We start from the raw sequence: 57,155 nt of genomic DNA, 5'->3' as shown, positions 1-57,155 counted from the left end.
CGCGGCGCAGGAGTTCCTCGTGCGTGCCGATCTCCTGGACGCGGCCGTCGCCCATCACCACGATCCGGTCGGCGCCGCGCACGGTGGACAGCCGGTGCGCCACCACGAACGTGGTGCGTCCCGCCAGCAGCCGGGCCAGTGCCTCCTGGACCAGCGCCTCGGAGCGGGTGTCCAGCGCCGAGGTCGCCTCGTCGAGCACGAGCACCTTGGGGTCCCGGATCAGGGCGCGGGCGATGGCGAGGCGCTGGCGCTGGCCGCCGGACAGCCGGGCCCCGCGCTCGCCCACCAGGGTGTCCAGGCCCTGCGGGAGCCGGTCCACGAACTCCAGCGCGTTGGCGTCCCGCAGCGCAGCGCGCACCGTCTCCTCGTCGGCCTCGTCCTCCATGCCGTAGGCGACGTTCTCGCGGATCGTGCCGTCGAAGAGGATCGACTCCTGCGGTACGACCGAGACGAACCGCCGGTAGGTGCGCAGGTCGAGGGCGTTCATGTCGGTGCCGTCGAGCAGCAGCCGGCCCGAGGTCGGGCGGATGAAGCCGATGACGAGGTTGAGGACGGTGGACTTGCCCGCGCCGGACGCGCCGACCAGGGCGATGGTCTCCCCCGGTCGCACGGTGAGCGAGAAGTCGTGCACGGCGGGCCGCTCGCCGGCCCCGTAGACGTGCCCCACCCGTTCGAAGGTGACGGCGCCGCGTACCTCGGCCACCTCCGACTTGCCCTCGTTGTCCTCCAGTTCGGGTTCCTGGAGCACCTCGCCGACCGAACGGACCGACTCCAGGCCCTTGGTGATGACCGGGGCGAGGCCCGCCAGGGTCGTCGTGGAGTTGGTGAGCGTGGTCAGGAAGGCGCTGAGCATCACGACGTCTCCGGCGGTGACACCCCACACGTCGTAGTACGACACCAGCGCCGCGCCGGCGAGGACGAGCACGCCGACGACGTTGAGCACGACCCAGGCCAGCGAGCCGAAGCGGCCGTTGACCAGGTCCAGGCGCATGCCGGAGGTGAGCAGCCGGTGCAGGGTGCCGTCCATGCGGCGCAGCGCCTTGCCCTCCAGGCCGTGGGCGCGGGTGACCGGGATGAGCCGGGTCATCTCGGTCACGCGGGACGACAGGGTCTCCACCTCGTGCCGGAAGTGCTCGTTGTGGGTGCGCAGCCGGGCCCTCAGACGGGCGACGACGAGCGCGGCGGCGGGCACGACGACGAGGAAGACCGGCAGGAACTCCGGGGTGCGGATGCCGATGATGACGAGGCCGCCGATGAGCACGGTGCCCGCGCCGAGCCCGGTCTCGGCGGTCTGCTGCACCATCTGCTCGACGGTCTCCACGTCCCGCACGACCTTGGCCTGGAGCACGCCGGCGCTGACGCGGGAGTGGTAGCCGATGGACAGCTGCTGCATCCGGGTGCACAGCGCGGAGCGCAGGGAGGTGCCCATGCGGCGCACGCTGCCGTACAGCAGGCGTACGTACAGGACGTGCAAGGGGTAGTTGACCAGCAGGATGAACAGGATGATGCCGGTGCTGAGCCAGAGTTCGGTGATCGGCCGGTGCTCGACGACGGTGTCGATGATGGTCGCGGTGATCAGCGGCAGCAGCCAGACCGGGCTGTGCTTGACGGCGAAGATGCCGACCGCCCCGGCGAGGCGCTTGCGGTCGGCGCGGAACAGGTAGGCGAGAGTGCGGACGGGGTGCTCGCCCCGGTAACGGTGGTCGAGCGGTCTCTCCAACGGCGAGGCCATTGGCGGCGGTTCCTTCCGGGGAGCCGGGCGATGGATCTACAGCAAACTGCGCGGCACGCTAGGCAGCAAGCGCTTTCTCCCCGCGTCGCCCGGGGTTACACCGCATCGAGTTCGGCGATCTCCTCGGCGGTGAGGACCAGTTCGGCCGCGGCGATGGAGTCGAGGATCGTCTCCGGGCGGCTGGCACCCGGGATCGGCACCACGACCGGCGACTTGGCCAGCATCCAGGCGAGGCACACCCGCTGCGGGCTCACTCCGTGCGCCTCGGCGATCCGGGCGAACGGCGCGTAGGCGGAGCCCAGTTCACGGGCGCGGGAGATACCGCCGAGGGGACTCCAGGGCAGGAACGCGATGCCGAGTTCGTCGCACAGGCGCAGCTCGGGCTCGCTGGAGCGGAAGGCCGGGGAGAACTGGTTCTGCACGGAGACGAGCCGCCCGCCCAGGATCTCCTGGGCCTGCCGGATCTGTTCCGGGTTCGCGTTGGAGATGCCCGCCATGCGGATCTTCCCCTCGTCCAGCAGGTCCCGTACGGCGCCGACCGAGTCCGCGTACGGCACGCGCGGGTCGGGGCGGTGGAACTGGTACAGCCCGATGGCCTCCACGCCGAGCCGGCCGAGGGACGCCTCGCAGGCCGCCCTGAGGTGTTCCGGGCTGCCGTCGAGGGTCCAGCTCCCGTCCCCGGGGCGGAGATGGCCGCCCTTGGTGGCGACCAGCACCTCGTCGCCCCGGTCGTGGGAGGCGAGGGCCTTGGCGATCAGGGACTCGTTGTGGCCGACCTCGTCGGCGTCCCGGTGGTAGGCGTCCGCGGTGTCGATCAGCGTCACGCCGGCGTCCAGGGCGGCGTGCAGCGTGGCGAGCGAACGCGCCTCGTCCGGCCGCCCCTCGATCGACATGGGCATCCCGCCCAGTCCGATCGCACTGACCTCCACGTCACCGATGCGTCGCGTCTGCATGGGGTCGTGACCTCTTTCCGGGTGCCGTGCGGGTGGGTGCCCGCGTACGGCAAGCGGTTGCACCGCACGGGACGCACACCAGCCTGAACCCGCCGCGGCCCAGAGGTCCAATAGAAGAACGCGAACGCATTCAGCAGCGGGAGGACTGAATCGCGGGAGACGCGCGCCGGGCCTTCGCGGGCCCCCTCCGACTCGCCTCCGGTCCTGATCGGAACCGGACGGTGCACGACGTATCCGGACGCTTGGGTGCAAGGCCCCGGCATGTCATCGACCTGTGCGGGCATTCCGGTTGCGCGGCCGACGGTCGGTGTCGCACGCTCACCCTGAACCTTCGGGGGCACGGAAAGGCGGGGGTATGCGCATCGGACTGCTCGGCACGGGCCCATGGGCCGAGGGGGCGCACGCGCCCGCCCTGAGTGGACACGGCGAGCTGGAGTTCGCCGGGGTGTGGGGCCGCCGTACGGAGGCCGCCAAGGAGTTGGCCGGCCGCTTCGGCACCCGGGCCTACGACGACGTGGACGAACTGTTCGCCGACGTCGACGCGGTCGCGGTGGCGCTGCCGCCCACCGTCCAGGCGGACCTCGCGGTACGGGCGGCGCGAGCCGGTTGCCATCTGCTGCTGGACAAGCCGCTCGCGCCCACGGTCGAGCAGGGGCGGGCCGTCGTGGCGGCGGTCAAGGAGGCCGGTGTCGCCTCGGTCGTCTTCTTCACGACCCGCTTCCAGAGCGTGACCGAGTCATGGATCACCGAACAGGCCGCTGTCGACGGCTGGTTCACCGCGCGGGCCGAGTGGCTCGGCGCGGTGTTCACCACGGACAGCCCGTTCGGGGCCTCGCCGTGGCGGCGGGAGAAGGGCGCGCTGTGGGACGTGGGACCGCATGCCCTGTCGGTGCTGCTTCCGGTCCTCGGCGACGTACGACGAGTGGCGGCGGCCGCGCACGGTCCCGCGGACACCGTGCACCTGGTCCTCGAACACGCCGGCGGCGCGTCCAGCACCCTCACCCTGAGCCTGACCGCTCCGCCCGCGGCGGCCGGGGCCTCCGTCGAACTGCGCGGCGAGGCCGGGGTCACGCTCCTGCCGCCCAGCCCCGACGGGGCGGTCCCCGCCCTGGAGCGCGCCGCGGACGCCCTGCTCGCCGCCGCCCGCACCGGACGCCCGCACCCGTGCGACGCCGCGTTCGGACTGCGCGTCACGGAGATCCTGGCAAAGGCGGAACAGCTGCTGGCCGACGACGGAGACCTCAGTTGAACCAGGTCAGAGGTTGAGGGCCCCTGTCAGACGGGACACCGCAACCGGGCTCCGCCAACGACGCGAGAACCGCAACCGCCCTGCCGCACCCGAACCAGCCGCCCATCCCTGCGACTCACACGCGGACTCCGGTCACGGAGAGCCGGACCACGGCCGAACACCAGCAGGCAGACGACGGCGAAGTCAGCTGAACGCGGTCGGAGGGTGAAGGGCTTCCGGCAGGCGGGAGATCGCCACCGGGACCCTACAACCCTGCCGGCCGACCACAGCAGCCTCGGCCGAACACCGTCACAGGGCGACGGCTTCCGTCAGGCGGGAGATCGCGGTCGGGTCCGGCAGGGTGGCCAGCGTGGCGACCACCTTGCCGCTCGCGAACTCGCGCTGCTCGGCGGTCACGTTCTGGTCGATCGCGCACTCCGCCTGGACGTGCACGAAGTTCAGGTCGGTGGCGAAGAGCATCGAGAACGAGTCGATGCCCCTGATCACCGCGGGGCCGCCGGCGTCACGGTAGGCGCGCATGAGCCGTCGGGCGGACTCGGGCGAGAAGTCGTTCTTGCCGGCCCAGAAGTAGACGGCATGGGCGAGTTCACGGTCGGCCGCGATCGGGCCGGCGTTGTCCCAGTCGACGAGGGTCGGACCGGCCGGACCGACCAGGACGTTCTGCGGCTGCATGTCGAGGTGCGACATCACGACGGCGTCGGGACCGGACCGGGTGACGTGCCGCGCCAGTTCCGGCATCCGGGTGTCGAGGAACCGCCCCAGCTCGTCCGACCAGGGCATCCCGGCCTGCCGGACCTCCTCGCGGAGCCATGTCCAGTCGGATTCCGGCGGGCACTGCTCGTACCAGTCGTTCGGGGCCTCGGTCGTGCCCTGCCCGGCCCGGTGCAGGATGGCCAGCGTTTCGCCGCACCAGCTCAGGAGCGCCGGGTCGGAGGGGTCCGCCTCGGTGCCCTCGACCCAGTCGTAGAGCTTCACATGGGACCCGCCGAGCCGTGAGACGTACGCGCCCTCACGGTTGGGCAGGAGCCGCGGCGCGGAGATGCCCAGCAGCTCCGAGGCGTCGCGCAGTGCGGCCTCGCGCCGGACCTGTTCCTCGTCGCCGCCGAACAGCAGCTCTTTGACGGCCCACGCGGAACCGTCCCGGTCGCCGTTGCCGTTCCCGTTTTCGGACAGCTTCCAGATCTGTCCCAGCGCGCCACGGGCGACGCGTGTCATCGTCCACGGTCCGGTTCCCAGCGCATAGGCGTCGGCGATCAAGTCGCTCCGCATACAAGTCCTTTCGACGATCCCCGCCCTCCCAAGATCGCAGGGAGGGCGGCTACTCGTCGAACGGTTTGTCGCTCCACCGGAACCAGGCCCGGTCACCGTCGATGTGCAGCAGGAACTCCGGGACCGGGCCGTCCGGCGAGGTCAGCGACACGCGTCGGCGCACCTCGTCGTAGGCCCGTTCCCACTCCTCGAACTCCTCCCCGTCCACCAGGGCGAGTTCGCGGACGAACAGCTCCCGCAGGGGCTCGAAGGCGGGCGTGGCGTTGAAGCGGCCCGACAACCAGGGGAAGTCGGCGTCGTCGATCAGGATCTGCCCGATCGGTTCCTCACCGCCGTACAAGCGCCAGACCTGGCCCTCGAACCCGCCCATACCGCCCCCGTCCCCGGTGCCGTCCCCGGTGCCGACTGTCGTGGACACCTTGCCATCCGGCACCGACAACGGGGCGGCCGCGCCTACCGCACGCCCGCGGGGAGGTGGAAGTTGACCCTCTCCCGGGTGACCGGGTAGCCGACCTTGGCGAAGTGCGCGGCCATGGGGAGGTTGCCCTGGTCCGTCGAGGCGACGATGCGGTCGGCGCCCTGAGCGACGAGGAAGTGTGTGCACTCGGTCAGCAGGTCGTAGGCGTATCCGTGGCCGCGCTGTTCGGGCACGACGCCGATGAAGCCGATGATCGGGGCCTGGTGGTTGCGTGCCGGGATGTGGATCCCGACCAGGTCCCCGTCCGGGGTCCGCGCGACCTGCCACCACTCGCGCGGGGACGGACACCAGTGGAAGAAGTCGAGCTCTTCCTGCGCGGCCCGGTCGACTCCGCCCTCGGCGACGGCCTTGAGCGAGTGGGCGTCGAGGGTGACGGAGTGGATGCGGCGCAGCGCGTCCAGGAACACCGCGTCGTCGGGTTCGGGGCCGAAGACCAGGCGTCCGGGCCGCTCGGGGACCCCGCATTCAGGGGTCCAGCGGTAGTTGAAGCGCTCGACCAGGAGCTCGTACCCGGCCGATCGCGCGGCGGCGAAACGAGCTTCGACGGCCTCGCGTGCCGCCGGGTCCGTTCGCCATCCGGCCGGAAGGCTGAAGTCGATGTCGACGTTCCAGGGCGCCGAGCGCAGGAGTTCGGCGGCCGCCTCCGTCTCGCCGTCGGCCATGTCGAGCCGGTCGACGCAGAGCGGCTCGGTGTCGTCGGGGCCGCCCCACCAGGCGGCGCGGGCGACGATCCGGCCGTCGCGCAGCGCCACCCGCTGCCAGTCGGGGCGGTGCCGGGTCAGCGGGTGCGCGGCGCGTACGCCGAGCGGGTCGGGCAGGGAGTCGAACTCGTGGGCGGTGCTGTCGTCGAGCTGGCGGATGACCAGTGCGGTCATGGATTCCTCCGGGATGCGTACTGCGTGGAGCGCTCCCGGGAAGCTCAGAGACGCACGCCGGGCGCGACGGGACGGGAGCGCTGGATGTCGGTGAACTGCACGGCACTCGCCTCCTTCCGTCGGTCTCGGGGCGTGACGTGCACACGCTAGAGGAGCCCGTGGGCGTGCGTCCAGCGCATTTCCTCGGCGTGCGGCGCGCACCGGGTCGGAGGACCGTAGAGGCGTGGGAAAGGCGCAGGTCACACGTGATCGCCGGGACCGGGGCGGCTGGCTGCAGGGGGCGCCGCCACCCGGCTGGGTGCGGGTGCTGCCGCCCGCCCTGCTCGCGGGAGTGTGCGCAGCGACCCTCGCCAGCCCCGATCCCCTCGACATCGGCTTCCTGCTGGGCGCCATCCCGCCGCTGGCCGTGCTGTCCTACGGACCCGGGGCGACCGCACTCCTGGGCGGCCTCGTGGTGACTGTGCTGGTCGTCCCGGCGTTCCGGCTCAACGATCCCGGCACCACCGATCTGCTGACGGTCTCCTTCGTCGCCACGCTGAGCGTGCTGGTGTCCTTCGTACGCAGCCACCGGGACGCCCAGCTGGTCACCGAGCGGGCGGTCGCCGAGGCCGCCCAACGTGCCGTGGTGCCCCCGTTGCCGGCGCGGGTGGGACCGGTGGGCTGCGTGGGCCTGTACCGGGCGGCGCAGCGCGGGACGCTCGTGGGCGGGGACTTCTTCGACGTGCGCCGGGGTCCGTTCGGTGTCCGCGCGGTGATGGGGGACGTACAGGGGCACGGACTGTCGGCCGTCGCGACGGTCGCCTCGCTGCTGGGGGCGTTCCGGGAGGCGGTGCTGGACGAGCCGGACCCGGAGTCGGTGGCGGCGCGGCTCGACCGCAGGCTGGTGGTGGACTCCGCGGACGTGCCGCACGCCGAACTGTTCGCCACGGCCGTGGTCCTGGAGTTCTCCGCCGACGCGCGTGCGGTGCGGATCGTGGTGTGCGGGCATCCGGCGCCGCTGCTGCTGCGCGACGGCCGGGTCAGGGAGCTTGCGGTGACGGCGGGGGTGCCGTTGGGCCTGGGGCTGTCCGGGGCCGGTCCGCCGGAGGGGGTGACGGTGCCGCTGCGGGCGGGTGACCGGCTCTTCCTCGCGTCCGACGGGGTCTCCGAGGCGCGAGGTGCGGACGGTGCCTTCTATCCGCTGCCCGACCGGCTCCCCGGCTTCGCCGACGCCGAGCCGACGGACCTGGTGGAGCGGGTGTGGCGCGACCTGACCGGACACTGCGGGACGGTCCTGGACGATGTCACGATGCTCGTCCTCAGCCCTGTCTGACCCGTTCCCGCTCCCCCTCGGTACTGGCCTGTCCCTGCTCGCCCTCCGCGTCGATGTGCGGCAGGATCCGGTCCAGCCACCTCGGGGTCCACCAGGCGTGCCGGCCCAGCAGGGTCATGACGGCCGGGACCATGAGCAGCCGTACGACGGTCGCGTCGATCAACACGCTCACGGCGAGGCCCAGTCCGAGCATCTTGACCACGATGTTGTCGCTGACGATGAACGCCGCGAAGACGCTCACCATGATCAGCGCCGCGCAGGTGATGACCCGTGCGGTGATCTCCAGCGCGTGGGCGACCGACGCCTTGGCGTCCCCGGTGCGCAACCACGCCTCGTGCACCCGGGACAGCAGGAAGATCTCGTAGTCCATGCTCAGCCCGAAGATGATCGCGAACATCATCATCGGGACGTAGCTCTCGATGGGCACGGTGCCGGAGACCCCGAGCGCGGGACCGCCCCAGCCCCACTGGAAGACGGCGACGACGACCCCGTAGGAGGCGGCGATGGAGAGCACGTTGAGGACGGCCGCCTTGATCGCGACGAGCAGGCCGCGGAAGACGGCGAGGATGATGAGGAAGGCCAGGGCGACCACCACGCCGATGATCAGGGGCAGCCGGCTGGAGACGATGTCGCGGAAGTCGACCTGGGCCGCCGTGGTGCCGGTGACGTAGCCCTGGGCGTCGGTGCCGGAGACCGCGGCGGGCAGGGTGTCGTCCACCAGGCGGTTGGTGAGGTCGGTGGTGTCGGCGCTCTGCGGGGAGGTCTTCGAGTAGACGGTGCCGATGAGGACGTCGCCGTCCTGGGTGGGCGTCAGCGGGGTGACGGCGGCCGCGCCCGAGACGCCTTCGAGGGTCTTCTGGGCCTGTGAGCTGAGGGCGGAGCGCCCGGAGTCCGGTACGGAGGTCTGGTCGATGACGACGGTGAGCGGGCCGTTGGAGCCCGGTCCGAACGCGTCGGTCATCAGGTCGTAGGCGCGCCGGTCGGTGAAGGACGTGGGGTCGGCGCCGTCGCCGATGTGGCCGAGCTGGATGGAGAACACGGGGATGGCGAGGACCGCGACGGTCACGATGCCCGCGGCCAGATAGCGCAGGGGGTGGTGTTCGACGCGCAGCGCGTAGCGGTGCCAGGTGCCGTGCGGCTCCGCTCCCTCCTCGGCGTCGGTCTCGGCGACGGGGCGGCGGACCCGCCAGCGGTCGACACGGGTGCCGATCAGTCCGAGGAGGGCCGGGACCAGGGTGAGGGCGCCGAGTACGGCGGAGACGACCGTCACTGCGGCCGCGAGCCCGAGTTTGCCGATGAAGGACACCCCGGAGGCGGACAGGCCCGCGAGCGCGATGATGACCGTGCAGCCGGAGACCAGTACGGCGCGGCCGCTGGTGGCGGTGGCCCGGCCCGCGGCGGTGACCGGGTCGGCGCCGTTCATGAGGTTCTGCCGGTGCCGGGTGATCAGGAACAGCGCGTAGTCGATACCGACGCCGAGTCCGATCATCGTGGCCAGCGTCGGTGAGACGGTGGCGAAGGTGAACGCGGCGGCGAGCAGTCCGAGGCAGGCGAGCCCACCGATCACACTGATCAACGCGGTCACCAGGGGCAGGCCGGCGGCGATCACGCTGCCGAAGCCGACGAGCAGGACGACGATCGCGACCGCGAATCCGATCAACTCGCTCACCCGGTCGTCGGCGGCGGGCCGCGCCAGCTCACCGAGCGGTCCGCCGTACTCCACGTCCGCGCCGGCCGCCCTGAGCGGCTGGACGGCGTCGTCCACGCCGGGCAGGTAGTCGTCGCCGAGGGTGGAGGGCTGCACATCGAAGCGCACGGTGATGTACGCGGTCTTCGCGTCGGAGGACAACGGACCGACGGCCGACGCGGTGGCGGTCAGGGGGTTCTGGACGGCCAGCACGTGAGGGAGCTTCTGGAGGTCGCCGACCGTCGTCGACATCGGGGAGTCCAGCGAGGTCAGCGCCTTCTGCCCGTCGTGCACGACGATCTGGCTGCTGTAGCCGCCGGCCGCCGGATCGTGCTTCTTCAGCACGTCCAGGCCCTGTTGGGACTGCACGTCCGGCAGGGAGAAGTTGTCCTCGTACTCCCCGCCGACGGACCTGTCCAGCACTTGGAGGGCGACCAGGGCGACGAGCCACGACACGATGACGATCACGAAGTGACGGGCGCACCACTGCCCCAGCCGCCGCAGTGTCCCGGTGGCGGCGGTCCCCCCGTCCCCCGCGGTTCCTCGGGTGGATGACATGGGCCTGGACCTTTGTTCGGTACCCCCATTACACGCCCGGCGGATCACCTCGGCATCCCAGCGGCGGGCTCTCCGGATGCACACGGCGCTCCCGGGGTGAATGGTGATATCGGATCCGCTGAACGAACCGAGGAGCAGAGATCATGCCGACGTCACAGCCCGACGCGTCCGGGCCCGCCGAGGACCGCGCCACCCCGGACGCCCTGCTCCACACCCGCACCGGCACCGAGGTGTCCCCCGAGGACATGGTGCTCGCCGCGGGCAGGGACCTGACCCCCCGCAACCTGGAATGGGCCCGGCGCAAGCTGGCGGCCGAGGGCCCCGCCGCCATGGAGAAGCTGCTGCCCTAGCCCCGCGGAACCCCGGGCCCGGTGCCGGCCGGGCCCGTCGTCCCGGCATGTCGTCGTCGAGGCAGGCGCCCCTGGTGGGTCTGCCGGGCCTGCCACTGCGGGCCCGTCAGGCCGGCGCGTGGCCCCTCACTCCGGCGCGTCCTCCTCCAGGCACAGCACCGGCACCCGTTGGACCAGGTTGACGGCGAAGCCGCCCCGGTTCCAGGGCTGTTGCAGCGGCTGGGTGTGTCCCTCGGCGTCGGTGGCCCGGGCGCTGAGCACATGTTCGCCGGGCGTCGCCGTCCAGGTCAGACGCCACCGGCGCCATGCCCAGCGGTGCCCGCCGTCCGGCTCCAGCGCGGCCTCCTGCCAGGTGCGCCCGCCGTCCGTGCTCACCTCGGCCCGGGTCACCGGCGCCCGCCCGGACCAGGCGCGCCCCTCCAGCCGGACGGGGCCGGGCCGCACGACCCGGGTCCGTGACATGAAGTCCGGGAAGCCCGGCGGCACCAGCAGGGCACGCGGTGCGATGCGGGTGACGGGTTCCCCCGGGTCCTCGGGGCGTTTCCGCAGGCGATAGGCGACGGCTTGCTGGAACCCGGTGAACGGCGCGTCGACGACCGCGATGTCGCGCAGCCACTTCACGTGCGCCATGCCGTACCAGCCGGGCACGACCAGCCGCAGCGGACGGCCGTGCTGCGGCGGCAGCGGGGCGCCGTTCATCGCGTACGCCACCAGCACCTCGGGTTCGTGGCCCGTGGCCGCGTCGACGGACAGGGAGCGCTGGTAGTCCTGTTCCACCCCGCGTTCCACGCCGTGGTCGGCGCCGGTGAAGACGACGTCGACGGCGCCGGGCTCGACTCCGGCCTCCGCGAGGAGCAGCCGCAGCGGTACGCCCGTCCACTCGGCGGTGCCGACCGCCTCGACGAGCCAGGGCTGGCTCACCGGCCGGGGTGTCAGCAGGGCCCGGCCGTTGCCCGCGCACTCCAGCGTCACCCGGGTGGTGACCTGGGGGTACGCCCGCAGGTCGGCCAGGTCCAGACGCAGGGGGCGGCGGACGTGGCCGCCCACCGTGAGCTGCCAGGTCGTGTCGTCGGGAACGTAGGGGATGTCGTAGTGCGTGAGCACGTAGTGCAGGCCCGGCGGGGTGAGGTCGTGGCGCAGGGCCTCCAGCGGCAGACCGTGGTTGCGGGTGGCGAGGGCGAGTTCGTCCGGGCCGATGCCCTCGTCGGGGGCGGCCAGCCGGGCGGGTGCGCTCGCGTCACCGATTCGATGACCCATGGCACCAGTGTCGCGCCGCGAGCCAACCCTTGCACGGTGTCTGCCGGTTCACCCTTTCGAACCGGGCCCTCGGACTGTCAGACTGCGGAGGGTGCCCGACTTCGACATGCTCGTCATCGGATCCGGTCCGGGTGGCCAGAAGGCCGCCATCGCCGCGGCCAAGCTGGGCCGCCGAGCGGCCGTCATCGACCGCCCCGACATGGTCGGCGGGGTCTCCATCCACACCGGCACCATCCCCTCCAAGACCCTGCGCGAGGCGGTGCTGTACCTGACCGGTCTCACCCAGCGCGATCTGTACGGCCAGAGTTACCGGCTCAAGGACGACATCACCGTCGGGGACCTGACCGCCCGCACCCAGCACGTGGTGTCTCGCGAGGTCGACGTCATCCGCAGCCAGCTCTCCCGCAACCACATCGCCCTCTACGCCGGAACCGGCCGCTTCGTCGACCCCCACACCGTCGCCCTGCGCGAGGTGACCGGTCATGAACGGCTGCTCAGCGCCGAGCACATCGTCATCGCCACCGGGACCCGTCCCGCGCGGCCGGACAGTGTGGAGTTCGACCAGCGCACGATCATGGACTCGGACAACGTCCTCGCCCTGGAACGGGTTCCGCGGTCCATGGTCATCGTCGGCGCCGGGGTCATCGGCATGGAGTACGCGTCCATGTTCGCCGCGCTCGGCAGCAAGGTCACCGTGGTGGAGAAGCGGGCCGGGATGCTCGACATGTGCGACATCGAGGTGATCGAGTCGCTCAAGTACCATCTGCGGGATCTCGCCGTGACCTTCCGGTTCGGGGAGACGGTGGCCGCTGTCGAGAGCCACCCCCGGGGCACGCTGACGATCCTGGAGAGCGGCAAGAAGATCCCCGCCGACGCCGTGATGTACTCGGCGGGCCGACAGGGTCTCACCGACGACCTCGACCTCGACAAGGCGGGCCTGTCGGCGGACCGGCGGGGCCGGATCACGGTCGACGAGCACTATCGCACCGAGGTGCCGCACATCTACGCCGTCGGCGACGTCATCGGCTTCCCCGCCCTGGCCGCCACCTCGATGGAACAAGGACGTTCGGCGGCCTACCACGCCTTCGGGGAGCCCGTCGGGCGGATGCACCAGCTCCAGCCGATCGGCATCTACACCATCCCCGAGATCAGCTTCGTGGGGCGGACGGAGGACCAACTCACCGAGGACAGCGTGCCGTTCGAGGTGGGGATCTCCCGTTACCGCGAACTGGCCCGCGGGCAGATCATCGGCGACTCGCACGGCATGCTGAAACTGCTGGTCTCCCCCGCCGACCGCACCCTGCTCGGCGTGCACTGCTTCGGCACCGGCGCCACCGAGCTGATCCACATCGGTCAGTCGGTGATGGGCTGCGGCGGCACGGTCGACTATCTGGTCGACGCGGTCTTCAACTACCCGACGCTCGCGGAGTCCTACAAGGTCGCCGCCCTGGACGCCACGAACAAACTCCGCCAGATCGACCGCATCGGCGACTGAGGAGCCCGGTGCTCAGACGCCCTCGTCGGGCACCTCCTGGGCGAGCCGCTCGTCGAGGCTCTCGCCGTCGTGCTGCTCGGCGGCGGTGGTGCCGTGCTTGGTGACGCCGAGCGGCCGCTCCGGGGGCGAGTAGCCCTTGTCCAGGGTGTCGTCGTAGGTCCGTTCGTCGAGCGCGTTCTCGGGGTCCAGGGGCGCGGCGTCCTCCTGTTCCTCGTTCGTTCCCGTGGGCTGGTAGGCGTCGTCGCCCCACTGGGCTTCCGTTCCCATGGCAGGCCTCCCGTGTCGCTCGGGTTCTCCTCGCTGTCCCGACCCGCGTTTCCCGTCCGACGGCTTTCACTCCCGAAGCCGCGACAAAGCCCCTGACCTGCGGCGGAGTTGGATGCGGGAGATTACCCTCCGGTCAATCTTGAAAGGAGATCCGGTAGGGCTATCATCACTCGCACACACGGTGTGACCGTCTGCCGACTCTTTGCTGAACGGTGTCCGCCGCCCCCCATGTGCCGCCCCTGACCGAGGCCATCCCTCTTCCGTCCGAGGCGGGTCCACCCCCCACCCCCTACGCCGTCAGGAACCTGGTCGTCCTCGCGTCGTGCACGACGGAAAGCAGCTTCAGCATGAGCAACAGCAGGGGCAGAGGGCTGCAAGCCAATGCCCTCGGTACGTTCGACACAGTGGTGATGGCGGTCGCGGGCAGCGCCCCGGCCTACTCGATCGCCGCGACCACCGCCGTCCTGGTCGGCGCGGTGGGCCTCGCCAGCCCGGCCGCGCTCCTGTACTGCGCGATCCCGATGCTGGGGATCGCGCTGGCGTTCAGCTATCTCAGCCGTATCGACGTGAACGCCGGCGCCAGTTACTCGTGGGTGGGGCGCACGCTCCATCCCTTTCTCGGCTTCCTGAGCGGCTGGGCGCTGGTGGTGTCGGCGACCATCTTCATGGTGGCCGGTTCGCTGCCCGCCGGATCGATGACGCTCGCGCTGTTCGACGAGGGCCTCGCCGACGACACCGCGCTGTCCACGCTGGTCGGCGCGGCCTGGTTCGTGATCATGCTGCTGGTGGTGCTCGGCGGCGCCCGGCTCACCGTCCGCGCCCAGCTGCTGATGTCCGGCGTCGAGCTCGCGATATTGGCTCTCTTCGCGGTCCTGGCCTTCTTCCACACCGACAACGCCCGTGCCTTCGACTGGTCCTGGTTCGGTTTCGGCCAGTTCGACGGCATGGCCGGGTTCGCCTCCGGCGCGCTGATCGCCGCGTTCTACTACTGGGGCTGGGACGTGACCAGCAACCTCAGCGAGGAGACCCGCAACAGCCGTCGTACGACCGGACTCGCGGGCCTGATCGGGGTCGGCATCGTCTTCCTGCTGTTCGAGGTGTTCACCATCGCGGTGAACGTCGTGCTCTCCTCGACTCAGGTCCGGGAGAACGAGGCCAACGTCCTTGCGGTGCTGGGCGAGGAGATCTGGCCGGGCTGGGGCGGCAAGCTGCTGATCGTCGCGGTGATGCTGTCCACCATCGCCACCCTGGAGACCACGCTCATCCAGGTCACGCGCTCGCTGTTCGCGATGGGCCGCGACCGTACGATGCCGTCCGCGCTGGGCAAGGTGCACCGTGAGTGGAACACGCCCTGGGTCGCCATCTCCGTGGTCGGCGGCGTGGCGCTGGTGATGTTCGTCGCCTCCAACGCCCTTGGCTCGGTGGGCGACATCCTCTCCGACGCGATCTCGGCGATCGGTCTCCAGATCGCCGTCTACTACGGTCTGGCGGGCCTCGCGGCCGTCGTCGCCTACCGCAAGATGCTGCTGAAGTCGGCGGCCAACTTCGTCTTCGGCGGGCTGTGGCCGCTGCTGGGCTCCCTGTTCATGTTCTGGGTCTTCGTCGAGTCGCTCGGCGAACTCAGCTCCGCGGCGGTCACGATCGGCGTCGGCGGGCTCGCCGTGGGGCTGGTCCCGATGCTCTGGTACTGGCGCAAGGGCAGCGACTACTACCGTCCCGCCAAGCTGGACGCCACCCACACGGTCGAGGCGGACTACGTCCCCGACGGGGCCGTGCCCACACAGTCCCGTGTCCACGAAGGTCTCCCGACCGACTTCTGAGGGGTGTGGCGATGGTGCGGGACCGCTTCGCTCCCGACTTCGACCCCGACTGCGGGGACGTCCCCCTCACCACGGCCCGTCAGGACATCGTCATCGGGCGCTGGCAGGGACTGCGGGAACTGCTGCGGGCGACCGGCCCCGACTGGTCGGTCCGCGGGCACCGGGTCCGGCTGCTCGCTCAGGCCTGCGCGAGCAGTTCGACGGCGGAGTCCTGGCTGGCCGCCGAACCGCACAGTGCCGACGCGCTGGTGCTGCGGGCGGCGACGGAGACGGCCCGGGCGTTCAATCTGGCGATCACCGCGGGCCGCGGGGTGCCGATCGACCCCCACCGCGTCGACACCGCGGTGATGGCGAGCCTCCAGGCCGCCGAGGTCTGCCCGGACGACCCCACGCCGTGGATCTCCCTGATCTCCGTGGCCCGGCTGTACCCGGCGGGCGTACGAAGACAGGAACTGGCGCGCTGGTGGGACGAGTTGCACCAGCGCGACCCGTACAGCGTGGAGGGTCACCTCCAGGTGCTGCACTACTACTCGTCCCGCTGGCACGGCACCCACGGACTGATGTACGACTTCGCCCGCGACGCGGCCGGAGTGGCGCCGCCGGGCTGCGCGCTGCCGGTGCTTGTGCAGTACGCCCGGGTCGAGGAGTACCGGTTCGCGCTGGACGCGGCCCACGGGCGGCAGTCCGCGGTGGGCCTCGCCCAGCACTGGAGCAACGACGGCGCCGCCAGCGACGTACGCCGCACCTGGCAGCGCTGGATCAGCGGCCGTCCCCAGGGCGAGGTCGCCCCGGCCGAGCTGCGCGACCTCAACTACCTGGCGCACGCGGCCTGTCACGCGGGTCTGCCGGACATCGCGGGCCCGCTGTTCCGGATGCTGGGGCGGCGGGCGACGCGGACGCCCTGGTCGTACACCGGGGATCCGGACAAGCAGATCGCCAAGTGGCGCAAGGAGGTGGGGCTGCGCGGCTGACGGCGACCTCACGACGATGTGTGTTCAGCGGCCCGGCGGTCGGTCAGGGCGTGGCGGTCGGGCCGTCCGGGCGGCTGTGGCGCTGCTCCACCATCTCGCGGGTGAGTTCCGCCGTCTCCGCTTCCGGCAGCCGCTCGAAGCCGTCCTCGGTGATGACCGAGACGATCGGGAAGATCCGGCGGTTGATGTCCGGGCCGCCGGTCGCGGAGTCGTCCTCCGCCGCGTCGTACAGGGCCTGGAGCGCGGCGAGCGCGGCGTCGCGCCGGGTCATGCCCCGGTGGAACAGCTTCTTCAACGCGCCCCGGGCATAGGGCGATCCGGAGCCCTCGGCGTGGAAGTCCGTCTTCTCGTACAGGCCGCCGGCGACGTCGAAGCTGAAGATGCGTCCCTGCTCGCCGTCGTCGGCGGTGTGGTCGTAGCCGGTGAGGAGGGGGACGACGGCGAGGCCCTGCATGGCCTGGCCGAGGTTCTGCCGGATCATGCCCGCCAGGCGCCGGGCCTTGGCGTTGAGGGTCATCGGTGTGCCCTCGATCTTCTCGAAGTGCGTGAGCTCGACCTGGTACAGCTTGACCATGTCCAGGGCGAGACCGACGGTGCCCGCGAAGGCGACGGCGGTGTGGTCGTCGGCCGGGTGCACCTTCTCCAGGTCGCGCTGGGCGATGAGGTTGCCCATGGTGGCCCGGCGGTCGCCGGCGATCAGGACGCCGTCGCGGTAGGTGAGGGCCAGCACGGTGGTGCCGTGCGGAAACTGGTCGGGGGCGGCGCGCACACCGTCCGGGAAGGGTCTGCGGGTGGGCAGCAGGGCGGGTCGGTGGGCGGTGAGGAACTCGGTGAAGGACGACGTCCCGGGAGTGAAGAACTCCTCCCCCAGCCGTCCGCCTTGCTCGCTCTCCGTCATGGGCGCTCCCCCTCGTCTCCCCGGGCCGACAACCGAGTCCTACCTGAAGGAGCCGGGCGGGAAACACCCAGCGGCGGCCACAACTCACCTGCCGGGCACACTCGTTGCGCTCACAGCGCCTTGCTTCGGATCAGCACGGTGAGCACCACCAGGCCCGGCACCAGCGGCAGCCACACCGTCAGGAGCCGGTAGCCGAGTACGGCGGAGGCGGCCGCGGCGCCCGGGGCGCCGGAGGCGGTGAGGGCGAGGGCCAGGGCGGCGTCGAGGGAGCCGAGGCCGCCGGGGGTGGGCAGCAGGGCGGCGGCGCTGCTGGCGGCGAGGTAGAGCAGGGCCACCCGGGCCGGCGACAGGGGCAGGGCGACGGCCTGGCCGACGGCGATCAGGACGAGGGCGTGCAGGACGGCGAAGACCAGCGAACCGCCCCACAGGGCGGCGGCCCGGGACGGGTTGGCGTGTACGGCCCTGAAGTCGGCGACCACGGCCGCCAGCGCACGCCGGCACCGCGACCAGGCCGGCACCACGGCCAGGCATACGACGACGACGGCCCCGGCGGCGAGGATCCCGGCGGAGAGCCGCGGGAACCGCAGCACGCCCGGGCAGGCCAACGCGAGCACCACGATCAGGGCGGCCCTGACGACCACGGCGGCGGCGCCCTTGACGGCGAGGGCGCTCGCGGCGCGGCCGGCGGGAAGTCCGCAGCGCATCAGGAAGCGGAGGTTGACCGCGCCCGCGCCGAGTCCGGCGGGCAGCAGATGGTTGGCGGCACAGGCGGCGAACTGCGCGGCCACCAGCCGCCCTTGGGGCAGGCGCCGGACGACCGCGCCCTGCTGGGCCAGGGCCGCGCAGATCCAGGTCGCCGCGGCGGCCGTACCGCCCACCAGCAGCCAGCCCTGGTCGGCGACGGCGAGCCGCACGGCACCGCGCTCGAGCACCGGCCAGTGCCGGTGGGCGAGACAGGCCGCGCCCACCAGGACGACGACGGTGAGCGCGCTGTGCCAGTAGACGTGTCGGCGACCGGGGGCGACCAGGACCTGCTCGGGCGTCATACGCCTCAGCCCTCCCCGGCCGGCCCGATGCGCACGTCCATCCCGTCGCCCACGTCGAGCCGGTACGGCCTCCAGGTGCGCGCGTACCCGGCCGGACGGCCGTCCTCCGCGACGAGGTACGCGACCGGGATCCGGCGGGCGGTCTCCTTGATCTGCGCCGGGGTGGAGTTGGCGTTGGGTCCGTTGACCGCCGCCGAGGAGCAGCCGGCGTAGAAGGCGATGGGGAGCGCCTCGTGCCCGGTGAGCAGACACGGGGCCCGCACGCCCAGGCGGTGCAGTTCGTCGGCGGCGTGCTGCCAGGCGAGCCGGTCGGCGGTACTGCGCGTGACGGTGCGGTCGAGGACGTTGTACTGCACGGCCAGGTGCCCGGCCAGTCCGATCGCGACCAGGGTCGTGGCCAGCGGCCGCCATCCGCCGCCCGGCCGGGTGACCAGGTGGAGCAGCCCGTCGGCGATCGGGATGGCCGCCAGCGCGTAGGCCGGGAGCAGGAAGCGGGGCGCGGCGTAGCCGATGAGGAACAGGTACGGGAAGGCCGCCGAGGCGGCGCAGACCAGCGGGACGACAGTGCGCTCGGCACGCCCGGCGCGGACGGCGACCATGAGGCCGAGGGCGATGAGCAGCGGCAGGAGGTACCACCACGCGGTGATCGCGGGGTTGGGCATCGAGCCGGTGCACGGCCGGCACAGGGTGCGTCCGACGAGGCTGCGCATCTGGTCGTCGACGGCCCAGTTCCAGCCGAGTCCGCCCTGGATCGCGGAGCCGTCGTGCAGCCGCTGGGCCAGACCGCCGTAGTTGACGTACGCCTCGATCACCCACTGGGCGGCGCCGAGGGCGAGTCCCGCGAGGAGGGCGGCGAGCAGGCGCACGCGGCGTGTCGCCAGCGCGAGGACGAGGAGGGGCACCGTCACCCAGACGGCGTCGGTGGGCCGCATCAGCGCCATGAGGGCGGCGCCGGCGACGACGCCCCACGCCCGTTCCTTCAGGAAGCAGGCCACGACGACCAGGGCGCCGATCGCCACCCAGTAGTTGGGCATGGCCTGTGGGCCGTAGTAGAGCGTCACCCACAGTGAGGCGAAGAGCGCTCCGGCGCCCGCGAGGACCCGGGCCGGGAAGAGGCCGCGCCAGATGCGCAGGGCGAGGTAGAGGCCGATGCCCGACAGGACGGCGAGATAGACGCGCAGCAGCGGGGTGGAGGTGGACCAGGAGGCGATGGGCGCCGCCAGGAACGAGATGCCCCGGGCGCGGGGGGCGCTGAAGAAGGAGGCGGGCGCCTGTTCGCCGACCTGGCTGACGTATACGCTCTCGTCCCAGCCGAGGCCCATTCCGGGGCGTACGAGCAGCAGTTGCGCGAGGACGAAGACGCCGGCGACGGCGGCGAGCAGGGCGTCACCGCGCCGGTGCCGCATCGTGCGGGGCACGCTCGCCTTGTCGTGTCGTCGTACTCCGACGAGCAGGGCGTTTGTGCCGTGCGCCATCGTCCACCCCTTACCCCTACGCAGCGCAGGGTTCCTAGGACCCCACGAGCATGAACTGGGGAAACGGATAAAACACGGACAAACTAACCCGCGTTCGATGGTTACGCAGCGCGAAGTTCGGCCAGGTGCCTGATTTTTTTCGTCCGATAATCGGCGCAACCGTGGATCAGTCGTGCGGGAACGAGTGGTGTTCGTGGGCGACGAGCCAGCGGCCGTTCTGTTTGCGCAGGCCGAACGTCAGGCGTAGGCGCAGGTCAGGGTGTTGGGCGAGCTCCTGTGGGGTGGCGCAGCGCAGCAGGGCGTGGGCGTAGGCGACCTCGGAGCCGGCGGTGACGTCGAGGGACTCGATGTCGAAGCAGGCGCCCTGGGCCTGCCAGGCGAAGAACGGCGGCCAGGCGGCGCTGTAGGCGGCCAGTCCGTGGATGCCGTGGTGGGGTGGCGGCACGTCGTACATGACGATGTCCTCGGCGTGGTCGGCGAGTACACCGTCGAGGTCGCCGCGGTGGACGGCGTCGGCCCAGTCGGTGATGAGGGCCCGGATCTGTGTGGCGTCGTCGGGCACGATGGCGGCTCCCTCCTGTGTCCCCTCGCCATCCTCCCCGCCGGTCCGGGTCCCCGCCCGACGACGGGGTGACACACTCTGCGTGTGCCGCTGACACTCGACGACCTGCTCCTGCGCGCCCGGGCCCTGGTCCACGACGACCGCCGCGCGATCCTCGGTATCGCGGGCAGCCCCGGCGCGGGCAAGACGACGCTCGCCGAGGTCCTGGTACGGGAGCTGAACGCGGGCGGGGAGCCCTGGGTCGCGCACGTCCCCATGGACGGCTTCCACCTCGCCGACATGGAACTGGAACGCCTCGGCCTGGGGGACCGCAAGGGCGCGCCCAGCACCTTCGACGCGGCCGGATACGCGGCGCTGCTGCGGCGGTTGCGCGCGGAGGAGGACGACGACATCGTGTACGCGCCCGGCTTCGAGCGGGTGCTGGAGCAGCCGATCGCGGGCGCTCTGCCGGTACCGCCGACGGCCCGGCTGGTGGTGACCGAGGGCAACTACCTGCTGCTGGACACGGGCGCGTGGGCGCGGGTGCGGCGGCAGCTGGACGAGGTGTGGTTCTGCGAGCTGGAGGAGGCCGAGCGGATCCGCCGACTGGTGGCCCGGCACGAGCGGTTCGGCAAGGGGCACGACGAGGCGGTGGCGTGGGTGACGCGCTCGGATCAGCGCAACGCCGCGCTGGTCGCCGCGACCCGGGACCGGGCGGACCTGGTCGTCCCCACCCGGACCCTGGAGCGCCGTCAGACGGCGTCGTAGGCCTGCCTCGCCCGCTCGACCTCGTCGAGGTGGCCGGCGGACCATTCGGCGAGGTGCGCGAAGAGCGGGGCGAGACTGCGGCCCAGCTCGCTGATCTCGTACTCGACCCGGGGCGGGACCTCGGGGTAATACGTGCGCACCACCAGACCGTCACGCTCCAGTTGGCGCAGCCGCTGGGTGAGCACCTTCGGTGTGATCCTCGTGATCCGCCGCTCCAGCTCGACGAACCGCTGCCGGCCGTGGGCGTGCAGGCTCCACAGGATCGGCGTGGTCCACCGGCTGAACACGATGTCCACCACCGGGCCTATGGGACAGGCGAGTTGGGGGTCGGTGGTCGCCGCCTGGGCCTCCATGCGCATCCCTCCGGGATAGCCACTTTCCTCTGGGTACCTACTATATCCACGGTGTTAGCGTCCCTTCGTCGGCAACAAGGCCGGTTTCACAAGGGAGTTACGCATGATCGTGGTGACGGGGGCGACAGGGAACGTCGGCCGGGAGCTCGTTCGCACGCTGGCCGGATCAGGCACCGAGGTGGTCGCGACATCCCGGCAGATCACGTCCGCCGACGTGCCGGAGGGGGTACGACACCGACCGGCGGACCTGGTCGACGCGGAGAGCCTGCGGACCGTGTTCGACGGCGCGGACGCACTGTTCCTTCAGAACGGCGGTCCCAGCGCCCATCTGCTCGACGTCCCGCACCTCTTGGACGTCGCCAAGGCCGGCGGGATCGAGCAGGTCGTCCTGCTGTCGTCACAGGGGGTCGCGACCCGCCCGGACTCGGTCTCGCACGGCGTCGTCGGCCACACCATCGAGGAGGCCGTACGGCGGTCGGGCCTGGACTGGACGCTCCTGCGGCCGGGCGGCTTCCACTCCAACGCCTTCGCCTGGGCCGGGTCCGTCCGCGAACGACGCACCGTCGCCGCGCCGTTCGGGGATGTCGGACTGCCCACGGTCGACCCGGCCGACATCGCGGCGGTGGCCGCGGTGACCCTGCGCTCACGCGAACACACCGGACAGATCTACGAGTTGACCGGCCCCGCCCGCGTCACGCCCCGTCAGCAGTCGGCGGACCTCGCCGAGGCTCTGGGCGAGCCGATCGAGTTCGTCGAGTGGAGCCGGGACGAGGCCCGTGCGCAGATGCTGGCGTTCATGCCCGAGCCCGTGGTGGACACCACCCTCGCCATCCTGGGCTCCCCCACCCCCGCCGAACAGCGCGTCAGCCCCGACGTCGAGCGCGTCACCGGCCGGCCGGCGGGCACGTTCGCCGGATGGGCGGCACGGCACGCGGAGCTGTTCCGGTAAGAAGGACCGCATGGGGTTGGACATCACCGTGCTCGCCGTCGACTGGGAGCGGCTGGCGGCGACGCCGTTCGACGAGCGGCTGGGGCTGCTCGAGGACGCGTCGCTGCCCGAGGAGGAACTGGACCGGGACGCGGAACCCCGCTGCGGCTGGGTGTTCCCGGCGGCGGCGAACGTGCCGTGGTGCGGGCGGTACGAGTTCCACAGCACCACCGGCTCGTACAAGCCGCACTTCTGGGCGGGGCAGGCCTGGGAGGACGTACGGGACCACGCCGATCCGGTGCTGCGGGAGCACCTGGACGGGTTTCTCGGCCCGCTGCTCCAGGACGAGGACGCCACGGGCCTCTTCCCGGCCGACCCCGACCCCTGGCGCCCGAAGCTGCTCCTGGTCTGTCCCCCGCCGGCCGTGTCCGCGCTGGCTCGGCGCTGGGCGCGCGCCGAACCGCTGCTGGAGAGCCTGCGCGAGCCGTACGCCGTGCACGCCGCGTGTCCTGGGCGGTGGATCGAGGACTTCGACGAGTTCTCGGTGCTGCTGCGCGAATGGGCGGTGGTGGTGGGCGAGGCCGAGCGGCGCGGGTGGGGGCTGCTCGGCCTGCCCCTGTGACTCAGGCGTGCAGCGTCAGCTCCGGTTCGCCGTGAGCGTCCCCCGCCACGTCACCGATCACGGCGGTGAACGCCTCGGTGCGGACGGTCAGGCCCTCGGGCCCGTCCGCGAAGTCCGCCGTGAGCGCGTCGCCGGAGCCGTAACGCACCGCGAAGACATGCAGCCCCTCGGGGGCGTCCGGTACCGGGTCGGCCTTCAGGGCCGTCGAGGAGACCAGGTGGCGCCAGCCCAGGTCGGGGTTGCCGTAGCCGCGGGGGTCCTCGGCGAGGGCGAAGGCGGCCTGCTCCTGGGTGGCCTCGGAGCGGGCGTCGAAGTGGTCGACGCCCTCCGCCTGCGGATGGGTCAGCCGGAGTCGGCCGACGGAGCCGACCTCGGCGTGCGAGGTCCGCAGCACCCGGTCGCCGTCGTCGGTGGCGTACGGCATCCCGGCGAGCAGGTACGGCGTGCCGGGGAGGCGTTCCACGGCGACCGTCACCCACAGGCTCGTGCCGTCGGTGACGTAGAGGGACCGTACGTGCCGCAGGACGTGGTCGCGGCCGACCACGGGCTTGGTGACGAGTTTGGCCGTCAGTCCGTCCGCGCGGACGTCACGGACGCGGACCTCGCCCATCGGACGGCAGAACAGGAAGCCGTCGACGACCGGGCCGTGGCCGTGCTGGCGGTCGACGGCGGCGGGCAGATAGTAGGTGCCGCCCGCCTCGACCACCGCCGGGGTCATATGGCCGTCGAAGGCCACCGACACGGTCCCGGAACGGAGTTGGTGACGGACAGGTGCGTCTGAGGGCGTCCGGTGCCAGCGCGTCGGGTCCTGGATCTGCCAGACCAGCATCCACGCGAAGTGCCCGTCGACCCCGCCGTCCTCCTTCACCGCGTGCCGGGCCCACCGGCTGTCGCCGCGGTAGCGGCCCAGGTCGGAGCCGATACGGGCGCCGAAGTAGCGCAGGCCCAGGACCGACTCGAAGGCGGAGTGCTGCTCGCTGTAGCGGGGGCCGCCATTGTCGAAGCCGCCGTTCGTCAGCCGGGCGTCGATGTAGCGGGCCAGCGCCTCGCCGTCCTCGGCGAAGACCTCCTCGCCGCTGACCCGGTGGGCCTGGGCGAGGAAGGACAGAGAGATCGGGCCGTAGTTGTTGTCGTAGGCGCCGCCGTGCTCGGGCGGCAGCAGGGCGCCCCGGTCGTGGACCCGGTGGGCGCGGATCTCGTCGGCGTACAGCTCCAGCGCGCGGCCGCGGACCGACTCCCGTTCGGGAGAGGGCAGATGGCTCGCCAGCATCAGCCCGCCCACGACACAGCCGATCGCCTGGTTGCCCGCCTCCTGCGGGTTGAAGAACGTCGCCTCGGTCAGCCAGCGCCAGTACCCGCGCGCCACCTCGATCAGCTCGACGCGCTGCCGGTCGTCGACCAGCCCGTCCGCCGCGTCCAGCACGTTGACCGCCTGGAGCAGCGCCCACACCGTGCTGGGCCAGTCCCCGATGGGGTGCGCACCCGCCGCCAGGGTGTAACGGGCGTACGGCAGACCGGAGTTGCGTACCCGCAGGTTGGGGTAGCCGGGGTTGTCCTCGACGTACACCCGCTCGCCCAGATGGAAGGCGAGGCTGCGCCGGACCGCGTCGGGGAGCCTCGGGTCCTTGGTGCGCTGCCAGGCGAGGGCGAGGAGCGAGGTGATGCCGAGCGAGGTGTCGCCGATGTCGTCGACGCAGTCGGGGTGTTCGAGGTTGCCCTCGGGCGTGAGGCGTGCGAGGGCCTGCTCGACGACGTCGGCGAGGACGGCGTCGTAGGCCTCCGGGGTGTCCGGCAGGTCGTGCAGCGGCCCGAGCTGGCGTGGGAGGTGCAAGGAAGATCAGCCCTTCATGCCTGAGAGGTGGCGCGCAGTGTGAGGGTCAGGGCCTGCGGTCCGTGCCCACCGAGGTAGACACGGTCACCGGTCGTCGCGTCGGTGCCGCCGGCCACGGTGTAGTCCTGACCCGGGTCGTAGCGCAGTACGTCGCTCCGGTCCGGTCCGGCGAGCGGTTCGCCCGTCTCGACGGCGGCCTCGACCCGGATCTCGTCGGCGCCGACGCGGTAGGTCAACGGCTCGGTCGTCAGGCACCAGCGTCCGTCGCCGAGCGGTACGGCGCCCATCGGCTCGCCGCCCGGGCGGAAGGTCAGTTCGAGCGCCCAGGGCACCCTTGGTCCGCTGATGTCGATCCGCAGGTCGGCGCCGTCGTCCCTGAGGTCCACCTCGACGCGGGTCGTGTGCGAGACGTCGTCGCGAGGCCGGTCCGGGAAGGCCATCGCGGCCGAGAAGCGGCCCTCGTCCGTCAGCCGGTAGGCGCCGTCGTCCCGTCGCCGGTCCGGCGGGAGCGGCTGGTAGTAGGCGGCCGTGAGGGTCTGGGTGAGTTCGTACCGGCCGTCGGCGAGCCGTCGCATGTCGGCTGCGCGGAACGGGCCCAGGTCGAAGAACCCCCGTGAGAGACGGACCGCGTCGAGCACGGCCTCGCCGGCGAACAGGCGCAGGAAGGTGGGGTTGCAGGCGAGGCCCGAGCGGATGCGCCGGTGTTCGGGCACGTCGGAGCCGCCGTACACCACGGTGTGCGCGGTGGCGGAGACGTGTGCGGCGAGACGCGCGGTGGAGAGGTACCGGTCGCGCGGGAGCTTCTGCGTGTCCGGGGCCGGAAGAGCGCGGCACAGTTCCGGGGTGAGGAGGGTCTCGGCGAGCAGGTCGGGGTCGTCGATGCCGTCGGCGGCCGCCAGGCGGGCAGCGCGGGCGAAGTCGCCCCGGCCGGTACGGATCGCGAGCAGCCGGTAGTGCGGCAGGTAGGGCGCCAGCGGGAACCGGTGGTTCTGGTCCTGGCGTCGCGAGTGGACGGTCTCCACCGTGCCGTCCGGCCTGATGAGGTCCAGGGTGGTGGCGAGATTGCGTTCGACGGCGTCCCGCAGGTCGGCGCGGCCGAGGACATCGGCGAGCAGGAGCAACGAGGGGTTGGAGACATGGGACGCGTAGACGGCGCTGCGTTCCGAGTACAGGCCCGCCGCGTCGATGTCGACGCCCTCCGAGAGCCACTCCTCGACGCGGTCGAGCAGCCGCTTGTCGGGGAACGACCGGTGCAGGCGGGCCAGCGCCGCGGCCAGCTCCCAGCGGTGGTTGGGGGTGTGCGCCCCGCCGGTCAGGAGCGCCCCGGTGGCGGCTTGCGCGATCTCGGCGAGTGCCGCCGTGACCTCGTGCAGTTCCGGCCCCCCGCCCGCCGCGAGGACGTGCGCGTCGCACACGTCGTTGACGGTGAACGCGGAGTCCGGCGGCGACTGGACGTTGTCGCCGCCGGCGAAGAGACCGGTGTCGGTCTGCACGGCACGCAGGGCGCGCAGGTGGGTCGTCGCGGCGGCCACGGCCTGCTTGCTGCCGTGCAGTTCCGAGTCCGGACAGCGATATGCAGCGACCAGGGTCTTCACCCGCCGCGCCAGACCACGGTGCGGCACACCGGCGGGTTCACCGTCGGGGTCGGCCGCGAGGGGGGCGGCCGACCGGTCGGCGGCGCGCGCCGCCGACCGTACGAACTCGTGGTCGAGCGCGGAGGGCAAGGTCAGTCCTTCAGTCCGGCGTTGATGTCGGCGTTCATGACGTACTTCTGGAAGACCAGGAAGATGACGATCAACGGGATCATGGAAATGACCGATCCACCGAGCAGCACCGACCAGTTGATGTTCTGCGCGCCGACGAGGCTCTGGATGCCGATCTGCACCGTGAACTTGTCCGGGTCGTTCAGCATCAGCAGCGGCCAGATGTAGTCGTTCCACCTCCACTGGAACGACAGGATGGCGAGCGTCAGCATGATGGGCCGGGAGAGCGGCACCATGATCCGCAGGAAGATCGACAGCTCTTTCGCGCCGTCGATGCGGGCGGCCTCGATGAGTTCGTCGGGGACCGTCAGGAAGAACTGGCGGAACATGAAGCAGCCGGTCGCGGTGAGCAGGGCCGGGAGGATGATGCCGGAGAGCGAGTTGTAGAAGCCGAGGTCGCGGACCACGAGGAACAGCGGCGCGAGCATGACCTCGGCGGGCAGCATCGTGGTGGCCAGGATGCAGAGGAAGAAGGCCTTGAGCCACTTGTTGTCGTACTTGGCCAGCGCGTAGCCGGTGCAGCAGCTGACACCCACCGTGAGGATCGTCGCGACCAGACACACGATGGCCGTGTTGACGAAGTACCCGGAGAAGTTGGCGCTCGCCCACGCTTCCTTGTAACCCGAGACGGTCGGGTTCTCGGGGAACACCGTCAGCGGAAGGGAGAACAGGTCTCCCGCCGGTTTGAAGGAGCTGAGGACGAACCACAGCACCGGCACTCCGTAGAGGCCCGCGAGGACCCACAGCAGTGTCGTCGGGGCGATCGCGCGCCGAAGCCCTCCGGTGGCCGAGCCGCGGGACCGCTTCTTGCGGACAGGTCGTCCGGGCCCGGCGTCGACCTTGCGTGGCATGTCTGTGGTTGTCATCGGTTCTCCACCCGCCGGTTGACCATCATCTGGATCATCGCGACGACCATCAGGATGAGCATGAGCACGAACGACGCGGCGCTCGCGTAGCCGATCTGGCCCGACTTGAAGCCCGTCTGGTAGATGTACTGGACCAGCAGGTTGTTCGACGTTCCGGGGCCACCGTTGTTGAGGGAGGCGAACACCGCGTATTCCTTCATCGCGTGGATCGTGTTGAGCAGGATGACGATGAAGGACGTGGGGGCGATGCTCGGCAGGGTGATGCTGAAGAACTGGCGCCAGGGACCTGCGCCGTCGAGCGCGGCCGCCTCGTAGTACGACGTCGGGACGTTCTTGATCGCCGCGATGAACAGCAGCATGGAGAAGCCCGTCCAGGCCCAGGCCGCCGCCACGACGACCACGATCAGTGACAGGTCCGCGTTCGACTGCCAGGGAACGGCGCTTCCGCCGAACTTCTCGATGAAGTAGTTGACCAGTCCGAAGTTCTCACCGAACAGCCACCGCCACAGGACACCCACGATGATGGGCGACAACAGCCACGGGATGAAGAAGAAGATGCGCGCGACCGACGCGCCCTTGGCGTGCTTGCTCACCAGCACGTTGGCGATGAGCAGCGACAGCACGAAGTTCAGCGGAACGAAGAGCACGGTGTACAGCAGCGTGCGGGTCGTCGCGTCGTAGAACGTCGAGTCCCCGAGCAGCTTCTGGTAGTTGTCCAGTCCGACGAACTGGAACGACCCCACACCCGTGTAGTTCGTGAAGGAGTAGACGAGCCCGATCACCGCCGGCCAGACGAAGAACAGCGCGAAGAGCACGACGTTGCCCGAGATGAGGACGAGCGGGGCGAGGGTGTACTTGCTTCGTCTCCTGGGCGGGCTCACGGACACGTCCGAAGCGTCCGGGGCGCGTTTGGTCATCTTCCTGACTCCGTGCTGGTGGATTGGGTTCCTGGAGGCTCAGGCCATGAGCCCGGCATCACGTGGGGTGGGGGCCCGGGCGGCGGGGTCGGGACTCCGCCGCCCGGGACTGCCGGCCTACGCTCAGCCGCCGACCTGCTGGTTGTAGCCGTCGACGATGTTCTGCAGGGCCTTGTCGGACGACTGCTCGCCGTTGATCGCCTTGCCGAGCTCCGCCTTGGTCGGGTCGTCGGCGAGGCTCTTGCCCTTCAGCACCCAGTTGGTCTGCGCGCTGTTGAAGTAGCCGGAGATCGGGTCGTAGAGCGGGATGGACTCGTTGTAGAGCTTGAACGCCGCCTGCGCCGCCTCGGACTTGAAGGGGTACTTCGGGTTCAGACCGCTCTCGACCGGCAGGAAGCCGGACGTCTCGCACAGCGTCTTGTAGTGGTCGGGCTCGTACAGCCAGGACAGGAACTTCTTCGCGGCGCCGGCCGCGTCGGCGTTGTTGTTGAAGCCGACCGTCATGCCACCGCTGTTGACGTCACTGGCCTGCACGGGCTGGGCGGGGGTCGGGACGCTCGCCCACTCGAACTTCGTGATGCTCTCCGAGTAGGCGGCGACCTGCCACACACCGGACCAGTAGGCGACGACGTCACCGCTCTGGAACATGGCGGACGGGTCGGCGCCGCTGGTCCACACCGACTTCGGCATGGTCTTGTCGTCGTTCCAGCCGACGAAGGTCTTCACGGCCTTCTTGGTCGCGTCGTCCACCGAGAACTTGCCGGAGTCGTCGGCGTGGACGTACTTGCCGCCCTTCTCGTAGACCATGGCGCGCAGCCGGGACGGCGACTGGTCGAAGGTCAGGGAGTACTTGGCGTCGGTCTTCTCGCGGACCTCGTCCGCCGCCTTGATGAACTCGTCCCAGGTCCAGGTCTTGTCGGGCGAGGTCGGGTAGTCGACGCCGGCCTTCTCGAACAGCGACTTGTTGATGAACATGCCGGACGCGGTGACGTCCGAGGGGATGGACAGCACCTTCCCGGAGGAGTCCTTGGCGACGAAGTTGGCGTTGATCTTGTTCGTCTTGTTGTTGGCGATCTCGCTGAGGTCGATCAGCTTGTTCGACCAGATCGGGTCGAGCGCCGGCACGGCCGCCACGTCGGGCAGCGAGTTGGCCTGCGCGGAGTTGCGCAGCTTCGTCGCGTAGCCGTCGTAGGGGATGTTGACCAGCTTGACCTTGACGCCGGTCTCCTTCTCGTACTGCGCCACCATCTTCTTCCAGCCCGCGTCCTGGCCCGGAACCGTGGAGATCCAGAACGTCAGCGACTTGGACGTACCGCCCGAGTCGGAGCCGCCTCCACAGGCGGTCAGCAGCAGGGCACCTGCCGAGGCCACGGCAGCGAGGGGAACCAGGCGGCGCACACCGCCGCGGCCGAGTCGGCGAGAGCGCCGCACACCCACAGTGGTCATCTTCGATCCCATTTCGTCGTAGGAGACGGAGCACGGCGCCGATCAAGGCGGCACTGGTGCATTTTGCAGGAGAATGTGCTTTCCGAGGGCGCGGCCTCGCCCGGCCGCGTCATCCTGACGAGCGAGGGTCCCCGGCCGCTGTGGCCGTCGCCGCACGATCACGCCCTGGTGCGGTTGCCGTACGTCGAGTACGGGCGGGACGCTCACCCAAGCCGGCGTCCCGGCCGACTTAGAAAGCGCTTGTCCGGACATTGGCAGACCGAGTCCGAAACCGTCAATCCTTCATCCGCGCCACCTCGGTCACGGTTTGGACTCCTCGGGCGACGGCCAGGCGCGCGGCGCCCACGACGGTGCCGAGATCGCCCACCTGGCTGCTGACCACCTCGGTGGGCCAGCTGAGCCGCTCCAGCTCGGCCCGCACACCGGGCAGGAGCTGCGGAAACGCACCCGTACTGCCGCCCAGCACGAGCAGCCCCGGGTCCAGTACGGCGGTCACGGCGGCGGCCAGCCGGCCCACGTCCACGGCATGCCGGTCGACCACCGCGCAGGCGGTCGCGCTGCCCTGTCCGGCCAGGGCGAAGAGCCGCTCGGCGGTGCGCGGACGGGCGCCCTCGGAATCCGGCCAGGCCTCACCGGCCCGGCGCAGCAGGGAGCGGGCCCCGATGTACTCCTCCAGGGCCTCGTGCCGCGGCTCCAGGTCGTCGTCCCACGGGTAGGGCAGCCGGGCCAGCTCTCCGGCCGCTCCGTTGGCGCCGGCCAGCACCTGTCCGCCCACGACGATGCCGAGACCGATACCGACGCCGATCCGCAGGTAGCCGAAGGTGTGCCGGCCGCGGGCGGCGCCCTCGTGCAGTTCGGCGAGAGCGGCGCAGTTGACGTTGTTCTCCAGGTGGACGGGGACCCCGGGCGGCAGCGCGACCGCCACCGCGTCGAAGACGGGACCGGCCTTGGCGGTGGCGGGGCGCACCCGCTGCGGCGCGGTGACGTCACCGACGGCCACCACGATCGTGCGCAGCGGCGCGTCCACGGGCAGCGCGGAGAGCGCTTCCCGCACGACGTCGGCGGCGTCCTCCCGGGGGCCGGTCGCCTCGGCCAGCAGCGTGCCGTCCAGGGCGCACCCGCGCACCCGGGTCAGGGCCGGGCCGAGGTCGACGGCGAGCACGGCGCCCGCGGCCGGGCCGAGTCTGTACACGGCGGCGCTACGTCCCGTGGCGCCGGAGGAGGTGCCGGAGTGCGCGGCGAGCCGCACACCCTCCAGCTCGGCGACGGCGGAGGAGACCGTCGGCTTCGACAGCCGCGCCAGACTCGCCAACTGCGGCCGAGTCGCGGTGCCGGCCTGGGCGAGCACGGTGAACACGGCGCTGGCGCTTTCGGTCAGACGGGGGGCTCTTACCACGTCATCTTCCACACTTCCCCCAGGTCACAGGCCACTCTCCGGAGCCGATCGGCTCGGCTGGAGGCGGCGATGGGTTGCCCTGGCGTCACGCGTTCCCGACCCGGACGAAAGGCCGGGGAAGCCGAGTGCTCGACGCCTATTGACACGCACTGTACTTCGTTAGTTAACTTCCTAACGAACGTCACGGTACTCGCCTGCCGTGGTCCGTCAGAGGCCTGTCCCGAGGCTTCCCTAGTTCATCAACTGGCCTGCCTCCAGGCACGGTTCGCCCACCGTCGCAGCATTTCAGCGCACCGACGAAAGAGGTTCCGTGCAGGACACCCCTGTGCCCGGCCCGCTCGTGGTCGGGATCGACGTGGGCGGTACCAAGGCGCAGCTCCGCGCGTTCGCGGGCGACACCCTGATCGCCGATCACGTCCGGTCCAGCAGCGGCTGGCGGCCGCACGACCCCGTGGCCGCCGCCGGATGGCTGGCCGCACTGGCCGCCGCCGCGCTTCCGGCGGGCGCCCGCCCCTCGGCCCTCGCCGTCGGTGGGCACGCCTGCGAGACCCCGCGTCAGTGCGCACAGATCCGCACCGCTCTCCAACTGCACTTCGACGCGCCCGCGCTGGTCGTGGGCGACGCCGAACTGCTGGTCCCGGCCGCGGGCCTGGACAAGGGGGTCGGGCTGGTCGCCGGCACCGGCTCGGTCGCGGTGGGCCGTTTCGCCGACGGCACCACCGTCCAGGTCGGCGGCTGGGGCGCGCTCCTCGGCGACGAGGGCGGCGCCGCCGGTCTCGTCCGCGAGGCCGTCCGTGCCGTATGGGCGGCGCACGACCGCGGAGCGGAGCCCGACGCGCTGACACACGCCCTGCTGGCCGGGTTCGAGGTGTCCGAAGTGCCCGCGCTCGGCGCCGCGCTGGAACACGTCACCGCCGCCTCGGCCGAATGGGGCCGGCACGCACCCGCCGTCTTCGCCGCCGCCGAGGCCGGATCCGCGCCCGCCCGCACCGTGATCGCCGAAGCGGGCCGTGCCCTGGCCGCGCTCGTCGAACGGCTCGCCGCCCGCGGGGTGGTGGTCGACGACGTCGTGGTCGCGGGCAGTACCGTCCTCGCCCAGCCGTCGCTGTACGACGCCTTCGTGTCGGCGCTGGCGGCCGGGGTGCCCTCGGCCCGGCCGACGCCGCTGCGCGCGCCGCCGGTCGACGGGGCGGTGGCGCTGGCGCGTTCACTTCTGTGACACCTGTCGGACGCCGGGCCCACCCCGTTCCGACACGACTCGCCCGTAGATCTTCGCTCGTAAGCCCCATGGGGTATCTCGCGGCTCGATCGCCTTCCCGCGCCCCACGGGCTGTCATCGCAACGCTTCCCCGGCCGCACGGCCGAAGAACTCGAGAGAGGCAGCAGCATGCCGTCATCCGCCGGGCCCCGTTCCACCACGCAGGTCAGTGAACTCGCCGTGAACAGAAGGGGGTTCCTGCGGACCTCCCTCGGTGTCTCGGCCGGTGTGCTGGCCGCGCCCACCCTCGCCTCGTGGCTCGGGGCCGCGGACGCGAAGGCCGCGACGAGTGCTCTCGCGTTCGTCGACGACTACAAGACCAACATCGTCGCGAACCAGACCGCCGAGACCAACGCGGTGATCCGGGCCCTCGGCGGCTTCGCCGAGATATGGAAGACGGGCGGCGCCTGGAACACCGGCACGCCCCTGCTCCCCGAGATCCTGCGCGCCAACATGCGCTACTGCGCCCGCCTCACCGGTGCGCGCACGGACGCTCAGGCGAAGGAATCGTTCATCTACGACCGCCAGCACCAGAGTTACGCGATGATCGGCGCGCTCGGTCCGCTCGCCGACCTGTACCGCTCGGGTGCCAAGGCGGTCACTTCGATCACCTCCGCTCCCGACGGCACCCCCGCCGGGAAGATCAACGACGCGGTGCCCGCCGACGCCCCGGCCGGCTCCGCGCTCGGCGCCGGCTCCTACGACTCGTCGCTCGGCCAGGTCGCCCGGCTCGTCGACGCGGTGCGCGGCCCGTTCGCCTCCGGCAACCCGGCCAAGTTCGCCTTCCAGTACCCGCGTCCCTGGCGGATGAACGAGGACAGCGAGGTCGTCGACACCGGCAGGACCGACTCCCTCGGCTTCCCCGTCTACGACTCGGACGTCATCGTCGCCCCGCAGCTGCTCCAGCAGCGCGGCACGACCGCGGCGGAGGACGGCGGCTTCCCCAGCGGACACACCAACGCCTTCCACCTGGCGGCCCTGGCGTTCGCGTACGCCGTGCCCGAGCGCTTCCAGGAGCTGGTGACCCGCGCCTTCGAGCTCAGCCACACCCGGATCATGTCCGGCATGCACTCCACCGTCGACGTCCTCGGCGGCCGTGTGATGGCCACCGCCCTGGCCGCCGCGGCGCTCGCCGACCCGGCGAACGCCGACCTCAAGGCCGCCGCGCGCGCCCAGGCCCTCGCCTACTTCGAGGCGCAGACCGGCACCACGGCCGACACCCTCTACGCCTACGCCCACGCGGACGCCTCAGACGCCTACGCCGACCGCGAGGCGAACGCCTGCCTGGTCGAGCCCAAGCTGACCTACGTCCTGACCCGGCACGGCCGCAGCAAGCCGCTGACCGTGCCGAAGGGCGCCGAGGTGCTCCTGGAGACCCGGCAGCCCTACCTCACCGCCGAGCAGCGGCGCGAGGTGCTGCGCACGACCGCGCTGCCCTCCGGGTACGTCCTGCTGGACGGCTGGGAGCAGTGGGGGCGGCTCAACCTGTTCGCCGCGGCGGACGGTTACGGCTCCTTCGACTCCGACGTGACGGTCACCCTCGACGCCGCGGCCGGCGGCTTCGGTGCCTCCGACGCCTGGCGCAACGACATCGAGGGCGGCGGCTCCCTGACCAAGCGCGGCACCGGCACCCTCACCCTGACCGGCCACAACCGCTACACCGGCGGCACCGTGGTCCGCGAGGGCGTGCTGTCCGCCGCCTCGGCCCACGCCCTCGGCCACGGCGAGGTCCGGGTCTCCGGCGGCGCCCTGCGGATCGCGACGAGCAAGTCGGTCCAGATCCACGGCACCTACGCCCAGGAGTCCTCGACGCTCGACGTCACGCTGCGCTCGGGTCGCGGGCCCGCGCTCGAGGTGACGCGGCGCGCGGTCCTGGGCTCGGGCAGCGTCCTGTCGCTGCGCCTCGACGCCGAGAAGCCGCCGGTGGCCGGCAGTGTGGTGCGGGTGATCGGCGCCGCGGGACTGCGCGGCCGGTTCGACCGGGTGGAGCTGAACTCCGACACGCTGCGGGCCGTACCCGTCTACACGGCGGAAGGTCTGTCGGTACGACTCCTGAAGCGGTGACGCCCACGGGGGCGGGAGCTGATGCACAGTAGGCGCATGAGGCGTCTCGGCACTGCTCCCGCTCCCGCTCGGTCCGCGTCGCCGCGGGGCGGATGATGGCACGCGAACTGCACCCGGTCCTGGCCCCGGAGGCTCCCCCCGAGACACCCGCCCCACCGTCGGCGGGACGGCCCAGCCGGCCATGGCTCGTCCCGCTCCTCGTCGTCGTCCTGCTGACCCAGATGGCCGTGGCGATGGTGACCACCGCCCTGCAGCAGACCCCCACCATCGACGAGCCCGTGTACGTGGCCACGGCCACCGACTACCTGCACGAGCACGAGATCCGGTACAACCCCGAGCATCCGCCCCTGGGCAAGCTGGTCATCGGCGTCGGGATGGCGCTCGCCGACCCGGACTACGACCCCTCCTTCAGCGGCGACCAGGGACAGGTCGGCCGGCATCTGCTGTACGAGTCCGGCAACGACCCCTGGCGGGTGATGCTGTGGGCCCGGCTGCCGGTCGTCGCGCTGACGCTGGCGTTCGCGCTGGTCGTCTTCGCCTTCGCCCGGGAACTCGCCGGCCCGGCGGGCGGCCTGGTCGCCCTCGCCCTGTACACCTTCTCCCCCGACGTGATCGCGCACGGCTCCCTGGCCACCCTCGACGTACCCACGGCCGGCTTCCTGCTGACGTCGGTGTGGCTGCTGTGGCGGGCACGGCAACGGCCGTACCCGTATGTGCCGCTCGCCGGGGTCGCCGCGGGGGCGGCGCTGGCGACGAAGATGAGCGCGCTGCCGGCCGTTCCGGTGCTGCTGGCGCTCGCGGCCTGGTCGCTGTGGCGCCACAACCCGACGGCCCGCCGCAAGGCCCTGCTGGGGGCGGGTGTCGTGGCGGTGGTGGCGGTCGCCGTCGTATGGCTGTCGTATCTCGTGGTGGATCCGCGGTTGCGCTGGTCTCCGCAGCAGCATGTGCCCGTCGTGCACGGGCTGCGGGCCCTGATGGTCGATCTGATGCCGTTCCCGGAGGCCTACCGGGACGGCATGCGGGTGCAGTTCGGCTTCGAGAACCATCCGTGGCAGGGGTTCCTGTTCGGGCGGCTCTACACCGGTTCTCTCTGGTACTACCTGCCCGCCGCCCTGCTGGTGAAGACACCGCTCGGCATGCTCGCGCTGTGGGCCGCCGGTGCCGTCGCGGTCGTGACGGTACGGCAACTGCGCCCCGCGGCGCCCTATCTGCTGGTCCCCACCGCCGTGCTGCTCGGCGCGGCCATGACCGGCTCCCGGGACTTCGGCACCCGCTACGCCGTGTTCGTGCCGATGTTCCTGGCGGTGGCGGCGGCCGGGGTGCTCAGGCTGCGATGGCGGTGGGCCGGTGCCGTGGCGGGGGCGCTCGTACTGTTCGTCGCGGTCAGCTCGGCGCGCACGTTCCCCCTCTATCTGCCGTACTCCAACGAGGCGTTCGGCGGGCCCGCCGAGACGCATCTGCGGTTGCACGACTCCAACGTGGACTGGGGCCAGGACCTCGGGCGCCTCGCCGACCGGCTGCGCGAGCGGTATCCGGGCGAGCGGATCTGGCTCGTGTACAAGGGCAGTGGTGTGCCGTCGTACTACGGCATCGAGGCGTCCGATCCGCGCCGGGTACCCGTGGCCGAAGTGCGGGGGCTGATGGTGGTGTCGGACTCCTCGGTCGCCAAGGCGACAGGCCGGCTGGCCGAGTTGATCGACAGCAGCCGTCCGATCGATCAAGTCGGTCATTCGATCACGATCTATCGACGGTGACCGCACAACCGCTGGTCACAACAGTGTGTGGGCTATGTTGAGGCACTGTGGAAGACAAAGGAGGCGCACCCGTGCCATCGCCGCAGCAGGCACGCGCGCAGGCATCCGCGATCACCTCGGGCAAATCGGTTCCGGAGGCCGAGGTCTCACCGACCTCCCAGCTCAGGGCCCTCTTCGACCGGCCGCGACTCTCCCCAGGACAGCGCCGCATCGCCCAGTACCTGATCGAGCACATCACCGAGGCGGCCTTCCTTTCGATCACCGATCTCGCCGAGCGCGTCGGCGTCAGCCAGCCTTCGGTGACCCGGTTCGCGGCGGCGGTGGGCTTCAGCGGCTACCCCGCGCTCAGGGAGAAGCTCCAGTCGATCGCGCTCGGCACCCTGGCGGGCGGACCCGCGGCGGCCGAGGACAACAGCGGCAACGAACTGCAGGCCGCGGTCGACGCCGAGATCGAGAACCTGGAGAACCTGCGGCGCGACTTCGCCGACCCCGACCAGGTCATCGCCATCGGCCGCAAGTTGTCGGAGTCGACCCCGCTGACGGTGCTCGGGCTGCGCATCTCGGTGTCGTTGGCGGAGTACTTCGCGTACGCCGCGCGCCGGGTCCACCCCGACGTACGGCTGGTGACGCTGGGCGGCAGCGTCGCCTACGACGCGCTCCTGCAGTCGCGTGAGGCGGGGGGCACCTGGGTGCTGGCGTTCTCGATGCCCCGGCACGCGCAGGAGACCCTCACCGCGGTACGGGTCGCACGCAGCGCGGGTCTGCGCGTCGCGCTCATCACCGACCTGGCGCTCGGCCCGGTCGCCGACGAGGCGGACGTCGTCTTCGCCACCGGCACCGGCTCCCGCCTGGTCTTCGACTCCTACGCCGCCCCCGGCGTGATGGCCGCCGCGCTGCTCCAGGCCATGACCGACGCCGACCCCGAGCGGACCCAGGCCCGGCTCGAGGACTACGAGCAGATCTCCGACCAGCACCAGTTCTTCCTGCGCGACTGACACCGCACCACCTCAGGCCCACTCCGGCCACACCCGACGAACCACATCACAAAGGGATCAATCCGCTCATATCCCGCATGAATGTTTTCATACGTCTTGCAAACCGGTCGGCATATATAAATACTGCTCACGGATCGCCCCGGGCCGCCCCCGGGACTGGTTCCGCACCCCCGTCCCCTCCCCTCGCAATCGCCCGCAGAAAGCCGACGGTCCGCCCATGCGCACGCTGCACCACTCGCCGCGCGGGCACCGTCTGCCGTCCCGGGCCCCTGCGCGAACACCCGAAGCCGCCGTCACCTACCCGCGTCGGCCCTTCGGATGTTCGATCGGGCGTCGCCTCGGCGAGCGCCCGTGGCGGCCCCGGTCATCCCCTAGACCGGGGCCGCCCACAACCGTCGGACCAACCCCTCCTGACGCCGCACACCCGGAAGAGATGTCCATGACTCTGACGACCACGCGCATCAGCCCGGACTGGCCCTGCCAGGTCAAGACGCCCGGCAGCTACGACTGGGAGCGCTCGGCCGCCAAGTGGCTGCGCGAACTGGTGCCGGCCCGCTACGCCAGCTACCCGGCGCTGATCCGCCACCCCGTGCTGCTGGCCCGGCACGCGCACATCCAGGTCCAGCAGGAGATCCGGATCGCCCGCACCGCCCTCCAGACGGCGCGCGCCGACCTGCCGGGGCTCGGACTGCCGGAGTCGGTCATCGAACACACCATCAAGCTGTACGCGGCGGAGGTCCTTCAGCTCCAGCACATCGCGCGCAGCGTACGGGCGGTCTCCCAGGCCCTCGTCGATCACCACGCCGGGCGCTGACCACCGCGCGCTTTCGAGTGAAACCGGTCCTGACAAGGCTGAGATCGAGGCGCTCCCGGTGTGCGATGCTCGTCCCGTGACGAGCGAGCCCGCCAGCCCAGGGGATCCCGGTGCCCCCGACACGGTCGCACTGGCCAAGATCGTCGCCCGCCAGCGCGCCGAGCTGGACCGGCTGCGCGACCAGGCAGCGACCTCGGCCGTCGTGGAGCGGGCCAAGGGCGCCGTGATGGCACTGACCGGATGCTCCCCGGACGCCGCCGGGGAGGAACTGCTCCAGCGCGCCAAGGCGGCGCACCACACGCTGCTGGAGGAGTGCTGGATCACCCTGGGCGGCCTGGTACCGCCCCTCCAGCACGCCGGACAGCACGCCCCCGACCGGAGCACGACCACACCCTCCGCGCGGGACACCGCCGAGCAGCGGCCCCCCGGCCTGGGCCGCCTCGGCAAGGCCCTGGTCCGCGTCGGCACACCCCAGGACCTCGCCCGGTGTCTGCTGGAGCACCTGTCGCCGGGGGCGGGCGTCGACGCCGTCATGATCTTCGCAAGGCTGCCCGCCGGGGGCCTCGAACTCATCGGGCACGCGGGCATCGACGACACCCTGGCCGCCCAGTGGCGCCAGGTGCCACCGCTGAGCGGGATCGCCGCGATGGAGTCGCTCCGGACCCTGGAACCGCGCTGGCTGGAGGACGTCGAGGCGGACCGCAAGCGGTACCTGCTGATCGGGGATCCCCCCGAGCGCTGGCTGTCCCGCGCCTGGCTGCCCGTCGTCGTCCAGGACTCGGCCGACGTCTGCATCGGCGTGCTGCGCACCGAGGCCGGGCCGTTCACCCCACGCACCCGCGAACATCTGCTGGCCGTCGCCCAGCTCTGCGCCGGCCGGCTGCGCGCCTTCGACCCGCCGCGCGAACCGGACGCCGACGACGCCGCGGCCGCCGTACAGCAGGTGCTGGACACGCTGCCGGGCGCGACGGTGCTGCTCAGCCCGCTGCGCACGCCCACCGGAGACATCGAGGACTACCGCGTCTGCGCCGCCACCGAGGAGGCCTTCGACCTGCTCGGCCGCACCGGCCGTGACCTCGTCGGGCTGCGGCTTCTGGAGTGCTTCCCGACGCTCTCGGACGAGCAGCCCCTGTGGCAGGGCTGCCTGCGCACCCTGACCACCGGGGAGCTCTACGAGGGCGAACCCTTCGCGCAGCAGGCGATGGTGGCGGGCGTCGCCGAACTGTCCATGTACTCCGTACGAGTGGCGAGACTGGGCGGCCGGCTCGCGCTCAGCTGGATCCGGCACGACCCCTCGGACCGGCAGGAACAGCGACTCGCGGACGTCCAGCGGCTGGGCAACCTCGGCTGGGCGAACTGGAACCTCATCACCCACGAGGTCACCTGGTCGTCCCAGGTCTACGCCGTCCTCGGCCGGGATCCTGCCGACGGCCCGGTCCGGATCACCGCCCTGCCGGACCTCACCCTGCCCGAGGACCTGCCCGCCCTGACCCGGGCGGTCGGGGACCTCGCGCGTCGCGGACGGCCCTGCGCCCTGCCGTTCCGGGTCAGGGCGGCGGACGGGGTCCGTCATCTGCGGTTCGTCGCCGAGGCGGTCACGGACATCCACGGCACGCCCGTCGAGGTGCACGGCTTCCTCCAGGACCTGACCGCGCAGCGCAGCGCCGAACTCGCCCTCGTCGAGAGCGAACAGGCGATCGTGACCCAGCACGACATCCTGCGCGCAGAGCGGACACTGGCCGCGCGGCTCCAGCACGCGCTGCTGCCCCTGCCCACCAAGCCCCAGCGGCTGGCCGGGCTACAGGTCGGGATCACCTATCTGCCCGCGCAGTCCGGGATCCACGTCGGCGGCGACTGGTTCAGCGCCATCGAACTGCCCGACGGCGACGCCCTGTTCGTGGTCGGCGATGTCGCCGGGCACGGCATCGACGCCGTCGCCACCATGGCCCAGCTCCGCTTCACCGCCAAGGGCATGGTCATCACGGGCTCCTCGCTGACCGGCGCGCTGGCCAGGCTGAACACGCTGCTGCTGCACTCCCGTGACTCGCACGGCACGGCCACCATGGTCCTGGCCCGCTACGACCAGGACGAGCACCGCCTGGTGTGGGCGCAGGCCGGACATCCACCGCCGCTGCTGCTGCGCGACGGTGAGGCTCGCTACCTGGACCGGCCGAGCGGCATGCTGCTCGGCGCGAGTGCCTCGCCCCACTTCACCGAGGCGGAGTGCCGTCTGGAGCCCGGCGATCGGCTTCTGCTGTACACGGACGGGCTGGTCGAGCGGCCGACGGAGGGCATCGACCGGGGCCTTACGCGACTGGCCGAGGCCGCGCTGAGCCATCGCTCCGACGAGCCCGGCGCGCTGGGCCCGATGCTTGCGGACCTGCTCGACGGAGAACGGCGGGACGACGTGTGCGTCGTCGACATCCGCGTGCCGATCGAGGAGTTCCCGGACGCCCCCTGACCCCGGTCAGCCCGTGCGGGACTCCAGGTCGGCGCGGGTGTCGTCGCCGTAGACGCCGGTCTCGTCGCCCCGGATGCCGTACCAGAGCTGGAACCGGGCCACCGCCTCGGTGAGTACGGCGTCGTAGGTGCCGCCGGTGGAGCCGTTGTCGTAGACGTCGGGGATGCGCAGCAGGCGTTGCTGGAGGTCGGTCACCTCGGGGCCGCTGTCCCCTTCGCGCAGGGTGCCGGGGCCGTCGGGGTCGGCGGCCGAGGGGGTCGCCGTGGGGGTGGGGCTGGCGGATGGAGCGGGCGGGGACGCGGCGGTGGCGTCGCCGCGGCCGGGGAGCAGGAGGGCGCAGCCGAAGCCGACGAGCGCCGCCGCGCTCACGCCGACCACGACGGCGGCCCGGCGCAGACCGGAGCCGAACCCGAAGGGGCTGCGGCCGTAGTGGGCGGGGACGGGCGGCAGTTCCTGGGTCTCGTCCTCGTCGGACAGCCGTCGTGGCATCACCACGGACTCGTACCCGCGGCTGTCCTGCGGCGGCTCCCTGAAGAGTTCCGCCAGCGCGTCGGTCCGGCGGGGCCGCAGGACCCGGATCGGTTCCAGCGGCAGCGGATCCTGCCGCTGCCCGCGCTCGGGCGGCCCTATCGGCATCTCGCTCTCCTTCCGTCCCATGGGCGAGAGGCGGTCCCGCCCCCTCGCGGAGTGATACGCGGCCATGGCCCGGTGAGTTCAGCGCATCCGCTCCACGTCAAACGATCGATATGCTCACTTTGGGATGTCCTATTGAGCGTTTGATCGATGACGTGCTAGAAACCGCCGTCATGACGACTCGTTGGTCACGCCGCGGCTTTCTGGCCGCAAGCACCAGTACCGCCGCAGCTGTCGGTCTCCCCGCGCGGTCGAGTGCCGCCCCGCTGTCCGCCCTCCAGTCCGTGCGGGCCGTCCAGGCTGTCCAGGCCTCGGAGGCCGACGAGTTCACGACGCTGCGGGCGAGGTGGCGCACCCTGATCCTCGGTGAGGGCTTCAGCCCCACCGCCGAACCGTTCAAGAGCCGGCTCACCGAACTCGGCACCACCGCGGCCCAGTTGCGGTCCTCCATGGCACCGGCCTCCGGTTCGCTCTGGCCGGATCTGGTGTACGCGGATCCGGAGCCCGACACCGACCAGGAGTCGTACGGCTACTCGGGCAACATGAACGCGAGCTACAACCGGCTGAGCACCCTCGCCCAGGCGTACTGCCGGCAGGGCACGGGGCTGACCGGCGACGCGGGTCTGCGGACCGCGATCCTCACCGGCCTCGGCCACCTGCACACCGAGGTCTACAACGCCGCCCAGCCGCGCTACGGCAACTGGTACAGCTGGCAGATCGGCGCCCCGCAGGCCCTGTTGGACGTGTGCGTGCTGATGTACGACCAGTTGTCGGCGGCCCAGCTCGCCGACCAGGTCGCCGCCGTGGACCACTTCGTGCCGGACTCGGCCGTCGCGAACTACTCCGGCACCAGCACCGGCGCGAACCGGGTCGACCTGTGCCGGGTCCTGGCGCTGCGCGGGATCGTCGGCGGTTCGTCCGCGAAGGTCGCGCTGGCCAGGGACGCCCTCTCCCCCGTCTTCCCGTATGTGAGCGGCGGCGACGGTCTCTACTCCGACGGGTCGTTCATCCAGCACACGACCGTGCCGTACACGGGCTCCTACGGTTCGGTCATGCTCGGCGGGCTGGGCATGCTGTTCGCGCTGCTCGCCGGGTCGAGCTGGGCGGTCACCGACCCGAACCGGCAGATCGTGTTCGACGCCGTGGAGAACGCGTGGGCGCCGTTCCTGTTCAACGGGCTCGTGATGGACGGGGTGTCCGGCCGCGCGATCAGCCGGGGCCTGTCCGCGACCGACCCCAAGCAGCTCCAGCAGGACGACCATCTGCGTGGTCATGCGATCCTCGCCTCGATCGTGCTGCTCGGTCAGGGCGCGAGCGCGACGGAGAACGCCCGCTGGCGCGGACTGGTGAAGGGCTGGGCCCAACGGGACTACTACAGCCCGCCGTTGACCGACCCGGTTCTCGGCCTGACGAGTCTGGCCCGCCTCAAGAGCGTCCTGGACGACACGACCGTGACCGCCATCCCCGAGCCGACCGGCCACCGCCTCTTCACCAACATGGCGCGGGCCACCCACCGACGGCCCGGCTGGGCGGCGTCGATCAGCATGGCGGACCGGCGGATCACGTACTACGAGACCGGCAACGGCGAGAACCTGCGCGGCTGGCACACGGGTTCCGGAATGCTCTACTGGTGGGGCGACACCTACGCCAACGGCCAGTACAGCGACGCCTTCTGGCCCACCGTCGACCCGTACCGGCTGCCCGGCACCACCGTCTCGCGCAAGGTGCTGGCGGACGCGGCGGGCGGTGACTGGGGTGCCTCCCTGCCGGACGTGAACTGGGTGGGCGGGGCCACGGACGGCCGGCGGGCCGCGATCGGCCAGTACCTCAAGGGCCTTCAGTCCACGCTGCTGGCGAAGAAGTCGTGGTTCTGTCTGGACGACTCGATCGTCTGCCTCGGCGCCGGCATCAAATGCACCGACGGCACGACCGTGGAGTCGACGATCGAGAACCGCAACCTCGGCCCCACCGGCGGCCACTCCTTCACCGTCGACGGCACCACCAAGCCGACCACCTACCCCTGGTCCGAGACGCTCACCGGCGCGAGCTGGGCGCACATCGGCGGCATGGGCGGCTACGTCTTCCCCGGCGGCGCGACCGTGAAGGCCCTGCGCGACTCGCGCGACGGCACCTGGAGCGCCATCAACAAGGGCGGCTCCAGCACCGTCCTCAATCGCAAGTACCTGACGATGTACGTCGACCACGGCACCGATCCGACGAACGGCACCTACGCCTGTCTGCTCCTGCCGGGCGCCACGGCCGCGCAGACCCAGGCGCGGGCCGCCGCCACGACCTGGCTGACCGTCCTCGCCAACACCGACGACCAACAGGGTGTGTCCGTGCCCTCGTTGGGCTTCACCGGCGTCAACTTCTGGTTCGGGGGCACGGTCGGGAGCCTCGTCGCGAGCGATCCCTGTTCCGTGACGATCAGCGAGAGCAGCGACGGGACGGCGGCGATCTGCGTCAGCGACCCCAAGCGGATGAACACCGGCCTCACCCTCACCTGGAACCGGGCGGTGTCCTCGGTGGTGTCGAAGCCGTCCACGGTGACCTCGACGAGCACGGGCTCCGCGCTTCGGCTGACCTTCGGCGACCTGACCGCGACGGCGGGCGCCACGCAGAAGATCACCGTCAGGCTGGGATGAGGTCCAGGAACCGGTGCAGGGACGCCTTCATCGCCACGACGAAGGCGTCCCTGCCCTCCTCGCCCAGCGCGTCCAGGGACAGATACGGGTTCAGGTCCTCCAGCTCGACGAGCAGCAGTTCGCCGTCGGGCGCACGGCAGGCGTCGACGCGCTGGATGCCGTGGTCGATGGTGTTCCAGTCGACGAACCGACGGGCGAACTCGAGGTCGGCGTCGGTGGGTTCGTACGGTTCCAGCTGCCAGCGCCGGTCAGGGTGCGGTGCGTACAGGGCGTACCGGAAGTCGTGGTCGACGAAGTAGAAGGACACCTCGTAGGCGAAGTCGACGCACGGCTGGACGAGGACGTCCTCGGCCACGAGGTCGCGCACCCGGTCCCCGGTCACGATCTCCAGCCCCATCGAGTCGGCGCCGAGCTTCGGCTTGACGACATACCGGTCCGTCTCGGGCAGCCGGTGCAGGTCGTCGACGTTGTCGACCGTGGGGATCACGGGGTACCCCGCCGCGCTCAGGTCGAGCAGATACTGCTTGCCCGCCATGTCACCCCTGCCGGACAGCGGGTTGTAGACGCGCGCGCCCGTCGAGATCGCCCGCTCGCGGAAGTCGTCATAGGCGTCCTGGTAGGTCAGGACAGGCCCGCTGTTGCGGACGACGACAGCGTCGAAGGCGTCCATCAACGCCGCCGCGTTCCGCGGGCCGCACAGGGCCAGGTCGAAGTCCTCGCGCAGCCGTGAGGTGAGGAAGATGTCCTCGTCGCAGTACCGGCGCCCGCGTGCCTGGTAGGCCAGGTCGGTGACGTACAGGATGCGGGGCATGCGGAACTCCTCGGCGGCGGGGAGCAGCGATCGTATGCGGCAGGTGTTTCCTCGAACAAAATGCCGATCTACGGTGTCACAGTCCCGCCGCCCAAAGCTCCCGGAGGTCGATTCCCTTCAGGTCGGGGCGCACGGTCCGGCACGGCGCGGGTTCGACGGGCGCGTACGAGGGGACGGCGAGCACCCGGCAGCCCGCCGCCTCGGCGGCTCTGACGCCGACGGGTGAGTCCTCCACCGCGAGACAGGCCCCCGGGTCGACGCCGAGCGCGCGGGCCGCCGCGAGGTAGGGATCCGAGGCGGGCTTGGTGCGGGGTGTCTCGCCTTCGGCGACCGTCGTACGGAAGCGGTGGGCGCCCAGTACGCCGAGGACCGCGTCCACGACGGGGCGCGAGGAGGCGGAGACCAGGGCCGCGGGGATGCCGGACTCCGCGAGGAGGTCCAGCAGGTCGAGCGCGCCCGGCAAGGGGACGGCCTCCTGCTGTACGGCGGCGAGGAAGCGCGCCTCCAGTTCGGCGGCGAGTGCCCGCGGGTCGGCGTCGGTGCGTGTGCGCAGGTGCGCGGTCGTGTCGGCGACCGAGCGCCCGAGGACATGGGAGACGTCGACGTCGGGAACGGTCTCACGAACCGTGCGCAGCCACAGCGACTCGGTGTCGACGAGGGTGCCGTCCATGTCGAGGAGCACGGCGTGCGGGCGGGCGGCGAAGGGGCGGCCGTCCAGCGACCAGTGCCGGTCGGGATGGCGCCCCGCGGAGACGAGCGCCTGGGCGGCGATGTCGACGTGGCGGACCACGGGCGGGGCCGTCCCGATGCCCGGACCGGCCGCGGTCAGCCACGCCGTGCGCTCCTCGGCCGTACGGCCGCCGTGGCCGCCCCCGTCGGCATGACCGTGGTCCGTGACGACGAGCACGGTCCAGCGCTCATCGGCGTACGAGGGCCGGGAACGCACCGCCGCCAGCAGTGTGCCGAGGCGGGCGTCGGCCCGGTGGATCGAGGTGGCGTACTCCTCGCCGCAGCCCAGGAAGTGCGCCGTCTCGTCGGGTGCGCCGAGGTAGACGAACGACGCCTCGGCGTCCTCCTCGGCGAGGATGCGCGCGGACTCCGTGGTGATCTGCTCGTCGCACTCCTCCCAGGCCTCGGGCGTGTCCTCGGTGGGCGCGATGTAGAGGGACCGGGACGGGGCGCGGAAGAGGGGGCCGCCGTTGCGGACCTGCATGAGGGGTGACCAGCCTGCGGCGACGAAGGTGCGGCGGCCGTCCTTCTCGGCGAGGCGGGTGGCGAAGTCGGGGAAGACATCGAGCCGGTGGCCGGTGAAGTTGTTGCTCCACACCCCGTGCTTGGTCACCGACACCCCGGTGACGATGGTCGCCCAGCACGGGCCCGACATGGTCGGGGTGCCCGCGTCCACCTCGACGGGGGTGAGGAAACCGTCGGCGGCCAGGGCGTCGAGGTGCGGCGTGGGCAGGCGGCGCAGTACGTCGAGGCGTACGCCGTCGATGCCGACGACGAGGACACGATCCTGCACTGGATCTCCTTTCGGCCGGGCGGTGTTCAGGCCGAGCGCGACAGTTCCTCGGACCCGACCTGGTGGGCGAACGGCAAGCCTTGCGCGTACCGGGCGACCTCGTCGACGGCCCAATCGGTCATCCGGTGCAGCTCGTTGCCGAGGGAACCGGCGATGTGCGGGGTGAGCAGCACGTTGGCCAGCGTGTAGAGCGGCGAGTCGGCGGGCGGCAGGTCCGGTTCCGTGACGTCGAGAACGGCGTGGATCCGGCCCCTGACCAGGTGTTCGGTGAGGGCGTCGGTGTCGACCAGGGAGCCGCGCGCGGTGTTGATCAGCGTGGCGCCGTCCTTGAGGCGGGCGATACGGCGGGCGTCGAACATGTGGCGGGTCTCGGGGAGTTGGGGGGCGTGGACGGAGACCACGTCGCTGCGGCGGGCGAGTTCGTCGAGGCCGACCGGTTCCGCGCCGAGGGCTCTGGCCTGAGATGCGTCGACGTACGGGTCGTACAGGAGGACGTCCAGGTCGTGCGGGCGGAGCAGGTCGAGGACGCGGCGGCCGATGCGGGAGGCGCCGACGACACCGACCGTACGACGGTAGTTGCCGTGGCCGCTGTAGTAGGGGAGCAGGTCGGGTCGGGTGCGGGTGGTGGCGTAGAGACGGGCGACGTCGAGGACGCGTTTGTTCGCGAACAGGATGGCGGCCAGGGTGAATTCGGCGACCGGCACGGCGTTGGCGGCGGCAGCTGAGGAGACCGCGATGCCGCGCCGCCAGACCGCGTCGGTGACATGGTGCTTGACGGAGCCGGCCGCGTGGACGACCGCGCGGAGGCGGGGCAGCCGGTGCAGGGTCTCCTCGGTGAGTTCCGGTGCGCCCCAGTGGGTGAAGAGGATCTCGGTCTCGGCGAGTTGGCGGGCGTCGGCGGTCGTGAGGTCGGTGACGGCGGTGGCCGTGTCGACGCGGGCGACGGAGTGCAGCCGCTCGAGGGCGCCCTCGGCCAGGAGGCGCCGGTGGATGCCGGCGCCCATGACGAGGAGGGTCGACGGCGTGTGGATGCTGTTCAGGGGGGTGCCTTCCGGGGCGGGCGGCGTCACTTGACGGCGCCGGCGGTCAGGCCGGAGCGCCAGAAGCGCTGGAGGCAGACGAACGCGACGATCAGCGGGACGACGGCGACGAGAGAGCCCGTGATGACGAGCGAGTAGAACTCGGGCTGCTGTGCGGTGTTGCTGTTCCACATGAACAGCCCCAGGTTGACCGGGTAGAGCCGGTCGTCGTTGAGCATGACGAGGGCGCCGAAGAAGTTGTTCCAGCTCGCGGTGAACGAGAACAGGAAGATCGTCATGAAGCCAGGGGCCAGCATGGGCAGCGCGATCCGGGCGAACATGCCCAGTTCACCGGCCCCGTCGACACGGGCCGCCTCCAGCACCTCGTTCGGCACGTAGCCCTCAGAGAAGACGCGGGCGAGGTAGACGCCGAAGGGGTTGACGAGGGCGGGCAGCAGCAGCGCCCAGTAGGTGTTGACGACCCCCGCCTTGGTGGCGAGGAGGTACATCGGCAGCTGGATGACCGTGGTGGGGACGAGGACGCCGCCGAGCACCAGGCCGAAGAGCTTCTCCTTTCCCCTGAAGTCGTACTTGTCGAAGGCGTAACCGGTGGCGACGCACAGGAGCGTGGAGGCGGCGGAGCCGACGACGGAGTACAGGACGCTGTTGCCGAACCAGCGCAGATAGATGCCGTCGTTGAAGGTGAGGACGGCCCGGAGGTTCGCGAAGAGGTTGAAGTCGCCGAAGGCGAACCCGGAGGTGGCGAAGAGGTCGCGGTGGTTCTTGGTGGCGGCGAACAGCAGCCAGCTGACCGGCATGAGGGTGTAGAACGCGGCGACGAGGAGGAGACCGTTGACGGCACCCTTGGACAGCAGGGTGCCCGCCGAGCTGCGGCGATAGGCGCGCTCGGTGGCGCCGGGGTCCGTCTCGTGGCGGGCGGCGGGGGCGGTGTCGTGGGTGAGGGTGCTCATGACGTGGCCGCCTTCCACCGGTTGCCGAGCCGGGTGACGAGATAGGAGAGAGCCACGCCGAGCGCGGCGAGCAGCAGGGACGCGGCGGCGGCCAGACCGTAGTCGTGCTGCACGAAACCGGCCTTCCAGATGAACAGGGTGGGCGACCACTCGGTGTCGATGGAGGGCGCGCCCCGCTGGTTGAGGAGCTTCGGCTCGGTGAAGATCTGGATCGCGCCGACGCAGGTGAACAACACGGTCATGACGACCGCGGAGGCGATCATCGGCACCTTGATCTGCAAGGCCGTACGGAAGGCTCCGGCACCGTCCACGACGGCCGCCTCGATCACTTCACGGGGCACGGCCTGGAGGGCGGCGTAGAAGATGACCATGTTGTAGCCCATCCACTGCCAGGCGCACAGGTTGACCATCGACGCGAGCACATGGTCGTCGCGGTAGAAGTTCCAGGAGCCGCCGAGCGCGCCGATCCAGTCGATCACCGGGCTCAGGCCCGGGGTGTAGAGGTAGATCCAGATGATCGAGGCGATCAGTCCGGGGATCGCGTGCGGCAGGAACAGGGCGAGCTGGAAGAAGCGCTTGGCGCGGGCGAGCGTGGAGTCGACGAGGAGCGCGAGGGCGAGCGAGCCGCCGATCATCACCGGGATGTAGAGGGCGCAGTAGAGCGCGATGTGCGCGAAGGAGCTGCGGAACCCGGCGTCGCCCAGGGCGTTGGCGTAGTTGCCGAAACCCGCGAAGACACGTTCGGTGCCGCCGAAGCCGAGTCCCGAGGACTTCTCCTGGAACAGGCTCATCCACACCGCGTAGCCGATGGGCGCCGCCATGACCGCGGCGAACAGGACGAAGAACGGAACGATGAGGACCGCCGCGGTACGACGCCGGCTGCGCCGGAGCCTGGAGACGCCGGGCGACCGGTCCGGGGGCCGGGGCGCGGCGGGTCGGCTCGCGGGTCGGCCCGTGCTGCGGCCGGCGGTACGGGCGACGGTTCGGGCAGTGGTTCGGGCGGAGGAGAGTGCCACAGGGGCTCCTTGGCGGGCGGCGGTGGGAGGGCGGGCGAGGGCACGCCGTGCACCGGGCTGGCGGGGGTGCCGGGGTGCGGGGCCGTGTCGACGGTGGGACACGGCCCCGTGCGGCACGCGGTCGGAGTGGCGGTGCGGAGCGGCGCTGCGGTACCTCGGCGCTACTTCGCGAGCTTCAGGCCGCGTTCCGTGATGCCGGACTCCGCCTTCTCCTGTCCCGCGTCGACGCCCGATGTGAAGCCGGACTTGGCGGTGGCGTCCTGGACGGCGGTGTAGACGTCCATCTGGTTCGGGCCCCAGGTCCAGCCGGGCACGATCGTGTCGACCTGCTCGGAGGCGAGCGCGTAGAGGTCCTGGCCGTTCAGGTACGCGGTGTCGAACCTGGCGGCCGCCACCTCGCGCATCTGGGGGTTGGCGGGCAGGGCACTGCTGGGCGACTCCAGGTCGGCGAGCCGGGCCTCGACTCCGGCCTTGTCCGTCGTGAGCCAGGTGATGAACTCGGCGGCGGCCTCGGCGTGGTCGCTGCCCTTGAGGACGCCGTAGGAGGTGCCGCCGTAGTTGCCGCTCGCGGCGGTGCCCCAGTTGGGCATGGGAGCGGCGGCCCACTTGCCGGAGAGGTCGGGCATGGAGGTCTTCATGCCGCCCGCGGACCAGGAGGCGCCGAGGAAGGAGAGCGTCTTGCCGGAGGCGCGGGCCTTGGTCTCCTCGGGACTCCACCCGGTGAAGGTCTGGACGAGGTCGTCCTTGATCAGGCCGTCCCAGTAGGCGGCGACCTTCTTGGTCTCGGCGTCGTTCACGCCGGGCTTCCACGCGTCGCCCTCGGTGGCGAACCAGGTTCCGCCGGCCTGCCAGGACAGCGCGGCCAGCAGCGCCGGGTCGCTCTTGGGCATCGAGGCCAGTCGGACGTCGTCGTCCTCCTTCCTGACCTTCTCGGCGACGGTCCTGAACTCGTCCCAGGTCCTGGGGACTTCGATGCCGTACTTCTTGAACAGGTCGGTGCGGTAGTAGTACAGCTGCGGCGCGACATCGTACGGAACCGTCCACGTCTTGCCGCCGAAGGTCACGAGGCTCTGGATGGACTCCGGGAACTTCGACTTGACCGTTTCACCGGCGTACTCGCTCAGATCGATCAGGTTTCCCTGGCTCGCGAACTCGGGGACCATCTGGTACTCGATCGTGGCCACGTCGGGCGCGTTGCCGGCCTTCACCGCGTTGGCGAGCTTGCTGTAGCCCTCGGTGCCGCTCGGTATCTCGGTGAACTCGACCTTGATGTCCTTGTGCGTTCTGTTGAACGCCTCGACGGTCGACTTCGCGCCGAGTGTCCAGGTCCAGTACTTCAGCGTGACCGGCTTGCCGTCGGACGCGGAGCCGGACGTGTCGCCGTCGCCGCCACAGGCGGTGGCGAACAGACCCAGCGCTGCGACGGCGGCTACGGCTGCGGTGCGGAACGAACGTGAAGTGCGCGTCATGTACGGCTCCTACGAGACCTCGTACGGGCAGAGGCGGTCGGAGGACATCTTTTGCGCGCACACGATCGGAGTCAAGAGCGTTCGCGCAAGACAATCAAAACGATCGTTCAACGCTCATGAATCGATCGTTCAGTTATCGGTTCGCCGACGCGGCGCCTCCGCAGGACGAGCGGATCATCAACTCGGGCAGCAGGTCGAGGTGTTGACGCGGTTCCGACCGCCGCCCGGCCTTGCGCTCCGCGACTCTTTCCAGCAGCAGCCTGGCGGCCTGCTCCCCGACCGCTCGCATCGGCGGCGCCACGGCGGTGAGCGGGACGTCGGCGAGGCCGGCGACCTGGTCCTCATAGGCGATGAGCGCCAGGTCGTCCGGCACCCGGATGCCACGGGCCTGGAGGCGGGGCACCAGGACGATCGCGTCCTCGTCGCTGTGCACCAGCGCCGCCGTGACGCCGCGCTCGCGCACCGCCTCGACCAGATAGTCGACGCTCGCCTCGTAGTCGCCGTGCTCACGCACGTTGGGGGCGGTCGTGTCGACGTCGAGCCCCAGGGCCTGCACGGCCGCCTGGAACCCGGCGGCGATCTGCGTCGCGTGCGGCCCCTCCTGCATCACAGCGGTGACCTTGCGGTGGCCGAGCGAGGCGAAGTGGCCGACGGCGACGGCGGCACCGTGCGCGCGGTCGGTCCGCACCCGGTCCAGGCCGGCCGCGGGGTTGCCGGGGGGCGCCGAGCGTTCGACCAGGACGGCGGGCACATCGTGCTCGAACAGCCACTTCTCCTGGCCGTCCGCGGGGACGCCGCCGAACCAGCTGGGCGCGACGAGCAGCCCCTCCGCCCCACCCGCGACCAGGTGCTCGGCCTGCACCGCATCCTCGGCGTCCACATATCCGGTGACTCCGAGGACGAGACGGCCCCCCTGCGCCGCGACCGCTTCGCGAGCCGCTCGCACGACGTCGACGAAGATGTAGTTCGTGGTCGGCACGATCATTCCGATCACCACCCCCTCGGCGGAGTCCGGCCGCTCCCGCACCTCGGCCTGCTCCTCCCCCGGCCACACCACCGCACCGTGCAGTCGCTGCACCCGGCCCTGCGCCGCCAGCGCCTCCACGTCGCGCCGCAGGGTGACCGCGGAGACCCCGAGTTCGGCGGCGAGTTCGGCGACCCGGAGGCTGCCCCGCTCCCGCACTAGTTCGAGCACCCGCTCATGACGCTGGTCGACATGGAGCCGCATGGAATCCCCCTGGGGCGAGGTCCGGACGAACGATCTGCGGGCCGACGCGGAGCGTGATCCCGAATCGCTCACTCTACGCCCACAATCGTATCGATCACTTACGATCAATACGATCGCAGCGGCTGCCGTCGACCGCTCCCGGACCAGCGGCAGCACTCAGTCCCCCACAAGAACGCACTGAGTGCCATCCGCGCCGCTCCGGTGCTACGTTCCCGTCCATGAGCTCCAGCAGTGCGGCCCCCCGCCGCGGTGAGAAGACGGAAGCGGCGTCCGCCAAGCCGCCCATGCGGGACGCCCTGGTCGCGGCCGCTTTCCAGCTATTCACGGAGCGGGGGTACGAGCAGACCACGGTCGACGACATCGTGGCCCTCGCCGGGGTCGGGCGCCGGTCGTTCTTCCGCTACTTCCCCTCCAAGGAGGACGTGGTCTTCCCCGACCACGAGGGCTGCCTGGCCGACGTGACGGCGTTCCTCGCCGCCGGGGACGACACGGACGAGCCGGTGCAGCGGGTCTGTGACGCGGTCCGGCTGGTGCTGCGGATGTACACCGAGAACCCGGCCTTCTCGGTGCAGCGCTATCGGCTCACCAAGCAGGTCCCGGGGCTGCGCGCCTACGAGCTGTCGGTGGTGTGGCGGTACGAGCGCGCGTTCGTCGAGTACCTCCGCGGGCGGCTCGCGGGGCGGCGCGACGGCTCGCTGCGGGCCGACGTGGTCGCGGCGGCCGTCGCGGCCGCCCACAACAACGCGCTGCGGTCCTGGCTGCGGTCGGACGGCGAGGGTGACGTGGGCACGGAGATGGACCACGCGCTGGGCTATGTCCGGTCCGCGTTCGGCGCGCCTTCCGAGCGCCCCGAGGACGTCGTGGTGGTCGTGTCCCGGCGCGGGGCACCGATGTGGCGGGTCGTCCAGGAGATCGAGGCCACGCTCGGCGAGGACGGGTCGAGGAACTGAAATTCAGGGTACGCAGTACCTTTACGCATGGCACTGAGTGTCATACATTGAGGGCGTGCACGGTGGCACAGCGAACCGCGCATGAGGGATTCCGGCCAAGCGCAGGGAGTTGACCAGCGTGTACCACCACTCGACAAGCGTTGCCCGTCAGGGATTCGGCTCGGCGGCGGGCCTCCTCGAACCCTCGGCCCCGGGCTCCGATGCCATGCACTTCCAGCGCTGCACCTGGTGCGGCACCGCGATGTACCAGCGGCTGCTGTGTCCGGTCTGTCAGGGCAGCGACCTGCGCACCGAGCGCAGCGAGGGCGTGGGAATCGTCCGGCACTCCACGGTCGTGCACCGCAACACCCCCGCCGCGCGCAATGTGTCGATGATCGAGATGGCCGAGGGATTCGTCGTGCGCGGCCGGGTGATGGGTCCGCTCATCAGCATCCACAGCGGGGGCCGGGTCCGGCTGTCCGCGGCCAAGGACCCGGTGCGCGGCGAGCCCGTCTTCCAGCTTCTCGACGAGCCCTGCCGCGCCTGGAGCTGACGAACGCCGCGGCGCCTGGAGCTGACGGGGCGACCGCCCCACCGTCTCCTCACCCCACCCCCTCCCCCGCCGCACCGTCCCTTCAGTCCCACACCCCGCTGATCAGCGCCCGCACGGCCACGGGCCGCCCCGTCTCGAAGCACCGGTTGGCGGCGAGCCCCACGCCCAGCGCGAGGGCGCCGTCCCGCTCGGTGGCCGTGGGCCGCGCCGCCGGACCGGCCGTCGCACCCGCGTCCACCGGACCGAAGAGCGCGTCCAGCATCCGGGGATCCCCACCGCCGTGCGCCTCGTGGGCGGTGACGAGCGGAACCTCCACCGGCGGCTTCCACAGCGGCCGCAGGACGAGCCGCGCTCCCCCGGCGTGCTCGGCGGCCGTGTCCCCGTGCAGCGCTCCGGTACCGGAGGTGATCCGCGTCGCCGGCCGCTGCCAGCGGCTCTCCTCCACCTCGAGTTCGAGCCGCCCGGCGCTGCCGTTGAACATGACCCGGTAGCCCTCCCACGGGGAGTAGGCCGTGAGGTGGTACGTCATCGTCGTGCCCCGCGCGTAGCGCACCAGGACCGCCATGTCGTCCTCGATGGTCACGGGCTCTCCGAAGACGTTGCGGTCGCGGACGTAGCCGTCGTCCCGCTCGGCGTCCAGATAGAGAGCGCGCAAGGTGTCGTCGGCCGCCAGGTCGAGGGCGAAGGGGTCGTCCGCGGCCGGCTCGGCGCCGTGGGCCCGCTCGTAGTCGCGGCGCAGCCCGTGGCGCTCGCCCGCCTCACGGCCGTAGAAGGCGAGTCGGCCGTAGCCGAAGACCTCGTGCGGCAGGTCGGCGAGCCACCAGTTGACCAGGTCGAAGTGGTGGCTCGACTTGTGCACCATGAGGCCGCCGCTGCTGAGCTTGTCCCGGTGCCAGCGGCGGAAGTAGTCGGCACCGTGGCGGACGTCGAGGAGCCATTCGAAGTGGACGGAGACGACCTCGCCGATCGCGCCCTCGGCGAGCAGGGCGCGCACCTTCTCGTGCACGGGGTTGAAGCGGTAGTTGAAGGCGACGCTCAGGGTGTTGCCGGTCTCGCGGACCGTGTCCAGGATGCGCGCGCAGCGTTCCGCGTCGATGGTCATCGGTTTCTCGGTGACCACGCGGCAGCCCGCCTCGAGGGCGGGGACGATGTAGTGATCGTGGGCCGCGTCGACAGTGGTGACGACGACCTCGTCGATGTCCTCCTTGATCAGCAGGTCGGCGAAGCGGTCGGGTTCCCATTGGGAGGCGGTGGGCTCGCCTGCCTCGGCCAGCAGCCGGTTGTGGAAGGCCATCCGGGTCGGGTTGGGGTCGCACAGGGCGGCGACCCGGTGGTCCGAGCGTGCGGCGAGGGCCCGGGTGAACAACTGGGCGCGGTGCCCGGTGCCCACGACGACCGCGCGGTGACGGGGGGTTCGGCTCATTGTGGGGGCCTTTCCCGTCGTAGGGGCCACCAGTCCTGTGCGGGCTCCGCTGGCTTGATCGCATCGCTCGGGCGCCACTGGTCGTTCCGCACAGACAACCCACAGACGTCTCTCACCCGTCCTCTGTGACGCGAGAGGCTCCCGGGACCGACGGGACGCCTGCGCTCTGGGTTTTGAGGAGAGAACCTTGATCCGTGCCCGGCGAATAGTTATCGAGGGAGGGGGCACGGACCGACCGGTCCGTGCCCCCTCGTTCAGTTCGCGCGCAGGGTGACGCGGATGCCGACGGTGCCGTCCAGGCCGCGTCGCAACCGGCTGCCGAGGAGGGAGAGGCGGCCGGTCAGGCCGTACTTGCGGGCGAGGAGGCGCCGGTAGTGGGCGGTGGTCTCCCCGTCGCAGATCTCCGCGGTCGCCGGGACCGGGTCGCCGGTGGGGTTGCCGCGCAGGTCGCAGGGGCCGACGAGGACGTCGGCGCGGGCCCGGATCCGCTTGACCTTCCAGGAGTCGGCGACCGTCCACACCCCGAGGGTGTCCCCGTCGCGGACCACCCACACCGGGGTGGGAACGGGGCTGCCGTTCTTGCGATAGCTGGTGATCAGCAGGTACTTCCCGGCACCGAGCCGGTCCAGCGGCGTGTCGCTCATGGCGGGGAGTCTAGGCAGGGATCATCGGGCCGGTGCTTCCAGGGGCGCGAACAATTCGATTCACCTCCGGTTCCGCCCGGGGGATGCTGGTGGTGACGCACCGGACAGGGGGCTTGTGAGTGACCTGGAATCCTGAGAACGGCGTGCGGGCTCCGCTGGAGGTCGTCTGCGACGAGTCGGGGTCGGACGGGGAGAACCTCACCGGCGGCAACACCGACGTGTTCGCGCACGGCAGTGTGTCCATGCCGATGGAGGTGGCCGCCGCCTACGTCCAGGAGGTTCGGGACCGGATCCGTTCACCCGCCACCGAGTACAAGGCGAACCACCTGCTGCGCGAGAAGCACCGGGACGTCCTGGAGTGGCTGCTCTCGCCCTCGGGCCCGATCGACGGACACGCCCATGTCCATCTCACCGAGAAGGCGTACTTCGTCGTGGACCGGGCCGTGGATCTGCTGCTCGGCGAGGGGACCGAGGCGCTCACGCTGTACCGGCAGGGGCGGCGGACGTTCGGCGAGGAGCGCTGGCGGGACTTCCTGGACGCGGCCAACCGGCTGTTGCGGGTACGGGTCGAGGCGGCGGCGGACGGTCCCGTCGACGGGTTCTTCCGTACGGTGGACGAGCTGCGGCGCGCGCATCCCGGCATGGAGCTCCTGGCGCGGCTCGCGGCGGCCCGGCCCCGCGCCGACGCCTACCGGGCGCGGCTGCTCGAAGGTCCGCCCCTGATCCCCGTACTCAATCCGCTGCTGCCCGCCATCGTGCACACGGTCGCGCACTGGAGTGCGGGCGGGCGGGTCGTGCGGGTGGTGCACGACCGGCAGAACATGCTCACGGACGCGCGTATCGCGTGGATCGCGGAGCAGTCGGTGCGGGCCGGGGTCGGGTTCGCCGGTCTGGAGCTGGTGCAGGCTCGCTGGGACCCGCGGATCCTGCTGGCCGACTTCCTCGCCGGGATCGCCCGCAAGCTGGCCTCCGACGAGCTCAACGGGCGGGCGGACCCGGAGCTCGTCGCGCTGCTGCGGCCGTTCGTGGGGCCGACCTCGGTGTGGGGCGACGAACGCAGCCGGGTCTCTCTGACGGAAGTTGCGTCCGCCCTCTCAACAAACATCAACTCCGCCGTCTAGATTGCCGGTTGACGTCGCACTTCCCGTATCGCACCAGGCAATTCCAGGAGACCCGAACCCCGTGACGGACGCCGAGGACCGCGCCGCTTCACTGCGCCGGCGGATCAACACCCTGCAGCCGCACACGGCGCGGATCTGGAACTACTGGCTGGGCGGCGGGGACTACTACGAGGTCGATCGCGCGGCGGGCGACCGGATCCGTGAACTGCACCCGGGCATCGGCGAGTACGCGCGCGCCGACCGGCTGTTCCTGGGCCGGGCGGTGCGGCATCTCGTCACGCGGGCCGGGATCCGCCAGTTCCTCGACATCGGCACCGGGCTGCCCACCGCGGACAACACCCACGAGGTCGCCCAGCGTCTCGCCCCGGAGGCGCGGATCGTCTACGTGGACAACGACCCGCTGGTCCTGGCCCATGCCCGCGCCCTGCTGACCAGTACGCCCGAGGGTGCGACCGACCACCTCGACGAGGATCTGCGCAACGTGGAGCGGATCCTTCAACGGGCCGCCGCCACCCTGGACTTCACGCGGCCCATCGCCCTGCTGCTGCTCGGCGTGGTCATCTTCGTCGGCGACGAGGAGGACCCGTACGGCATCGTGCGGCGGCTCATGGACGCGCTGCCCGCCGGCAGCCATCTCGTGCTGTCGCACACGATCGTCCACCCGTCGATGCCGGACGTCGACGAGGCCGTGCGGTTCTGGAA

At 71.3% G+C, this 57,155-nt stretch carries 48 protein-coding genes and 1 pseudogene (2 of these 49 only partly in view); 20 read left to right on the top strand and 29 right to left on the bottom strand.

Going from position 1 to position 57,155, the window contains the following annotated elements; genetic code table 11:
• Positions 1–1,732, bottom strand: the 5' portion of a protein-coding gene (locus ABKA17_RS21300) for an ABC transporter ATP-binding protein (RefSeq protein ID WP_353693740.1). Its footprint begins 41 nt before the window's first position; only the first 1,732 of its 1,773 coding nucleotides appear in the window; its start codon is at positions 1,730–1,732; its stop codon lies off the left edge, out of view.
• Between the two features lie 95 nt (positions 1,733–1,827).
• Positions 1,828–2,685 (bottom strand): aldo/keto reductase, encoded by an 858-nt coding sequence (locus ABKA17_RS21295; RefSeq protein ID WP_353693739.1) that lies wholly within the window; start codon positions 2,683–2,685, stop codon positions 1,828–1,830.
• A gap of 355 nt (positions 2,686–3,040) precedes the next feature.
• Here ABKA17_RS21295 and ABKA17_RS21290 point away from each other — a divergent pair, with 355 nt between their 5' ends.
• Positions 3,041–3,934 carry a Gfo/Idh/MocA family protein gene (locus tag ABKA17_RS21290; protein ID WP_353693738.1) on the top strand — a complete coding sequence of 298 codons (894 nt, stop codon included), beginning with the start codon at positions 3,041–3,043 and terminating at the stop codon, positions 3,932–3,934.
• A 288-nt stretch (positions 3,935–4,222) separates the two neighbouring features.
• Here ABKA17_RS21290 and ABKA17_RS21285 read toward each other — a convergent pair whose 3' ends face one another.
• The 3 genes from ABKA17_RS21285 to ABKA17_RS21275 form a co-directional block, all read right to left on the bottom strand.
• Positions 4,223–5,203: a phosphotransferase enzyme family protein gene (locus tag ABKA17_RS21285; RefSeq protein ID WP_353693737.1), complete on the bottom strand. Its 981-nt coding sequence runs from the start codon at positions 5,201–5,203 to the stop codon at positions 4,223–4,225.
• 49 nt (positions 5,204–5,252) lie between these two features.
• Positions 5,253–5,573, bottom strand: coding sequence for a hypothetical protein (locus tag ABKA17_RS21280; protein WP_353694222.1), 321 nt, complete (start codon positions 5,571–5,573; stop codon positions 5,253–5,255).
• Between the two features lie 83 nt (positions 5,574–5,656).
• Positions 5,657–6,556: a GNAT family N-acetyltransferase gene (locus ABKA17_RS21275; protein WP_353693736.1), complete on the bottom strand. Its 900-nt coding sequence runs from the start codon at positions 6,554–6,556 to the stop codon at positions 5,657–5,659.
• A 223-nt stretch (positions 6,557–6,779) separates the two neighbouring features.
• Here ABKA17_RS21275 and ABKA17_RS21270 point away from each other — a divergent pair, with 223 nt between their 5' ends.
• Entirely contained in the window at positions 6,780–7,868 is a 1,089-nt protein-coding gene (locus tag ABKA17_RS21270) for a PP2C family protein-serine/threonine phosphatase (RefSeq protein WP_353693735.1), read from the top strand.
• Here the strand turns inward: ABKA17_RS21270 and ABKA17_RS21265 are convergent.
• Positions 7,855–10,113 (bottom strand): MMPL family transporter, encoded by a 2,259-nt coding sequence (locus tag ABKA17_RS21265; RefSeq protein WP_353693734.1) that lies wholly within the window; start codon positions 10,111–10,113, stop codon positions 7,855–7,857. The genes ABKA17_RS21270 and ABKA17_RS21265 overlap by 14 nt on opposite strands.
• 143 nt (positions 10,114–10,256) lie before the next feature.
• Between ABKA17_RS21265 and ABKA17_RS21260 the strand changes: the two genes are divergently transcribed.
• A complete protein-coding gene (locus ABKA17_RS21260; protein WP_353693733.1) occupies positions 10,257–10,463 on the top strand; it encodes a hypothetical protein in 207 nt (68 codons plus the stop codon).
• A gap of 126 nt (positions 10,464–10,589) precedes the next feature.
• Here the strand turns inward: ABKA17_RS21260 and ABKA17_RS21255 are convergent, their stop codons facing one another.
• A complete protein-coding gene (locus tag ABKA17_RS21255; protein ID WP_353693732.1) occupies positions 10,590–11,720 on the bottom strand; it encodes a sulfite oxidase in 1,131 nt (376 codons plus the stop codon).
• A gap of 91 nt (positions 11,721–11,811) precedes the next feature.
• Here ABKA17_RS21255 and sthA point away from each other — a divergent pair, with 91 nt between their 5' ends.
• A complete protein-coding gene (gene sthA / locus ABKA17_RS21250; RefSeq protein ID WP_353693731.1) occupies positions 11,812–13,215 on the top strand; it encodes a Si-specific NAD(P)(+) transhydrogenase in 1,404 nt (467 codons plus the stop codon).
• Positions 13,216–13,239: 24 nt separating this feature from the next.
• Here sthA and ABKA17_RS21245 read toward each other — a convergent pair.
• Positions 13,240–13,482: pseudogene (locus ABKA17_RS21245) on the bottom strand (DUF5709 domain-containing protein); the annotation flags it as partial.
• Positions 13,483–13,829: 347 nt separating this feature from the next.
• Between ABKA17_RS21245 and ABKA17_RS21240 the strand changes: the two are divergent.
• Together ABKA17_RS21240 and ABKA17_RS21235 are read left to right on the top strand one after the other, a co-directional pair.
• Positions 13,830–15,302, top strand: coding sequence for an APC family permease (locus tag ABKA17_RS21240; protein WP_353693730.1), 1,473 nt, complete (start codon positions 13,830–13,832; stop codon positions 15,300–15,302).
• An 11-nt stretch (positions 15,303–15,313) separates the two neighbouring features.
• Complete coding sequence (locus ABKA17_RS21235) at positions 15,314–16,273, top strand: hypothetical protein (RefSeq protein WP_353693729.1); 960 nt, start codon at positions 15,314–15,316, stop codon at positions 16,271–16,273.
• A gap of 43 nt (positions 16,274–16,316) precedes the next feature.
• Here the strand turns inward: ABKA17_RS21235 and prcB are convergent, their stop codons facing one another.
• The 4 genes from prcB to ABKA17_RS21215 all read right to left on the bottom strand — a co-directional run bounded on the left by prcB (position 16,317) and on the right by ABKA17_RS21215 (position 20,254).
• On the bottom strand, positions 16,317–17,171 hold the full coding sequence (prcB, locus tag ABKA17_RS21230; protein ID WP_353693728.1) for a proteasome subunit beta: 855 nt from the start codon (positions 17,169–17,171) through the stop codon (positions 16,317–16,319).
• Positions 17,172–17,281: 110 nt separating this feature from the next.
• A complete protein-coding gene (locus ABKA17_RS21225; protein WP_353693727.1) occupies positions 17,282–18,217 on the bottom strand; it encodes a lysylphosphatidylglycerol synthase domain-containing protein in 936 nt (311 codons plus the stop codon).
• 5 nt (positions 18,218–18,222) lie between these two features.
• Positions 18,223–19,692 carry a hypothetical protein gene (locus ABKA17_RS21220; RefSeq protein ID WP_353693726.1) on the bottom strand — a complete coding sequence of 490 codons (1,470 nt, stop codon included), beginning with the start codon at positions 19,690–19,692 and terminating at the stop codon, positions 18,223–18,225.
• Positions 19,693–19,858: 166 nt separating this feature from the next.
• Positions 19,859–20,254, bottom strand: coding sequence for a YybH family protein (locus tag ABKA17_RS21215; protein ID WP_353693725.1), 396 nt, complete (start codon positions 20,252–20,254; stop codon positions 19,859–19,861).
• Between the two features lie 84 nt (positions 20,255–20,338).
• Here ABKA17_RS21215 and ABKA17_RS21210 point away from each other — a divergent pair, with 84 nt between their 5' ends.
• Positions 20,339–21,001, top strand: a complete 663-nt coding sequence (locus ABKA17_RS21210; RefSeq protein ID WP_353693724.1) for a nucleoside/nucleotide kinase family protein — start codon at positions 20,339–20,341, stop codon at positions 20,999–21,001.
• On the opposite strand, the gene ABKA17_RS21205 is transcribed toward ABKA17_RS21210, so the two are convergent.
• Entirely contained in the window at positions 20,986–21,360 is a 375-nt protein-coding gene (locus tag ABKA17_RS21205; protein ID WP_353693723.1) for a winged helix-turn-helix transcriptional regulator, read from the bottom strand. The genes ABKA17_RS21210 and ABKA17_RS21205 overlap by 16 nt on opposite strands.
• A 97-nt stretch (positions 21,361–21,457) precedes the next feature.
• Here ABKA17_RS21205 and ABKA17_RS21200 point away from each other — a divergent pair, with 97 nt between their 5' ends.
• Together ABKA17_RS21200 and ABKA17_RS21195 are read left to right on the top strand one after the other, a co-directional pair.
• Positions 21,458–22,303: an NAD(P)H-binding protein gene (locus tag ABKA17_RS21200; RefSeq protein ID WP_353693722.1), complete on the top strand. Its 846-nt coding sequence runs from the start codon at positions 21,458–21,460 to the stop codon at positions 22,301–22,303.
• 10 nt (positions 22,304–22,313) lie between these two features.
• Positions 22,314–22,904 (top strand): hypothetical protein, encoded by a 591-nt coding sequence (locus ABKA17_RS21195; protein WP_353693721.1) that lies wholly within the window; start codon positions 22,314–22,316, stop codon positions 22,902–22,904.
• A gap of 1 nt (position 22,905) precedes the next feature.
• Here ABKA17_RS21195 and ABKA17_RS21190 read toward each other — a convergent pair whose 3' ends face one another.
• The 6 genes from ABKA17_RS21190 to ABKA17_RS21165 form a co-directional block, all read right to left on the bottom strand.
• On the bottom strand, positions 22,906–24,735 hold the full coding sequence (locus tag ABKA17_RS21190) for a hypothetical protein (RefSeq protein ID WP_353693720.1): 1,830 nt from the start codon (positions 24,733–24,735) through the stop codon (positions 22,906–22,908).
• Between the two features lie 14 nt (positions 24,736–24,749).
• Positions 24,750–26,459 carry a hypothetical protein gene (locus tag ABKA17_RS21185; RefSeq protein WP_353693719.1) on the bottom strand — a complete coding sequence of 570 codons (1,710 nt, stop codon included), beginning with the start codon at positions 26,457–26,459 and terminating at the stop codon, positions 24,750–24,752.
• A 2-nt stretch (positions 26,460–26,461) separates the two neighbouring features.
• Positions 26,462–27,364, bottom strand: a complete 903-nt coding sequence (locus tag ABKA17_RS21180) for a carbohydrate ABC transporter permease (protein ID WP_353693718.1) — start codon at positions 27,362–27,364, stop codon at positions 26,462–26,464.
• The gene (locus tag ABKA17_RS21175) at positions 27,361–28,281 is read right to left on the bottom strand and encodes a carbohydrate ABC transporter permease (protein WP_353693717.1); all 921 of its coding nucleotides are present in this window, start codon (positions 28,279–28,281) and stop codon (positions 27,361–27,363) included. The genes ABKA17_RS21180 and ABKA17_RS21175 overlap by 4 nt, the downstream gene beginning before the upstream one ends.
• Positions 28,282–28,404: 123 nt before the next feature.
• On the bottom strand, positions 28,405–29,727 hold the full coding sequence (locus ABKA17_RS21170) for an ABC transporter substrate-binding protein (RefSeq protein ID WP_353693716.1): 1,323 nt from the start codon (positions 29,725–29,727) through the stop codon (positions 28,405–28,407).
• 274 nt (positions 29,728–30,001) lie between these two features.
• Positions 30,002–31,123, bottom strand: a complete 1,122-nt coding sequence (locus ABKA17_RS21165; protein ID WP_353693715.1) for an ROK family protein — start codon at positions 31,121–31,123, stop codon at positions 30,002–30,004.
• A 310-nt stretch (positions 31,124–31,433) separates the two neighbouring features.
• Here ABKA17_RS21165 and ABKA17_RS21160 point away from each other — a divergent pair, with 310 nt between their 5' ends.
• The 6 genes from ABKA17_RS21160 to ABKA17_RS21135 all read left to right on the top strand — a co-directional run bounded on the left by ABKA17_RS21160 (position 31,434) and on the right by ABKA17_RS21135 (position 40,469).
• Positions 31,434–32,342 (top strand): N-acetylglucosamine kinase, encoded by a 909-nt coding sequence (locus ABKA17_RS21160; protein ID WP_353693714.1) that lies wholly within the window; start codon positions 31,434–31,436, stop codon positions 32,340–32,342.
• Between the two features lie 168 nt (positions 32,343–32,510).
• Positions 32,511–34,445, top strand: a complete 1,935-nt coding sequence (locus ABKA17_RS21155; protein WP_353693713.1) for a phosphatase PAP2 family protein — start codon at positions 32,511–32,513, stop codon at positions 34,443–34,445.
• 92 nt (positions 34,446–34,537) lie between these two features.
• Positions 34,538–36,199 carry a phospholipid carrier-dependent glycosyltransferase gene (locus ABKA17_RS21150; RefSeq protein ID WP_353693712.1) on the top strand — a complete coding sequence of 554 codons (1,662 nt, stop codon included), beginning with the start codon at positions 34,538–34,540 and terminating at the stop codon, positions 36,197–36,199.
• Positions 36,200–36,270: 71 nt separating this feature from the next.
• Positions 36,271–37,194 (top strand): MurR/RpiR family transcriptional regulator, encoded by a 924-nt coding sequence (locus ABKA17_RS21145; RefSeq protein ID WP_353693711.1) that lies wholly within the window; start codon positions 36,271–36,273, stop codon positions 37,192–37,194.
• Between the two features lie 433 nt (positions 37,195–37,627).
• Positions 37,628–38,008, top strand: a complete 381-nt coding sequence (locus tag ABKA17_RS21140; RefSeq protein ID WP_353693710.1) for a hypothetical protein — start codon at positions 37,628–37,630, stop codon at positions 38,006–38,008.
• Between the two features lie 76 nt (positions 38,009–38,084).
• Positions 38,085–40,469: a SpoIIE family protein phosphatase gene (locus tag ABKA17_RS21135; protein WP_353693709.1), complete on the top strand. Its 2,385-nt coding sequence runs from the start codon at positions 38,085–38,087 to the stop codon at positions 40,467–40,469.
• Between the two features lie 6 nt (positions 40,470–40,475).
• Here the strand turns inward: ABKA17_RS21135 and ABKA17_RS21130 are convergent, their stop codons facing one another.
• Positions 40,476–41,105 carry a peptidoglycan-binding domain-containing protein gene (locus ABKA17_RS21130; protein WP_353693708.1) on the bottom strand — a complete coding sequence of 210 codons (630 nt, stop codon included), beginning with the start codon at positions 41,103–41,105 and terminating at the stop codon, positions 40,476–40,478.
• Positions 41,106–41,275: 170 nt separating this feature from the next.
• Between ABKA17_RS21130 and ABKA17_RS21125 the strand changes: the two genes are divergently transcribed.
• A complete protein-coding gene (locus tag ABKA17_RS21125; RefSeq protein ID WP_353693707.1) occupies positions 41,276–43,747 on the top strand; it encodes a polysaccharide lyase 8 family protein in 2,472 nt (823 codons plus the stop codon).
• Here ABKA17_RS21125 and ABKA17_RS21120 read toward each other — a convergent pair.
• From ABKA17_RS21120 to ABKA17_RS21090, 7 genes are all read right to left on the bottom strand, one after another.
• Entirely contained in the window at positions 43,734–44,558 is an 825-nt protein-coding gene (locus ABKA17_RS21120; RefSeq protein WP_353693706.1) for an ATP-grasp domain-containing protein, read from the bottom strand. The two genes, ABKA17_RS21125 and ABKA17_RS21120, sit on opposite strands and share 14 nt — an antisense overlap.
• A gap of 76 nt (positions 44,559–44,634) precedes the next feature.
• Positions 44,635–46,080 carry an HAD-IA family hydrolase gene (locus ABKA17_RS21115; protein ID WP_353693705.1) on the bottom strand — a complete coding sequence of 482 codons (1,446 nt, stop codon included), beginning with the start codon at positions 46,078–46,080 and terminating at the stop codon, positions 44,635–44,637.
• A gap of 26 nt (positions 46,081–46,106) precedes the next feature.
• On the bottom strand, positions 46,107–47,084 hold the full coding sequence (locus ABKA17_RS21110; RefSeq protein WP_353693704.1) for a hydroxyacid dehydrogenase: 978 nt from the start codon (positions 47,082–47,084) through the stop codon (positions 46,107–46,109).
• 62 nt (positions 47,085–47,146) lie between these two features.
• Positions 47,147–48,070, bottom strand: coding sequence for a carbohydrate ABC transporter permease (locus tag ABKA17_RS21105; RefSeq protein WP_353693703.1), 924 nt, complete (start codon positions 48,068–48,070; stop codon positions 47,147–47,149).
• A complete protein-coding gene (locus tag ABKA17_RS21100) occupies positions 48,067–48,891 on the bottom strand; it encodes a carbohydrate ABC transporter permease (RefSeq protein WP_502994351.1) in 825 nt (274 codons plus the stop codon). The genes ABKA17_RS21105 and ABKA17_RS21100 overlap by 4 nt, the downstream gene beginning before the upstream one ends.
• Before the next feature lie 356 nt (positions 48,892–49,247).
• A complete protein-coding gene (locus ABKA17_RS21095; RefSeq protein ID WP_353693701.1) occupies positions 49,248–50,555 on the bottom strand; it encodes an ABC transporter substrate-binding protein in 1,308 nt (435 codons plus the stop codon).
• Positions 50,556–50,688: 133 nt separating this feature from the next.
• Positions 50,689–51,783 carry a substrate-binding domain-containing protein gene (locus tag ABKA17_RS21090; RefSeq protein ID WP_353693700.1) on the bottom strand — a complete coding sequence of 365 codons (1,095 nt, stop codon included), beginning with the start codon at positions 51,781–51,783 and terminating at the stop codon, positions 50,689–50,691.
• A gap of 218 nt (positions 51,784–52,001) precedes the next feature.
• On the opposite strand from ABKA17_RS21090, the gene ABKA17_RS21085 reads away from it, so the two are divergent.
• Both ABKA17_RS21085 and ABKA17_RS21080 read left to right on the top strand, forming a co-directional pair.
• Entirely contained in the window at positions 52,002–52,733 is a 732-nt protein-coding gene (locus ABKA17_RS21085; RefSeq protein WP_353693699.1) for a TetR family transcriptional regulator, read from the top strand.
• 118 nt (positions 52,734–52,851) lie between these two features.
• Positions 52,852–53,265, top strand: coding sequence for a Zn-ribbon domain-containing OB-fold protein (locus ABKA17_RS21080; protein WP_353693698.1), 414 nt, complete (start codon positions 52,852–52,854; stop codon positions 53,263–53,265).
• Between the two features lie 82 nt (positions 53,266–53,347).
• Here the strand turns inward: ABKA17_RS21080 and ABKA17_RS21075 are convergent, their stop codons facing one another.
• Positions 53,348–54,688, bottom strand: coding sequence for a Gfo/Idh/MocA family oxidoreductase (locus tag ABKA17_RS21075; protein ID WP_353693697.1), 1,341 nt, complete (start codon positions 54,686–54,688; stop codon positions 53,348–53,350).
• A 254-nt stretch (positions 54,689–54,942) separates the two neighbouring features.
• Positions 54,943–55,332 carry a PPOX class F420-dependent oxidoreductase gene (locus tag ABKA17_RS21070; RefSeq protein ID WP_353693696.1) on the bottom strand — a complete coding sequence of 130 codons (390 nt, stop codon included), beginning with the start codon at positions 55,330–55,332 and terminating at the stop codon, positions 54,943–54,945.
• Positions 55,333–55,451: 119 nt separating this feature from the next.
• Here ABKA17_RS21070 and ABKA17_RS21065 point away from each other — a divergent pair, with 119 nt between their 5' ends.
• Positions 55,452–56,453: a hypothetical protein gene (locus ABKA17_RS21065; protein ID WP_353693695.1), complete on the top strand. Its 1,002-nt coding sequence runs from the start codon at positions 55,452–55,454 to the stop codon at positions 56,451–56,453.
• A gap of 61 nt (positions 56,454–56,514) precedes the next feature.
• Positions 56,515–57,155 carry the 5' portion of an SAM-dependent methyltransferase gene (locus ABKA17_RS21060; RefSeq protein WP_353693694.1) on the top strand. 178 nt of this gene lie beyond the right edge of the window, so 641 of the gene's 819 nt are visible here — the first part of the coding sequence; its start codon is at positions 56,515–56,517; its stop codon lies beyond the right edge, outside the window.

Source organism: Streptomyces sp. RG80, from assembly GCF_040446465.1.
Classification (GTDB): domain Bacteria; phylum Actinomycetota; class Actinomycetes; order Streptomycetales; family Streptomycetaceae; genus Streptomyces.
The sequence above is the reverse complement of the archived record's forward strand: the minus strand, read 5'-3'. Positions and strand labels throughout refer to the sequence as shown.

Coding starts and splice junctions, on each gene's coding strand:
- ABKA17_RS21170 (WP_353693716.1), bottom strand. CDS start 29,727: ATGACCACTGTGGGTGTGCGGCGCTCTCGCCGACTCGGCCGCGGCGGT.
- ABKA17_RS21255 (WP_353693732.1), bottom strand. CDS start 11,720: ATGGGTCATCGAATCGGTGACGCGAGCGCACCCGCCCGGCTGGCCGCC.
- ABKA17_RS21265 (WP_353693734.1), bottom strand. CDS start 10,113: ATGTCATCCACCCGAGGAACCGCGGGGGACGGGGGGACCGCCGCCACC.
- ABKA17_RS21100 (WP_502994351.1), bottom strand. CDS start 48,891: ATGGCGGCGCCCATCGGCTACGCGGTGTGGATGAGCCTGTTCCAGGAG.
- ABKA17_RS21070 (WP_353693696.1), bottom strand. CDS start 55,332: ATGAGCGACACGCCGCTGGACCGGCTCGGTGCCGGGAAGTACCTGCTG.
- ABKA17_RS21235 (WP_353693729.1), top strand. CDS start 15,314: ATGGTGCGGGACCGCTTCGCTCCCGACTTCGACCCCGACTGCGGGGAC.
- ABKA17_RS21195 (WP_353693721.1), top strand. CDS start 22,314: ATGGGGTTGGACATCACCGTGCTCGCCGTCGACTGGGAGCGGCTGGCG.
- ABKA17_RS21285 (WP_353693737.1), bottom strand. CDS start 5,203: ATGCGGAGCGACTTGATCGCCGACGCCTATGCGCTGGGAACCGGACCG.
- ABKA17_RS21295 (WP_353693739.1), bottom strand. CDS start 2,685: ATGCAGACGCGACGCATCGGTGACGTGGAGGTCAGTGCGATCGGACTG.
- ABKA17_RS21075 (WP_353693697.1), bottom strand. CDS start 54,688: ATGAGCCGAACCCCCCGTCACCGCGCGGTCGTCGTGGGCACCGGGCAC.
- ABKA17_RS21130 (WP_353693708.1), bottom strand. CDS start 41,105: ATGCCGATAGGGCCGCCCGAGCGCGGGCAGCGGCAGGATCCGCTGCCG.
- ABKA17_RS21280 (WP_353694222.1), bottom strand. CDS start 5,573: ATGGGCGGGTTCGAGGGCCAGGTCTGGCGCTTGTACGGCGGTGAGGAA.
- ABKA17_RS21200 (WP_353693722.1), top strand. CDS start 21,458: ATGATCGTGGTGACGGGGGCGACAGGGAACGTCGGCCGGGAGCTCGTT.
- ABKA17_RS21290 (WP_353693738.1), top strand. CDS start 3,041: ATGCGCATCGGACTGCTCGGCACGGGCCCATGGGCCGAGGGGGCGCAC.
- ABKA17_RS21180 (WP_353693718.1), bottom strand. CDS start 27,364: ATGACAACCACAGACATGCCACGCAAGGTCGACGCCGGGCCCGGACGA.
- ABKA17_RS21275 (WP_353693736.1), bottom strand. CDS start 6,556: ATGACCGCACTGGTCATCCGCCAGCTCGACGACAGCACCGCCCACGAG.
- ABKA17_RS21105 (WP_353693703.1), bottom strand. CDS start 48,070: ATGAGCACCCTCACCCACGACACCGCCCCCGCCGCCCGCCACGAGACG.
- ABKA17_RS21175 (WP_353693717.1), bottom strand. CDS start 28,281: ATGACCAAACGCGCCCCGGACGCTTCGGACGTGTCCGTGAGCCCGCCC.
- ABKA17_RS21090 (WP_353693700.1), bottom strand. CDS start 51,783: ATGCGGCTCCATGTCGACCAGCGTCATGAGCGGGTGCTCGAACTAGTG.
- ABKA17_RS21260 (WP_353693733.1), top strand. CDS start 10,257: ATGCCGACGTCACAGCCCGACGCGTCCGGGCCCGCCGAGGACCGCGCC.
- ABKA17_RS21095 (WP_353693701.1), bottom strand. CDS start 50,555: ATGACGCGCACTTCACGTTCGTTCCGCACCGCAGCCGTAGCCGCCGTC.
- prcB (WP_353693728.1), bottom strand. CDS start 17,171: ATGACGGAGAGCGAGCAAGGCGGACGGCTGGGGGAGGAGTTCTTCACT.
- ABKA17_RS21120 (WP_353693706.1), bottom strand. CDS start 44,558: ATGCCCCGCATCCTGTACGTCACCGACCTGGCCTACCAGGCACGCGGG.
- ABKA17_RS21110 (WP_353693704.1), bottom strand. CDS start 47,084: ATGGGCGCCGGCATCCACCGGCGCCTCCTGGCCGAGGGCGCCCTCGAG.
- ABKA17_RS21140 (WP_353693710.1), top strand. CDS start 37,628: ATGTCCATGACTCTGACGACCACGCGCATCAGCCCGGACTGGCCCTGC.
- ABKA17_RS21155 (WP_353693713.1), top strand. CDS start 32,511: ATGCCGTCATCCGCCGGGCCCCGTTCCACCACGCAGGTCAGTGAACTC.
- ABKA17_RS21225 (WP_353693727.1), bottom strand. CDS start 18,217: ATGACGCCCGAGCAGGTCCTGGTCGCCCCCGGTCGCCGACACGTCTAC.
- ABKA17_RS21220 (WP_353693726.1), bottom strand. CDS start 19,692: ATGGCGCACGGCACAAACGCCCTGCTCGTCGGAGTACGACGACACGAC.
- ABKA17_RS21240 (WP_353693730.1), top strand. CDS start 13,830: ATGAGCAACAGCAGGGGCAGAGGGCTGCAAGCCAATGCCCTCGGTACG.
- ABKA17_RS21085 (WP_353693699.1), top strand. CDS start 52,002: ATGAGCTCCAGCAGTGCGGCCCCCCGCCGCGGTGAGAAGACGGAAGCG.
- ABKA17_RS21205 (WP_353693723.1), bottom strand. CDS start 21,360: ATGCGCATGGAGGCCCAGGCGGCGACCACCGACCCCCAACTCGCCTGT.
- ABKA17_RS21150 (WP_353693712.1), top strand. CDS start 34,538: ATGATGGCACGCGAACTGCACCCGGTCCTGGCCCCGGAGGCTCCCCCC.
- ABKA17_RS21125 (WP_353693707.1), top strand. CDS start 41,276: ATGACGACTCGTTGGTCACGCCGCGGCTTTCTGGCCGCAAGCACCAGT.